Origin of the sequence: Streptomyces chlorus (assembly GCF_042655885.1) — a bacterium.
Classification (GTDB): domain Bacteria; phylum Actinomycetota; class Actinomycetes; order Streptomycetales; family Streptomycetaceae; genus Streptomyces; species Streptomyces chlorus.
Map to the genome: position 1 here is coordinate 1 of NZ_JBHSOA010000018.1, position 57671 is coordinate 57671.

Sequence of the window (57671 nt, forward strand, 5' to 3'; positions counted from 1 at the left end):
CCCGCAGCGGATACCGGGCCAGCACCGCGTCCACCTCCGGCGTCAACGCCCCCGCCAGCCGGGACGACGCCGGACGCCGTTCGTCGCGCAGCGCGTCCACGGCGGTGAGGAGAGCGGCCCGCCGGTCCGGTTCCGGGACGTGGGCCGCCGCCCGCTCGTGGAGCCGGGCGCCCTCCTCCAGGACCAGCTCCGTGTCCATGCCCGCCGGAATCTTGATCCGCGCGTGGCGCCGCCAGGTGGTGACCGGATCGCCCCACGCCTCCACGGTGTACGTCCAGTTCCCCGTCCCCCCTGCGGTGACGGTGGCCCCCCAGCGGTCGGTGCCGGGCGCCAGCTCCCGCATCGGCGTGAACGGCCCCCGCCGGCCCTTCGGATCGGTCAGGACGACATGGGCGGCCACCGCGTCATGCCCCTCACGGAACACGGTCGCCGTCACCTCGAACGTCTCCCCGACGACCGCCTTCGCCGGCCGGCGCCCCTCGCGGACCATCGGCCGGACGTCGAGGACGGGGATACGGCCCACGGAGGTGGCGGAGAGGGTGCTTACGGGGGCGGCGCTCACGGTGCTCGCTCCCGCAACGGGCGACGGCGCGGGTGACGACGGGGGTGACGGCGCGGGCGACGGATGTCCGCCCTTGCCGCCCGGCCGGACGGGAGGTGTTCCGGAACCGCGTTTCGCGGACGGGCGCGGGCCGGGCTTCGGGGGCGTCCCGGAACCGGCCCGCGCCGGTGTGGTGGAACCGGGCGCCGAGGGTGTCTCTGCGGTGTCGGGCTTCGGGGGAGATGACGAAGGGTGCTTGGCGGGCATGACCGCTCCTGTCCGCGTCAACGTAGGTGGGCGGATGACTGTGGGGAGGTGGGTCCTGCGGGGTCCTGCGTGGCTGCGTGACGCTCCGTCGTGTTCCGTGGTGCACGGCGGTGTTCCTGAGGGGTGTACCGAAGGAGCCTTCCCACCCTATTCGGGTGAGCAATCCGACACTTTGTTAACTACTCACGCGTATGTCGACACACAAGACCGGCCCCGCCCGGGCAAGGCGGAGCCGGTCCCCGATGGGCCCGCTCCCACGCCGCCGTCCGACAAACCCCCTAGGGCGCCGGCGTCCGCAACAGCCGGTTCGGCGAGCCGAGTCCACGGCCGCTCACCTTCCCGGTCGTCGCCTCCTTGACCAGGGCGCTCGCCACCTGCGCCGGGGTCGCCCGCCGGTGCCCGGCGAGATACAGCGCGGCCGCGCCCGCCACGTGCGGGGACGCCATCGACGTACCCGAGGCGGCGACCCGCCCGGTGTCGCTCGTGGCGGCCGCCGAGGTGATAGTGACCCCGGGGGCGAACAGGTCGACGGCCGAACCGTGGTTGGAAAAGGCCGGTTTCTTGTCCTGCCGGTCGGTCGCGCCCACCGTGATCGCCTGTGTGACCCCCGCGGGCGAGTACAGCGCGGCCGCCTTGCCCTCGTTGCCCGCGGCGACCGTGTAACTGACGCCGGACGCGATGGAGGCGCGGACGGCGGCGTTCAACTGCGCGTTGTGGAAGCCGCCGAGACTGAGGTTGGCGACCGCGGGCTTCCTCGCGTTCCGGGTCACCCAGTCGATGCCCGCGATCACCTGGGCGGTGGTGCCCGAACCCGCGTTGTCCAGCACGCGGACGGAGACGATCCGGGCCCGCTTCGCGACGCCGTACGTCTTCCCCGCGACGATGCCGGCCACATGGGTGCCGTGGCCGTTGCCGTCCTGGGCGGTCCGGTCGTTCTGGACGAAGTCCCAGCCGTGCCGGGCCCGGCCGCCGAAGTCCCGGTGCGAGATCCGTACACCGGTGTCGATGATGTAGACCGTCACCCCGGCACCCGCCGTGCCCGGCGAGGCGTACCGCTTGCTCAGCGGCAGGTTCCGCTGGTCGACCCGGTCCAGTCCCCAGGACGGCGGGTTCTTCTGCGTACCGACCCGGGTCACCAGGGTGTCCTGGGCGACCGAGGAGACCCGGGGGTCGGCCGCGAGCCGCGCCGCCTGTCTCGCGTCCGCCCGGATGGCGTAGCCGTTCAGTACCGTGCCGTAGGTATGGCTGATTCTCGCCCCGTAGCGTGCGGCGAGATCCCGGCCCGCCGCCGAGCGGGCCGTGGTCCCCTCCCTCAGTGTCACCAGGTAGCTGCCTGCCACGGAGCCGGGTGCTCCGGCGCCGGATATCCGCCCCATGGGCGCGGCGTGCGCGGGCAGGGTCGCGGCCGAAACCGTCGCGGCGCACAGGATCGCCGTCATGGTCGCCGTCATGCCCCCCGCCCGGCGCAGACACCGCGTTCGCGTCCGTGCCATGGTCCGAGTTCCCCTCCTCGACTAGGGCCTGGCGCTTGGATCATGCCGCAGACGCGGGGGCTGGCACGCCCTCCCCCAAGCTCTTCGAGCAGGGGGGACCCCCAGCCGCGTTGTCGTCACTCGCCGACTCCCCCACTCTCGGCTTCGCTCGAGCGGGGGGACCCCCATGAGCGGGGGGACCCCCATCGCGTCGACTCCCTCCTCCGTCTTGCAGCTGTACGCACCAGTCCCCGCTCACCAGCACTGCCAAGGCACCGTCACCTCCCTGCGGCATGATCCAAACGACAGGCCATGCGTACGGCGCCGCGGGCCGGGGTGCACCCGGCGCGGGCCGGCACGCCACCGTGGCAGCGTCTCGTGCGGAACGAAGCCCCACAAGGACGCCTACAGGTAGGGAATCGGCCATATCCGCCATGCGGTGAATCGTTTGGGCGGGGGCACGCCGGGACCGGGTTGTCCGACTTCCGCCGTGGATACCGTTTCCGCCGGTAGTGTCGTGCGGGACGACCGGACGCACACTGCCGTCCCTCCGCACCGCGACTCGCGCCGAGGTGGAATTTGAAGGCGATCCGTCGATTCACCGTCCGACCCGTTCTCCCCGACCCCCTCCGGCCCCTCAGCGACCTGGCCCGCAATCTGCGCTGGTCCTGGCACGCGCCGACCGGCGACCTCTTCCAGTCCGTCGACCCCGAATGCTGGGCCGCCTGCGGTCACGACCCCGTACGGCTGCTGGGCAGCGTGGGGCCCGAGCGGCTCACCGAGCTGGCCGGCGACCGCGCGTTCCTGGGCCGCCTCGACGCGGCCGCGGACGACCTGCACACGTACATGACCGGCGACCGCTGGTACCAGACCCAGTCCGGCACCCGGCCGCAGAGCGACCAACTGCCCGCCGCCATCGCCTACTTCTCCCCGGAGTTCGGCATCACGGCCGCCCTGCCGCAGTACTCCGGCGGGCTCGGCATCCTGGCCGGCGACCATCTCAAGGCCGCCAGCGACCTCGGCGTCCCGCTGATCGGCGTCGGCCTGCTCTACCGGCACGGTTACTTCCGTCAGACCCTGTCCCGGGACGGCTGGCAGCAGGAGCACTACCCCGTCCTCGACCCCAACGAGCTGCCCCTCGTCCAGCTCAAGGAGCCCGACTCCGCGCCCACCCTGGTGAGCCTCGCGCTGCCCGGCGGCCGGTCGCTGCGCGCCCGGATCTGGCTGGCCCAGGTGGGCAGGGTCCCCCTGCTCCTGCTGGACTCCGACGTCGAGGAGAACGACCTCCGCGAACGCGGCGTCACCGACCGGCTCTACGGCGGCGGCAGCGAGCACCGGCTGCTCCAGGAGATGCTGCTCGGCATAGGGGGTGTGCGGGCGGTGCGCGCGTACTGCCGGCTCACCGGGCACGCGGCACCCGAGGTGTTCCACACCAACGAGGGCCACGCCGGTTTCCTCGGTCTGGAGCGCATCGCCGAACTGGGCTCCGACGGACTGGAGTTCGCCGCCGCCCTGGAGGCCGTCCGGGCCGGGACCGTGTTCACCACGCATACCCCCGTACCGGCCGGCATCGACCGCTTCGACCGCGACCTGGTCGCCCGCCACTTCGGTCCCGACGCCGAACTGCCGGGCATCGACGTCGACCGTGTCATCGGGCTGGGCAGGGAGACGTACCCCGGCGGCGAGCCCGGCCTGTTCAACATGGCCGTGATGGGCCTGCGCCTCGCCCAGCGCGCCAACGGCGTGTCCCTGCTGCACGGCAGCGTCAGCCGCGAGATGTTCGCCGGACTCTGGCCCGGATTCGACCCCGAGGAGGTGCCCATCACCTCCGTGACCAACGGGGTGCACGCGCCCACCTGGGTCGCCCCCGAGGTGCTCCGGCTCGGCGCCCGGCAGATCGGTGCCGAGCGCGCCGAGGAGGCGCTGACCGTCGGTGGCTCGGACCGCTGGGACTCGGTCGCGGACATCCCGGACGAGGACATCTGGGAGCTGCGCCGGTCCCTGCGCACCCTGCTGGTGATGGAGGTGCGGGAGCGGCTGCGCGCCTCCTGGCGGCAGCGCGGTGCCGGGACGGCGGAGCTGGGCTGGATCGACCGGGTGCTCGACCCGGACGTGCTGACCATCGGGTTCGCCCGGCGGGTCCCCTCGTACAAGCGGCTGACGCTGATGCTGCAGGACCGGGACCGGCTGATGAACCTGCTGCTGCACCCCGAGCGGCCGGTGCAGATCGTGGTCGCGGGCAAGGCGCACCCGGCGGATGAGGGCGGCAAGCGGCTCATCCAGGAGCTGGTCCGGTTCGCCGACGACCCCCGGGTGCGGCACCGGATCGTGTTCCTGCCCGACTACGGCATGGCGATGGCGCAGAAGCTCTACCCCGGCTGCGACATCTGGCTGAACAATCCGCTGCGGCCGCTGGAGGCGTGCGGCACCAGCGGCATGAAGGCCGCCCTCAACGGCTGTCTCAACCTCTCGGTGCTGGACGGCTGGTGGGACGAGTGGTTCCAGCCCGACTTCGGCTGGGCCGTCCCCACCGCGGACGGGGCGGGTACCGACCCGGACCGGCGCGACGCCATAGAGGCCGCCGCGCTGTACGACCTGCTGGAGCAGCGGATCACCCCGCGCTTCTACGAGCGGGGCGAGAGCGGGCTGCCGGACCGGTGGCTGGAGATGGTCCGGCACACCCTGAGCCTGCTCGGTCCGAAGGTGCTGGCCGGCCGCATGGTCCGTGAGTACGTCGAGCGCCTGTACGCGCCCGCCGCCGGCGGCCACCGCGCGATGGACCCGGACGCCGCGAGGGACCTCGCCCGGTGGAAGACCCGGGTGCGCGCCGCCTGGCACGGCGTGACCGTCGACCATGTCGAGACGTCGGAGGCGATGGGCACGGCGGAACTCGGCACCACCCTCGGGCTACGGGTGCGCGTCGGCCTCGGCGACCTCGGCCCGGACGACGTCGAGGTCCAGGCGGTCTCCGGACGGGTGGACGAGGAGGACCGCATCGCCGACGCGGCCCCCGTGCCGCTGAAGCCGGTGGGCGCCGCCGACCTGGAGGGCCGCTGGGTGTACGAGGGCCCGCTCTCCCTGGACCGCACCGGGCCGTTCGGCTACACGGTCCGTATCCTGCCCAGCCACCGGCTGCTGGCGCAGGGCACGGAACTGGGCCTGGTCGCGGTCCCCTCGGAGGACGCCCTGGGGGCCGCCGGGTTACTGATGCGGTGAGGCGGCGGTAGCGGGCGGAGGAAGCAGGGCCTGTCCGGCGGATCAAGTCGGAGGATGCCGACGGCACCTTGTCAGCGCGGGTGAGCGGGGGCCGGTGCGTCCGGCGGCAAGGCGGAGGGGGGCGCCGACGCGATGGGGTCCCCCCTGCTCCGGGGCACCTCCCAGCGGTAGCCGGGGGAGGAGCCGGGAGCTCGGGGGAGTCGGCGACGACCGACGACAACGCCGCCGGGGGCCCCTGCTCGAAGAGCGTGGGGGGAGAGCCTGCCGGCCGCCCGCGTCCCCGGCATGATCCGCCGGACAGGCACCAAGGGCCTCAGAACTCCTTGAGGCCCTTCGTCGCGAGGCGGCGCAGGACCGTGCCGCAGCGGCGGGCGTAGGCCTGCTGCAGCCCGCGCGCGGCCGGGCCGGCCGCACGGGAGTACCACCTGGCCGGCCTGCTGAACGCCGAGACGGTCAGCCACACCGTCCCGTCACCGGTGCGGTGCACGACGAAGGACTCCTCGCCGCACTCCGGATGACCGGGCAGCGTGCCGTACGCCCAGCCGGCCTTGCGGTACTCCTCCACCGTCCAGACCACCCGGCAGGGCGCCCGGACCACTCCGGCGAGCGTGACGGTGACGTCGACGCCGGGCGCCGCACGGTCGGCGGAGGTGTCGAACCCGACCCCCAGGGCCCGGTGCAGCTCCCAGGTGAGGACCGCCTCCGAGCCCTGGCGGAAGACCGCCTCGCCCTCGCCGAGCCGGGTGCGGAAGTGCAGGGGATGGAATCCGGGAGGGCAGAAACCCGGCTCGCGGGTCGCGCCGACATGGTCGTAGGTGAAGTCCGCCGAAGACATGGGACCCAAGGGTAGGGCGGCCCGCGGAACCGGTGACACCGGGGCGCCCGCACCGGAGTCCTACCCTCCGGTGCGGGCGCCCCTTCACCGCGTACGGCGGGCCTGCGGCCTACGGGAGGGCGGGCTTTTGGCCGCTGAGGCGGCCGGTGTCCCGGGCCGCCCGACCGCCCGGTCCCGCGTCCTCAGCCACTGGAGCGGGCGCCGACGTTGACGCCGGCCCAGGCGTTCTGCACCGCCTTGTACTCGGCGCTGGCCGTGCCGTACAGCTCACCGGTGGCCGCGAGGGTGCCGGTGCGGGCGCCCGCGTAGTTGGTGGTCGAGGTGAACTTGGTGGTCAGTGCGCGGAACCAGATCTTCTCCGCCTTGGCGCGGCCGATGCCGGTGACCGGCAGGCCGTCCGAGGTGGGCGAGTTGTAGCTGACGCCGTTGACGGTCTTGGTGCCGCTGCCCTCGCTCAGCAGGTAGAAGAAGTGGTTGGCGGGGCCCGAGGAGTAGTGCACGTTGATCGAGCCGATCCCGGAGTACCAGGCGTCCTTGGACGCGCCGTCCTTGCTCGGCTTGTCCATGTAGCGCAACGGGGTGCCGTTGCCGTTGATGTTTATCTTCTCGCCGATGAGGTAGTCACCGACGTCGGAGGAGTTGTTCGCGTAGAACTCGACGGTCGAGCCGAAGATGTCGCTGGTCGCCTCGTTGAGGCCACCGGACTCTCCGCTGTAGACGAGGCCCGCGGTGTTCGAGGTGAGGCCGTGGGTCATCTCGTGCGCGGCGACGTCGATCGAGGTCAGCGGGTTGGCGTTGCCCGATCCGTCGCCGTAGGTCATGCAGAAGCAGCTGTCCGACCAGAAGGCGTTGACGTAGTTGTTGCCGTAGTGGACCCGGGAGTAGGCGCCCACGCCGTTGCCGCGGATGCCGCTGCGGCCGTGCACGTTCTTGTAGTAGTCCCAGGTCAGCGCGGCCCCGTAGTGGGCGTCGGCGGCGGCTGACTCCAGGTTGGACGAGGTGCCGTTGCCCCAGACGTCGTCGGAGCCGGAGAACAGGGTGCCGGTGCCGGAGGTGCCGCGGTTCAGGTTGTACGTCTTGTGCCCGCCGCGCGCGCCGTCGGTGAGGTTGTACGTCGACCCGGACTGGGTGGAGTTCAGGGTGACGGTGCCGCTGTAGACGGTGTGGCCGGTCGCGTTCTCGATGGCCTGCCACTCGTACAGCTTCTCGCCCGTGGTGGCGTCGGTGACGACGTGCAGCTCCTGCGGGGTGCCGTCGTGCTGGAGTCCGCCGACGACCGTCTCGTACGCTACCCTGGGGGTGCCGCTCGCGGCCCAGATCACCTTGCGCGGGGCGCCGTCCACGTCGGGGCTCTGGGCGTCCTCGGCCTTCGCGGCGGACAGGGCCTGCTGCTCCGCCTTGGCGGAGGACACCTTGGCGGTGGTCGTGGCGGGCTTCACCGCGACCCGGGTGGCCTTGACGACGGACTCGGCCTCGCCGGGGCTGTCGCCCTGCACGACCAGGTCGCCGCCGAGGACGGGCAGGCCGTCGTAGGTGCGCTCGTAGCGGACGTGGACGGTGCCGTCGCGGTCCTTGAGGACGTCACGGACGACGAGCTTCTCCTTCGCGCTCAGACCGAGGTCCTCGGCGGTGTCCGCCGTGGTGGCGTTCGCCTCGCGGATCAGCTCGGCGCGCTGGGCGGGGGTGAGCCGGACCGACTCCGCGGCGGGCTTCGCCTGTCCGGCGGCCGGCGCGGAGTCCGGGACAGCGGTGGCGCTGCCGGCCTGCACGGCCGTGGCGACCAGGGCGGCGACCCCGGCGAGGGCGACGGCCGCGGTGCGGCGGTGTGTGGCGAGGGGGGTGCGTCTGTGGGAGGACCTGCTTCTCAACACTGACTCCTTCTGCGCGGCCGCGGGTTGTGCGGCCAGGGGAGACCGGCCGACTGGTGAGCCGGCCGGGCAGAACAGGGCGGTACGCGGTACCACGTACTGCTGTGCTGGAGCGATGGCCGGGGCGCGACGGTTCGGTGGCGCTGTGGGGTTGCCGCGCGAGGGCCGTGGGAAGAGTGGCAGGTGATCGCGGTTTCTGTCAGGAGCGCGTCAGAAACTTGGCCGGAAACCGTTCGTTGTGCGGGAGTCCGGGTTCGGTATAAGAACGGGTTGGTGTGCGAGGACGTGGGGCGCGAGGGGTGGGCGGGGGCACGGCGCGGGAATCAGCCGCCGACGGGCATGAGGCGCGTGACATCGACGGCTCCCTCCCCGGCCCGCGGCTCGGGGACGAACGCCCCAAGGACCCCGGCCGTCCGCCGCCGGGTCATGGGCTACGGGCGGTCCGGCCGGCCCCCGTGCCACGAGTGCCAGAGCGCCGCGTACGCCCCGCCCGCCGCCACCAGGGTCTCGTGCGTGCCGAGTTCGGTCAGCCGGCCGTCCTCCATCACCGCCACGCGGTCCGCGTCGTGCGCGGTGTGCAGCCGGTGTGCGATCGCGATGACGGTGCGTCCCGCGAGGACGGCGGCCAGCGCGCGCTCGGTGTGGCGCGCGGTCGTCGGGTCGAGCAGGGCGGTCGCCTCGTCGAGGATCAGCGTGTGCGGATCCGCCAGCACCACCCGGGCCAGAGCCAGTTGCTGGGCCTGGGAGCCGTCCGGGGCGCAACCGCCGTGCCCCAGCCCGGTGTCCAGACCCTCCGGCAGCTCCCGCACCCACGTGTCGGCGCCCACCGCGGTCAGCGCGGCCCACAACGCGCCGTCCTCCGCGCCCGGTTCGGCGATGCGCAGATTGTCGCGCACCGAACCGAGGAACACGTGGTGCTCCTGAGTGACCAGCACGACCTGCCGGCGCAGCAGATCCGGGTCCAGCCGGGCCACGGGCGCTCCGCCCACCGTCACCGTCCCTGCGGTCGGCGCGTCCACGCCCGCGAGCAGCCGGCTCAGCGTGGTCTTGCCCGCGCCGGACGGCCCCACCACGGCCAACCGTTCACCCGGCCGCACCGTCAGATCGACCCCGCGCAGCACCTCGGCGCCCCCGTCGTAGGCGTAGCGCACACCGGTCACGTCGATGCGGTCACCGGCCGGATCCGGAACGCCGCCGTGCCCCGCCGCGCGCGGCACCCTCGCCAGCCCCTCCACCCGGGCGAACGAGGCACCGCTGCTCTGCAGTTGCTCGATCCGCATCAGCACCTCGTCCAGCGGCCCGCTCAACTGCAGCAGATACAGGGCGGCGCTCACCACCGCGCCCAGGCTCACCACGCCCCGTCCGTGCAGCACCCCGCCGATCAGGAGTACGCCGGCCACCGGGACGGCGTACGAGACCTCCACCACCGGGAAGAACACCGTCCGCAGGAACAGGGTGTGGAAACGGGCGCGCCGGGAGGTCTCCAGCGCCTCCCGGCTCGCCCGGACCCGCTGCTGCCGGAGCCCGAACGCCTCCACCGTGCGCGCCCCCGCCGCCGTCGCCGCGACGATCTCCGCCACATCCGAGACGGCCGCGCCCTCGGCGAGGTATCCGGCGCGGGCCCGGCGCAGATACCAGCGCAGCACGAACCCGATCGGGGCGAGCCCCAGCAGGCCGAGGGCGCCCAGCAAGGGATCCACCAGGAAGACCGCCGCCATGACGAACACCGCCTGCACCCCGTTGACCAGCAGCGCCGGCCCGGCGTCGCGCAGGGTGGTGCCGACGACGGTCACATCGGCCGTGCCCCGCGCCGTCAGATCCCCGGTGCCGGCCCGCTCCACCACCGACGAGGGCAGCGCCAGCGCCCGGTCCACGAAGCCCTCCCGGACCCGGGCCAGCGTCCGCTCCCCGAAGCGGTGCCCCACGTAACGGGCCCAGCGGGCCAGCAGCAACTGCCCGACCGCGCACAGCAGGATGACCGGCGCCAGCCGGTCCACCACGCTCACACCGTCCCCGTCGCGCACCCCGTCGATGATCCGCCCCAGCAGCCACGGCCCGGCCAGCCCCGCCAGAGCGGCCAGCGAGTTCAGGGCCAGCACCGCGGCGAAGGCCCGTCCGTCCGCCTTCACCAGCGCCACGGCCGCCCGGCGCACCTCGGTGGGCTCGGCGACCGGCAGTTCTCCTCGGCTCACCGCACGGCCCCCTCACCGGCTTCCTCGGCAGATCGCCCGGTTGATTCCCCGGCGGTGTCCCTGGCCACCAACGCCCGGTATCCGGGCTCACGATCGAGGAGTTCGCGGTGGCTGCCGGTGGCGGCCACCTTGCCGTCCACCAGGAAGTGCACCTGGTCGACGCGGTCCAGCATCAGCGGCGAAGTGGACGTCACCACCGTCGTACGGCCCCGGCGCACCGCGCGCAGCCCCTCGGCGACCGCGGCCTCGGTGTGCGCGTCGAGCGCCGAGGTGGGCTCGACGGCCAGCAGCACCTCGGGATCGGACAGCACCGCACGTGCCAGCCGCACGCGTTGCCGCTGTCCCCCGGAGAGACTGCGCCCCTGGGCGGACACCACCGAGCCCAGACCGTCGGGCAGGCCCCGCACGATGTCGTCGGCGGCGACCGCGCGCAAGGCGCGCAGGACGTCCGCGTCCTCGGCCGCACGGCGGCCGGCCACCACCTCACGCAGCGGACCGGCGAACAGATCGGCCTCGTGGTCGGCGACCAGAATCCGTTCCCGGACCTCGGCGAGCGCGATCGCGTCCAGCCGCCGCCCGCCCCAGGTGGCCGACGACGGCACATACCGGCCGAGCCGGTCCACCACGCCGGCCGCGTCGGCCGGGCGCGCCGCGGCGAGCGCGGTCAGCCGGCCCGGCAGCACCCGCGCCCCCGACCCGGGGTCGTACAGCACCGACGGTTCGGCGGGCGCGGCGGCCTCGCCGGTGCCGGCCGGCGGTTCCAGCCGGAGGAACGCCGCCACCCGCCGGGCGGCCACCACACCCCGGCTCAGCTGGTAGCCGCACTCGATCAGGAACATCACCGGCCACACCAGCACGGCCACATAGCCGTACACCGACACCAGCTCGCCCACGCTGATCTGCCCCTGGGCGGCCAGCCGGGCGGCGATCCAGGTCACCCCCGCCAGAAACAGCGTCGGCAGGCCGACGCCGAGTGCCTGCATCCAGCTGGTCACCGCACCGACCCGGTAACCCTGTTCGCGCAACCGCTGCGAGTCCCGCCGGAACGCCTCCGCCATCAGGCCCTTGCCGCCGAGACCGCTCAGCACCCGCAGACCGCCCGCCAGATCCCCGATCCGCGCGGTCAGCACGCCCTGCCGCTCCCGGTACTCCGTCTCCGTCCCCTGCAACCGCCCCGCCAACGGCCCCACCACGAGTGCGATCACCGGCACCCCGAGCAGCACGACCAGCGCCAGCAGCGGCGACACCGACAGCAGCAGTCCGGCCACCGCCCCATAGGCCACGACCGCGCCCACCCCGGGCCCGACGGCGGTGAGCGACTGGCTGATCATCTGCACGTCACCGACCCCGATGGTGACGACCTCTCCGGCCCCGGTGGCACGCGACAGCGAGGCACCGAGCCGCACCGTCTGCCCGACGACCACCTTCACCGTGCGGAAGTGGGCGTCCATCCGCACCCGGGTCATCGTGCGGTGCCGCATGATGCTGAGCCAGGAGTTGACCCCGTTCACCGCGAACAGGGCCCCCGTCCAGAGAACCAGGGCCCCCATGTCGCCCGGTTCGAGTCCCTCGTCCACCGCCCGGGACATCAGATACGGCGTCGCCGCCAGCAGCACCATCCACACGCTGCCGAACACCGCCCCCGCCGCACACCGGCCCGGCTGCCGCAGGACCAGCCACCACAGATAGCGGGTCCCGCCCCGGCCGTCGGGCGTGCCGGGGTCCCCGTACGCGTCGATCATCCACTTACCCCCTGCGCTGTCGCGCCTACGCCAGACTGTCCCGCCACGCCCGGTGCAGGTCCGCGAAGCGGCCTGTGCCCGCGACGAGTTCGGCCGGAGTGCCGTCCTCCACGATCCGGCCGTGTTCCATCACCAGGACGCGGTCCGCGATCTCCACGGTGGACAGGCGGTGGGCGATCACCACCGCCGTACGGCCCCGCAGCACCGTCGCCATCGCGCGCTGCACCGCCCGCTCACCGGGGATGTCCAGCGAACTGGTCGCCTCGTCCAGGATCAGCACGGCGGGATCGGCGAGCAACGCCCTCGCGAACGCCACGAGCTGGCGCTGGCCGGCCGAGATGCGGCCGCCCCGCTTGCGTACGTCGGTGTCGTAGCCGTCCGGGAGGGCGCTGATGAAGTCGTGCGCGCCGATCTCCTTCGCCGCCTGCTCGATCTCCGCGCGGCCGGCCTCCGGACGGCCGAGGGCGATGTTCTCGGCGACCGTGCCGGAGAACAGGAACGCCTCCTGCGTCACCATGACCACCCCGCGCCGCAGTTCGGGCCCCGGCAGGTCACGCAGGTCGACGCGGTCGAGCAGGACCCGGCCGTCGGTGGGGTCGTAGAAGCGGGCGAGCAGCTTCGCCAGCGTCGACTTGCCCGCCCCGGTCGAGCCGACCACCGCGACGGTCTGCCCGGCGGGGAGCGTCAGGTCGAAACGGGGCAGCACCTCCCCACCGGTGCGGTACGCGAAGCGGACCCCGTCGAAGACGACCTCGCGCCCCGGATGCTCCGAGAGCCGCTCGGGCAGCTCACCGGGGGACACCGGCTCCGGCACGGACGGGACCTGCGCCAGCAGACCGGCGATCTTCTCCAGCGAGGCCGCCGCCGACTGGTACGCGTTGAGGAACATGCCCAGCCGGTCGATCGGGTCGTACAGGCGCCGCAGATACAGCACCGCCGCCGCCAGCACACCGAGCGCGAGCGTTCCGTCCGCCACCCGGTAGGCGCCCCACAGGACGGCCAGCGCGACCGTCGTGTTGGCGGTCACCCGCGAGCCGACGACATAGCGGGCCATCTCGAGCAGCGCGTCGCCGTTGGTCCGCTCGTGCCGCCGGTTCAGCTCCCGGAACGCGGCGTCGTTGGCGGACTCGCGGCGGAAGGCACGCACCGGGCGGATGCCGTTCATCGTTTCGACGAACTTCACGATCACCGCGGCGATCGCCGTCGACCGCAGCCGGTACACCTCGGAGGCCCGCCGCCGGTACGACCGTACGAGTGCGTACAGCGGGACGAAGGAGGCCACCGCCACCGCGCCGAGCCCGAGGTCCAGCCAGAGCAGCAGCACCGAGATGTAGACACAGGACACGATGACCGTCACCAGCTCCTGCAGGCCCTCCTCCAGCAGCTCCCGCAGCGACTCGACGTCCGTGGTGGAGCGGGAGATGAGCCGGCCCGAGGTGTAGCGCTCGTGGAAGTCGACGCTGAGCGCCTGCGCGTGCCGGAAGATCCGGCCGCGCAGATCCAGCAGCACATCCTGGCTGACCCGGGCGGCGGTGGCGATGAACGCGTACTGCAGCACGCCGCCCGACGCCGCGCACAGCAGATAGCCCACCGCCACCGCGATCAGCGGCCCGTGGTCGGCGGACCGGAACGCGGGTACGCCCCGGTCGATCGCGTACGCCACAAGGAGCGGGCCCGCCTGCACCGCCGCCTGCTGGAGCAGCAGCAGAAGCGCCGTCAGGGCGACCCGGCCGGGCATCGGCGCCAGCAGGGAGCGCAGCAGGACGCCGCTCGCATCCGGGGGAGTGGGCAGGACGTCCCGGTCGAAGGGGTCGCCGGCCTCCCGGATCCGCGGCTCGTCGTCCTCGCCGTCCTCGTCGCGGGCGGGTGCGGTGGGAACCGCCGTCATCGCTGTTCCTCCTGTTCCCGCGCCGGGTCGCCGGCCATGAGGTGGGCGTACTCGGCGTGGGTGCGCAGCAGTTCGTGGTGGGTGCCGACCGCCGTGATCCGGCCGCCGGAGAGCAGGGCGACGCGGTCGGCCAGCAGGACCGTGGACGGGCGGTGCGCCACGATCAGGGCCGTGGTGTCGGCGAGCACCCGGCGCAGGGCGGCCTCGACCGCGGCCTCCGTGTGCACGTCGAGCGCGGACAGCGGATCGTCCAGCACCAGGAAGTCGGGCCGGCCGACCACCGCGCGGGCCAGCGCGAGGCGCTGCCGCTGCCCGCCGGAGAGGCTGAGTCCCTGCTCGCCGACCTGGGTGTCGGTGCCCTGCGGCAGCGCGTTCACGAAGTCGGCCTGCGCCACGCCCAGCGCCCGCTCCAACTCGGCCCTCCCGGCCCCGGCCCCCGCGCCCATCAGCACGTTCTCCCCGACCGCGGCCGAGAACAGGGTGGGTTCCTCGAAGGCGACGGAGACCCTGCGCCGCAGCTCCTCGCGGGAGAGCGCGGTGATGTCCGTGCCGTCCAGGGTGATCCGCCCCGAGGTCGCCTCGTGCAGCCGGGGGACCAGGGCGGTGAGCGTGGTCTTGCCGCTGCCGGTCGCGCCGACCAGGGCCATCGACTCGCCGGGACGGATGTGCAGGTCGACGCGGTCCAGGACGGGCAGGGTCCCGGAAGGGGCGTCGGGATAGCGGAAGGTGACGTCGTGGAAGCGCAGTCCGTCGTCGGCCCCGGGGGCGGCCGGTGTCCGTGGGCCGTCGGGGCCCGGCCGCTCCTCCTCGGCGTCCATCACCTCGAAGTACCGCTCGGTCGCGGTTGCCGCCTCCTGGCTCATCGCCAGCAGGAAGCCGATCGAGTCCACGGGCCAGCGCAGCGCCAGGGCCGTCGACAGGAACGCCACCAGGGTGCCCGCGGACAGGTCCCCGTCGGCCACCCGCACGGTCCCCAGCACCAGTGTCGTGCCGATGGCCAGCTCCGGGAGCGTCACGATGACGCTCATGATGGCGCCCAGCAGCCGGGCCTTGCGCAGCTCCGTCCCGCGCAGATCCTCGGACAGCCTCCGGAACGCCCGCGCCTGGCTGCGGTGCCGTCCGAACCCCTTGATGACGCGGATGCCGAGCACGCTCTCCTCGACGACCGTCGTCAGATCGCCGACCTGGTCCTGTCCGAGCCGCGCCGCCCTGGAGTAGCGCTTCTCGAAGATCAGGCAGGTGGCCATCACCGGCACGGCGGGAATCAGGACCACCAGTCCCAGAACCCAGTCCTGGACCAGCATGATGATCACACCGACAAGGATGGTTACCCCGTTGACCAGCAGAAACGTGAGCGGGAAGGCCAGGAACATACGGACCAGCATCAGATCCGCGGTCCCCCGGGACAGCAACTGTCCCGACGGCCACCGGTCGTGGAACGCCACCGGCAGCCGCTGCAGATGCCGGTACAGGTCCGCCCGCATCCCCGCCTCGATACCCGCCAGCGGACGCGCCACCAGCCACCGCCGGAGCCCGAACAGCAGTGCCTCCGCGAGCCCGAGCAGCAGCAGGTACAGCGCGCCCAGCCACACACCCGCCGGGTCCCGGCCGGCGATCGGGCCGTCCACCATCCACTTCAGGACCAGCGGGATGACCAGGCCGATGCACGAGGCGAGGATCGCGATGACGGCGGCGGTCAGCAGCCGCGCCCGCACGGGCCGCACGTACGGCCACAGACGCAGCAACGCGCGGACGGTGGTGCGGCGTTCGGCGGGCGGGCCGGGCTCGGAGAGCGAACCGGGCTCGGGGGCTGAAAGGGGTTCGGGGGGTGGGGGTGTCGTGGCCATCAGCAGCGAGCCTACGGTCCGTCACCGGCGCTGCCCACCGAGTTTTGGCCGGACCCCGCTGGTCCGCAGGACCTACGCCCGACGCCCGACCCCGTCCACGCGCCCGCACATGACCTGCGCCGTACCCCCTCTCCCCCGAAGCCGTACCACTCCATCGGCCGATCGGTTGATGCGGTGTCGAGCGCGTCGGCCGATGTGCGGGGAGCCCGCGCACGGCGACGCTGATGCCATGCCTGTCATCGAAGTCACCGACCTGCGCAAGTCCTACGGGGGCCGGCCCGTCGTGGACGGTGTCTCCTTCGCCGTGGAGGAGGGCGAGATCTTCGGCGTCCTCGGCCCCAACGGCGCCGGCAAGACGACCACCGTCGAATGCGTCGAGGGCCTGCGCGTCCCCGACTCCGGCCGGGTCCGCGTCACCGGCCTCGACCCCGTCACCGAGCACGACGCGGTCGCCGGCGTGCTCGGCGCCCAGCTCCAGCGCAGCGAACTCCAGGCCAAGCTCACCGTCCGTGAGGCCCTCGAGCTGTACGCCGCGTTCTACCCGCGCCCCGCCGACTGGCGGCCCCTGGCCGAACGCCTCGGGCTCACCCCGCACCTGAACAGCCGCTTCGGCAAACTCTCCGGCGGACAGAAACAGCGCCTGTCGATCGCGCTCGCCCTCATCGGCGACCCCCGGATCGTCGTCCTCGACGAACTCACCACCGGCCTGGACCCGCGCGCCCGCCGCGACACCTGGGAACTCATCGAGGACATCCGCGCGAACGGCGTCACCGTCCTGCTCGTCACCCACTTCATGGAGGAGGCCCAGCGGCTCTGCGACCGGATCGCGGTGATCGACAAGGGCCGGGTGGCCGCCCTGGACACCCCGGCCGGGCTGATCCGCCGCTCGGCGGGAGCCACCGTCATCAGCTTCACGCCCTCCGCGCCCCTGGACGACCGCGACCTGAACGGCCTGCCCGCCCTCGTCTCGATCGAGCACCGGGACGGCCGCGTCACCCTGTCCGGCACGGACGAGACCGTCAACGCCGTCATCACCCTCCTCGCCCGCACCCGCGTCACCGCCCACCAGCTCCGGGTCACCGACGCCACCCTGGACGACGCGTTCCTGGACCTGACGGGGGAGAAGGACCCGACGAAGACCCGGCGGGCGGACGCCACCGCCACCGACCGCCCCGACACCACCGAGGAGGTACCGGCGTGACCAGCCCCGCCCCCCGCGCCGCCGTCCTGAACGCCGCCGTCCTGCACACCGAGATCCGCCTCTTCCGCCGTGAACCCGGCGGAATCTTCTGGATCCTGCTGTTCCCCACCCTCCTGCTGGCGATCCTCGGCTCCATCCCCTCCTTCCGCGAAGCCGACCCGTCCTTCGGCGGACTGCGCCCGGTGGACGCGTACGTCCCGGTCGCCGTACTGCTCGGCCTGATCGTCGGCGGGGTACAGGGCATGCCGCAGACCCTCACCGCCTACCGCGAGCACGGCATCCTGCGCCGGATGGCCACCACCCCCGTACGGGCCACCGCGCTGCTCGGCGCGCAGATGCTGGTGTACGGCGGGGCCGCTCTGCTCTCGGCGCTGCTCTCGCTCGCCGTCGGCCGGATCGCCTTCGGCGTACCGCTGCCGCGTCAGCCCTTCGGCTACCTTCTCGCCCTGCTCCTGGCCGTGGCCGCCGCCCTCGCCCTGGGCGCCGTGCTCTCCGCGCTGTCCCGCACGGCGAAGATCGCGGGAGCGGTGGGCTCCGCCGCGCTGTTCCCGGCGATGTTCTGCGCGGGGGTGTGGCTGCCGGTGCAGGCCATGCCGGACCTGCTCGCCGACATCGTCGGCTGGACCCCGTTCGGCGCCGCCGCCGAAGCCCTGAACCAGGCCGCCGCCGGCGACTGGCCCGGCTGGATCCACCTGGCCGTCCTGGCGGCCTGGACGGTGCTGCTGACGGCCGCCGCGGCACGCTGGTTCCGCTGGGAATGAGGGTGGGAGTGAGTGGGTGAGTGCGGACGTGAGTGTGTGGGCGAGCGCGCAGGCCGTCGCCGGGACGGGTATGGAGACCGACGTCGGGACAAGCGTCGGGGCGGACGCGGATGAGAAGGGCGGCATGACGGTGGGCGGGGTGATCACGGACGACACGACGACCGACGGCATGACGGCGAGCCGCATGACGACCGACGGCGTGGTCGACCGGCGGTGGGCGATGTTCCACCGCTGGGGACCGTACCTCCTGCTCGCCGCCAGTACCGTCCTCTCGCTGTCGGCCGCCGACGCGATCGGCATGACGGACGGCGAGCGCCGGCTGAGCGGCGTGCTGGCCGTCGTGGCCGTCGTCCTCCAACTGGCCTGGGGCAGGGCGGAACACCGACGCCCCGGACCGACCACCGAGAGCGCCTGCTACTACACCGCCCGCTGGGCCGTCGGGTTCGCGCTCACCTGGATGAACCCCCTGTTCGCCTTCTACGCGGTCATCGGCTACTTCGGCGTCGGGCGCCAGCTCCCCAGGCGCCTGGTCAAGCCCGGCCTGATCGCCACCGCGGTGACACTGGCGGGCTCCCAGTCGGGCGGGCTGCCGCCGAGCGGCGGCCTGGGCTGGGCGCTCTTCGGCGCGATCCTCCTGGTCAACGCCCTGCTGGTGGCCCTCTTCGCCCACTTCGGGGAGCTGGAGGAGGAGCGCGCCCGGACGCAGGACGAGACCATCGCCGAACTGGAGCGCACCAACACCGCGTTGCAGCAGGCCCTCGACGAGAACGCCGCCCTGCACACCCAACTCCTCGTCCAGGCACGGGAGGCGGGCGTCGCCGACGAACGCCGGCGACTGGCCGCCGAGATCCACGACACCCTCGCCCAGGGCCTCACCGGCATCATCGCCCAGCTCCAGGTGGTGGCGGGCACGACGGACCCCGACCTGGTCCGCGTCCACGCGGGCCGGGCCACCGACCTGGCCCGCGAGAGCCTCGGCGAGGCCCGCCGCTCCGTGCACAACCTCGCCCCGGTCGCCCTCGACGGGGACGGGCTGCCGCAGGCCCTGGAGAAGACGGTCGCCGAATGGGGCGAACGCACCGGTGCCCGCGCGGACTTCACGGTGACCGGCACCGCCGAACCCCTGCACGAGGAGGTCGCGGCCACGCTGCTGCGGATCGCCCAGGAGGCCCTGTCCAACGCCTCCCGGCATGCCGCGGCCACCCGGGTCGGCGTCACGCTCTCCTACATCGGCGACGAGGTCACCCTCGACATCCGCGACGACGGCCGCGGCTTCGACCCGCGCGTGCGCCCCGCCCGCACCGGCAGCGGCGGCTTCGGCCTCGACGGCATGCGCGCCCGCGCCGAACGCATCGCGGGCTCCCTCACCGTGGAGTCCGAACCCGGACACGGGACGGCCGTGTCGGCTCGCGTACCGTTGGTGCGCCATGACTGACGCAGACACCCCGACCGTCTCGGTCCTGATCGTCGACGACCATCCCGTCGTACGGGACGGCCTGCGCGGCATGTTCGAGTCCACGCCCGGCTTCCGCGTCCTCGGCGAGGCGGCGGACGGCGTCGGGGCGCTGGAGCGGGCCGCCGCCCTGGACCCGGACGTCGTCCTCATGGACCTGCGCATGCCGGGCGGTTCGGGCGTGGACGCCATCCGGGAGCTGACCCGCCGGGGCGCGCGGGCCAAGGTGCTCGTCCTCACCACCTACGACACCGACTCCGACACCCTGCCCGCGATCGAGGCGGGCGCGACCGGTTATCTGCTGAAGGACGCGCCGCGCGAGGAGCTGTTCACGGCCGTACGGGCGGCCGCCGAGGGCCGTACGGTCCTCTCCCCGGCGGTGGCCTCCCGCCTGGTCTCCGCGGTCCGCGCCCCCGCCGAACCGCTGTCCGCACCCCTGTCCGCGCGGGAGCGCGAGGTCCTCGCCCTGGTCGCCCGGGGCACCTCCAACCGCGAGATCGCCCGCGAACTCTTCATCAGCGAGGCGACCGTGAAGACCCACCTCACCCACCTGTACGCCAAACTCGGCGTCAAGGACCGGGCCGCGGCCGTGGCGGTCGCCTACGAACGCGGCATCCTCGGCCGGCCGGGCGCGGGCTGAGCGACGGGCCGGTGCCCGGCCGGTTCCGCGTCAGCCGACAGCCCGCAGCAGCAGCACCGTTCGTCCCAGAACCGTGATCGTCGTGTCCGCCGGGTGGGTCGTGGCCGGCGGACCCGCCTGGTCCTCCCGGCCGGTGTCGACGACCACCTCGTAGCGCCGGGCCCAGGGCAGGCCCGGAAGGAGGACGTCCGCCGGTTCGTCACCGGCGTGGAGGATCGCGAGGAAGCTGTCGTCGAGGACACGTTCCCCGCGCTCGTCCCGGTCAGGGATGTCCCGGCCGGAGAGGTACATGCCGAGGGTGGCGGTGGGCGCGTACCAGTCCTCCTCGGTCATCTCGGTGCCCCGCGCGGTGAACCAGGCCAGGTCGCGCAGCCCGTCGCCGCCGTGGGCGCGCCCGGAGTAGAAGGTCCGGCGGCGCAGCACCGGATGGCGGCGGCGCAGGGCGATCAGCCGGGACGTGAGGTCGAACAGGGCCTGCCAGCCCGGTTCCGCGAGCAGCTCCCAGTCCACCCAGCCGGTCTCGTTGTCCTGGCAGTAGGCGTTGTTGTTGCCGCGCTGGGTGCGCCCCATCTCGTCACCGGCGACCAGCATCGGCACGCCCGTGGACAGCAACAGCGTGGCCAGCAGGTTGCGCAGCTGCCGCCGCCGCAGGGCCAGGACGTCCGCGTCGTCGCTCTCCCCCTCGGCGCCGCAGTTCCAGGAGCGGTTGTCGTCCGTGCCGTCCCGGTTGCCCTCGCCGTTGGCCTCGTTGTGCTTGCGCTCGTACGACACGAGGTCGCGCAGGGTGAACCCGTCGTGCGCGGTGACGAAGTTGACCGAGGCGTACGGGCGCCGTCCGCCCCAGTCGTAGAGGTCGCTCGAACCGGAGAGCCGGTAGCCGATCTCCCGCAGGTCCGCCGCTCCGGGCCGCCAGAAGTCCCGTACGGCGTCGCGGTAGCGGTCGTTCCACTCCGACCACAGCGGCGGGAACGCCCCCGCCCGGTAGCCGCCGGGGCCCACGTCCCACGGCTCGGCGATCAGTTTCACCCCGCGCAGCACCGGGTCCTGGGCGATCACCGAGAGAAACGGGGCGCGCATGTCGACGTCGTCCCCGTCCGCGGTACGGGCCAGCGCCGCTGCCAGGTCGAAGCGGAAGCCGTCGACGCCCATCTCGGTCACCCAGTAGCGCAGCGAGTCCGTGATCAGGCGCAGCGTCTGCGGCTGGACGACGTCCAGGGTGTTGCCGCAGCCGGTGTGGTCGGCGTACCGGCGGGCGTCGGCCCGGAGCCGGTAGTGGCCGCGGTTGTCGATGCCCTTCAGGGACAGGGTGGGGCCCAGTTCGTTCGCCTCGGCGGTGTGGTTGTACACCACGTCGAGGACGACCTCGATGCCCGCCGCGTGCAGCGCGCGCACCATCCGCTTGAACTCGCCGACCTGCTGCCCGCCCGTCCCCAAGGCCGCGTAGCCCGCGTGCGGGGCGAACCAGCCGACGGAGTTGTAGCCCCAGTGGTTGCGCAGTCCCCGCCGCAGCAGATGGTCCTCGTGCGCGAACTGGTGCACCGGCAGCAGTTCCACGGCCGTCACCCCGAGCCGCACCAGATGCTCGATCGCGGCAGGATGAGCCAGCCCCGCGTACGTGCCGCGCAGTTCCCCGGGGATGCCGGGGTGCCGCTGCGTGAAGCCCTTGACGTGCAGTTCGTACAGGACCGTGTCCGCCCATGGCGTCCCGGGCCGGCGGTCGTCGGCCCGGTCGTCGTCATCGTGGACGACGACGCCTTTCGGTACGTACGGGGCGGAGTCCCGGTCGTCGCGCACGGTGTCCGCGACATGCTGCTCCGGCCAGTCCCGGACATGCCCGTACACCTGGGGCGGCAGGCCGGACGTGCCGTAGTCGCCGTCCACCGCGCGGGCGTACGGGTCGAGCAGCAGCTTCGCCGGGTTCCAGCGGGCGCCGGTCCACGGATCCCAGCGGCCGTGCACCCGGTAGCCGTAGCGCGTGCCGGGCAGGACGCCCGGTACGAAGCCGTGCCAGACCCCGTCCGTCAGCTCGGTGAGCCGGGCGCGGCTCTCCCCGCCGCGCTCGTCGAACAGGCACAGTTCGACGCCCTCGGCGCCCCCCGCCCACAGGGCGAAGCCGGTCCCCGCCGCCCCGTCCGGGCCGGTGCGGACGTGGGCTCCCAGTGGGGCCGGCGGGCCGGGCCGCACCGGCACCGTCGGCTGCAAGGGCGTAGCCGCCCGCACGCCGTTCACGGCGACGGCCGGGCGCCCGTCGCCGGCGACCCGGTCCCCGGCCACCGACTCCCGCCCGGCCACCGCCTCCTGCTCGGCTGCGCTGGACACCTGTCAGCCTCCCGCGGCTCATCATGGGACGACGGCGGGCAGGGGAGTGCGGCCGCCCGGTTCCCCGGGCGTTGCTCGGCTCCGGCCGCGGCTCCCCGGCGCGTCGTCCTCCCCACAGTTCTGCCCAAAGCATGCCGCGCACTCACGTTTCCCCGGGTGCACCCTGGCGTTCCCCGGGGGCGCACCCTCGCGTTGCCCCCGGGCGGGGGCGCACACGCGTGTCCCTCCGGGGGCACATACGCGTATCCCTCCGGGGCGCACACGCGTGTCCCTCCGGGGCGCAGGGGACATGGCCGGGCGGAGATGACTTGTTCCCCGAGGGGACGCATGGTCGTTTCCCCACGGCGCGCACCGTCGTTGGGCAGCGCGTGAGCCACGTACAAGGGCGCGCACGGCGCGCGAGGGCCGCACTGGCCGCCGTAATGACATGGGCAGGATTGCTGACCGGGGCCGTCGGCTGTACCTCGGACGGCCCCGTCGCAGGAGCGTTCGGCCCCCCGGGGCCCGAGGAGGTGATCCGGGTCGTGCCCGCCGACGCCAGCAAGGAGGTGCGCCCCGACCGGGTGCTGCGGGTGCGGACGTCCGAGGGCCGGCTGGAGTCGGTGAAGGTCGTCCGGTCCCAGGACGCGCGGGAGACCCCGGTCCCCGGCCGGATCTCCGCCGACGGGCAGACCTGGAAGCCCGACGACGAACGGCTCGCGCTGGCCGCGAAGTACACGGTCGACGCCGTCGCCCTGGACGACGACGGGCGCCGCTCGGCCCGCCGCACCACCTTCACGACATACGTCCCCGAGCAGCGCTTCATCGGCTACGTCGCCCCGGAGGACCGTTCCGTCGTCGGCACAGGGATGATCGTCTCCCTGGCGTTCAACCGCGAGATCGTCCACCGCGCGGCGGTCGAACGCGCCGTCCGCGTCACCTCCCGCCCGGCCGTCGACATCCGCCCGCACTGGTTCGGCAAGGAACGCCTCGACTTCCGGCCCGAGGAGTACTGGAAGCCCGGCACCGAGGTCACCGTCGAACTGAACCTGCGGGACGTCGAGGGCGCGCCCGGCGTCTACGGACTCCAGCACCGCACGTTCTCCTTCACCGTCGGCCGCGGCCAGGTCTCGGTGGTCGACGCGTCCCGGCACACCATGGAGGTACGACGGGACGGTGAGGTGCTCGCCACGGTGCCGGTCACGGCCGGGGCGCCGAAGACCCCCACGTACAACGGGAAGATGGTGATCACCGAGATGCTCGAGGTCACCCGGATGGACGGCGCGACCGTCGGCTTCACCGACGACGACGGCAAGGGCGAGTACGACATCCCCGACGTCCCGCACGCCATCCGCCTGACCGACTCCGGCACCTTCCTGCACGGCAACTACTGGGCCGAGGAGGAGGTCTTCGGCGACACCAACGTCAGCCACGGGTGCGTGGGCCTGCGCGACGTGAAGGGCGGTGGCGCGGACACCCCGGCGGGCTGGTTCTTCGACCGCAGTCTCGTCGGCGACGTCGTCGAGGTGGTCAACAGCAAGGACCGGACGGTCTCCCCGGACAACGGCCTAGGCGGCTGGAACATGTCCTGGGAGAAGTGGACGAAGGGCGGCGCCGTGAAGTGAACCCGGACGCCCCGGAGCGCCCTCACGCGCGGATGGCCGAAAGGGCGTCCTGGTTGTGCCCCGTGGGCCGTTGGAGTTTGGAACGGAACGGTGACACACCGGCCGCGTCCAACCCTCCTGGCCTGTGACTACTATGCGCCGAGGCGCGCGAGGGGCGTGCGGGGCGCGGGCCGGGCCAGGCCCGCCGAGGGGAGAAAACAAGTGAACGTGGGGCCGATATCGGGGGCGTCGGTTGACGCGCGCAGGCGCGGCGGCAGGAAGCTCGCCGCGCTGGCACTCGGGGTGATGCTGGCGGTCACGGCGTGCGGCGGCGGGGGGACCGGCTCGGGCTCCGGCTCGGGCGACGGCAAGGCCAAGGACTCCACCGCGGCACAGAGCAAGCAGTCCGAGGCGGTCATCGGCATAGCGCCCAAGGACGGTGCCGAGTCCGTGAAGACCAGCGGCACGCTCAAGGTCGACGCGGCCAAGGGCAAGCTGACCGAGGTCCTCGTCAAGGACCCGGACGGCGAGAGGATCGACGGGGAGATATCCGGCGACGGCGCCCACTGGACGCCGTCGACCCACCTGGCCGCCTCCACCAAGTACACCGTGCACGCGGTCGCCAAGGACTCCGCCGGCCGCACCGCCGCCGAGGACTCCAGCTTCACCACGCTGACCCCGAAGAACACCTTCGTCGGCACCTTCACCCCGGAGGACGGCTCCAAGGTCGGCGTCGGAATGCCGTTCTCGCTCCACTTCACCCGGGGCATCACCCACCCCGAGGACGTCGAGAAGGCCATCCGCATCACGACCGAGCCGGCCGTCGAGGTCGAGGGGCACTGGTTCGGCAACGACCGCCTCGACTTCCGCCCCGAGAAGTACTGGAAGGCCGGCACCAAGGTCACCGTCGACCTCAACCTCGACGGCGTCGAGGGCCGTCCCGGCGTCTACGGCGAGCAGGCCAAGACCGTCTCCTTCACCGTCGGCCGCAGCCAGGTCTCCGTCGTCGACGCCAAGAAGCACACCATGAAGGTCGAGCGGGACGGCAAGGTCATCAAGACGATCCCGATCACCGCCGGCGCCCCCGGCACCGAGACGTGGAACGGCCGGATGGTCATCAGCGAGCGGCTCGCGGTCACCCGGATGAACGGCGAGACGGTCGGGTTCGGCGGCGAGTACGACATCAAGGACGTCCCGCACGCCATGCGCCTGAGCACGTCGGGCACCTTCATCCACGGCAACTACTGGGGCGGCGGCGCCTTCGGCAACTACAACGCCAGCCACGGCTGCATCGGCCTGCGCGACACCCGCGGCGGCTGGGACAAGAAGGCGCCGGGCGCCTGGTTCTTCGAGAACTCCATGATCGGCGACGTGGTCGTCGTGAAGAACTCCAACGACGCCACCATCGCCCCGGACAACGGCCTCAACGGCTGGAACATGTCCTGGGAGAAGTGGAAGGCGTAACCACACGACCCGCGGGGGACGTTCCCTCCGTGCGACGTGCGACGTGCGACGTGCGACGTGCGGCGTGCGACGGCCCCGGTGTGAGGTACGGCACCGGGGCCGTCGGCGTTGGCCACCGTGCTGTGTCTGTCCGGGGGCGACCCCCGGGTCCCCGGCCGGGTGTGATGGACCGCACCGGCCCGCTTGCCGTTAGTCACCGTTAACCTGCTGCCATGACCGTACATCTCGAAGTCGCCGAGGGCGTCGGCACGCTGCGCCTGGACCGCCCGCCCATGAACGCGCTGGACGTCGCCACGCAGGACCGGCTGAAGGAACTCGCCGAGGAGATCACGCGCCGCGAGGACGTGCGCGCCGTGGTGATCTTCGGCGGTGAGAAGGTGTTCGCGGCGGGCGCGGACATCAAGGAGATGCAGGCCATGGACCACACCGCGATGGTCCTGCGCGCCCGCGCCCTGCAGGACTCCTTCACGGCGGTGGCCCGCATCCCCAAACCGGTGGTGGCGGCGGTGACCGGTTACGCGCTCGGCGGCGGCTGCGAGCTCGCGCTCTGCGCGGACTTCCGCATCGCCGGGGAGAACGCCAAGCTGGGCCAGCCCGAGATCCTGCTCGGCCTCATCCCGGGGGCCGGCGGCACCCAGCGCCTGGCCCGTCTCATCGGCCCGTCCAGGGCGAAGGACCTCATCTTCACGGGCCGTCAGGTGAAGGCCGACGAGGCGCTGGCGCTGGGTCTGGTGGACCGTGTGGTACCCGCCGCCGAGGTCTACGAGCAGGCGCACGCGTGGGCCGCGAAGCTCGCCAAGGGGCCCGCGATCGCTCTGCGCGCGGCCAAGGAGGCGGTCGACACCGGTCTGGAGACCGACATCGACACCGGCCTCGCCGTCGAGCGCAACTGGTTCGCGGGCCTGTTCGCCACCGAGGACCGCGAGCGGGGGATGCGCAGCTTCGTGGAGGAAGGCCCCGGCAAGGCGAGATTCCTGTGAACCTTCCTGCGGGGGGTTGCAATTGACACGGTGTCTGATTCGGGTCCCTCGATGGGGCGGTTTATGGGAGCCTTGAAGCACCCTTAAGCCTGCCTGTCGAGGGAGCCTGTCGATTGCCGCACAGTGAACCGTTCTCGCAGGTCGCATGGGTCACCGGCACCCCCGAAGCGTCAGGGGCATATGCCAGTGGACTGCCTTGTGGCGAGGGCGTACGGGGGGCGCGTTCCGACGGAACGGCCCCGGACGTCCCGCCGGACGTCCATGATGGGGGCATGGCGGGGCTGGAGGGCAGGGAACAGCCGCGGGGAGACGGACGTGCGACCGCGTCGCGCTGGTCGCCGACGGTCGAGGACGAACACGCGCAGAAGGCGCTGGAGTTGTTCGGCGATCCGTCACAGGCCGAGGTCCCGCTGCCGTCCCGTCCGGAGTCCGCGGCCACCGCCCGCCGGCTCACTCAGGTCGTGATCCTGCGCCACTGGGGCCTCGGGGCGGCGATCACCGAGGACGCCGTCCTCCTCGTTTCCGAGCTCGTCGGCAACGCGGTGCGCCACACCGGGGCCCGCGTCTTCGGCCTCCGGCTGCGTCGCCGCCCCCGCTGGATCCGCGTAGAGGTCCGCGACCCGTCCCGCAGCCTGCCCTGCCTCATGCCGGTCCAGGAACTGGACATCAGCGGCCGTGGCCTCTTCCTCGTCGACACCCTCGCCGACCGCTGGGGCGTCGACCTCCTGCCCCGGGGCAAGACGACCTGGTTCGACATGCGCGTCACCGACCGCTGAGCCGGGGCACGGGCCGGCCGGCGGGCCCTCTCGAGCAGTGCAACGCCCTGGCCGCCGAGTACGAAGGCGCCGGGCCGACGGGCGCCGGGCACGGCATCCGCGATGTCCAGCGCCACCGCCTGGAGGCGTACGCCGCCCGAGAGGCGGGCCCGGCACGGCCCGGCGGGACGACGTCACCGGCCCGGCCGCACCGGGGCCCGGATCACCGTGTCGGGATCACCGTGTCGGGATCACCGTGCCCGGATCACCCGTCGCACCAGCCGTGGGTCTTGCTGAACTGCAACAGCCCGCGGCGCGCCTGGAGGATCTGTTCGCCGGTGAGTGTAGGCGCGGCGGACAGCAGGACCTCCGTGACCTCCTGGAGGTACTCCTCGGCGGTGAGCACGTCGCACAGCGAGTCGTCGCCGTCCGGATGCCTGCCCGCCCCGGCGGAGGACACCGGGCCGGCCCCCTGGGCCAGCCGCACGCCCGAGGCCTTGAGCCCCCGGTCGCCCTCTTCGATCTCGAACTCCACGGTGACCCCGGGACGCAGCTGATGCTCCGGAATCCGCACGTCGTTGACGTGGAGGAAGACGTCCTCCCCGCCGTGCTCCGGAGCGATGAACCCGTAACCCCGTACGGCGTCGAACCGCACCACACGACCAGCAACCATGGTTTCCAACCCCCAACAGAACACCGGACCCCGGGCCCGGACCCCATGTCCGGAACGGAACCCGACCAGCCAGGCCAACATACGCCGTCCGTCGTGCCCCGTCGCCTCGGCACTCGATCCCTCAGCACTCGATGATGTTCACCGCCAGTCCGCCCCGCGCGGTCTCCTTGTACTTGACGGACATGTCGGCGCCGGTCTCCTTCATGGTCTTGATGACCTTGTCCAGGGACACCTTGTGCGAGCCGTCGCCGCGCATCGCCATCCGCGCGGCGGTGACCGCCTTCACCGCGGCCATGCCGTTGCGCTCGATGCACGGGATCTGGACCAGGCCGCCGACCGGATCGCAGGTCAGGCCGAGGTTGTGCTCCATGCCGATCTCGGCGGCGTTCTCGACCTGTTCCGGTGAGCCGCCCATCACCTCGGCGAGGGCACCCGCCGCCATCGAGCAGGCGGAGCCGACCTCGCCCTGGCAGCCGACCTCGGCGCCGGAGATGGAGGCGTTCTCCTTGAACAGCATGCCGATCGCACCGGCCGCCAGCAGGAAACGGACCACACCGTCCTCGTCGGCACCGGGGACGAAGTTCATGTAGTAGTGCAGGACGGCGGGGATGATGCCGGCCGCGCCGTTGGTCGGGGCGGTGACGACCCGGCCGCCCCCGGCGTTCTCCTCGTTCACGGCCATCGCGTAGAGCGTGATCCACTCCATGGAGAGGGCCTTCGCATCGCCCTCCGCGCGCAGCTTGCGTGCCGTGTTCGCGGAACGCCGGCGCACCTTCAGGCCGCCCGGCAGGATGCCCTCGCGGGACATGCCGCGCGCCACGCACGCCTGCATCACCCGCCAGATCTCCAGCAGGCCCTCGCGGATCTCCTCCTCGGTCCGCCAGGCGCGCTCGTTCTCCAGCATCAGCGCGGAGATGGACAGGCCCGTCTCCCGGGTCAGGCGCAGCAGTTCGTCGCCCGTGCGGAACGGATACTTCAGGACCGTGTCGTTGAGCTTGATGCGGTCCGCGCCCACCGCCTCCTCGTCGACGACGAAGCCGCCGCCCACCGAGTAGTACGTCTTCGTCAGCACCTCGGCGCCGGACGCGTCGTACGCCCACAGGGTCATGCCGTTCGCGTGGTACGCAAGCGCCTTGCGGCGGTGCAGCACCAGGTCGTCGTCGAAGGAGAACGCGATCTCGTGCGTGTCGAGCAGCCTCAGCCGGCCCGAGTCCTTGATCTTCTCCACCCGTTCGTCGGCCGTCTCCACGTCCACCGTGCGGGGCGAGGTGCCCTCCAGGCCGAGCAGTACCGCCTTGGGCGTGCCGTGCCCGTGGCCGGTGGCGCCGAGCGACCCGTACAGCTCCGCGCGGACCGAGGCGACCGAGTCCAGCAGCTCCTCGGTGCGCAGCCGCCGGGCGAACATGCGGGCGGCCCGCATCGGGCCGACCGTGTGCGAGCTGGACGGCCCGATGCCGATCGAGAACAGGTCGAAGACCGAGAGGGCCACGGGAGGACTCCTAGGGGTTCGGCGGACGCCGCTGTCCGCCGGGGGGTGGTTCGCGGTGATACGGATGCGGGGAACGGAAGGGTGTTCACAGGGGAGTGCACGACGCGGGGCATCGCGCTCACTGACCCAGTGTGCGCGATGCCCCGGACGGCCGTACGAATCAAAGCGTACGGAATTACTTCAGACCGGGGTACAGCGGATGCTTCTCCGCGAGGGCCGTCACCCGTGCCCGGAGCGCCTCGGCGTCGGCGGCCCCGAAGGGGGAGGGCGCCTTCAGCGCCTCGGCGATCACGTCCGCCACCTCGGCGAAGTCCTCGGTGTCGAAGCCGCGGGTGGCCAGGGCGGGCGTGCCGATCCGCAGACCCGAGGTGACCATCGGGGGCCGTGGGTCGTTCGGGACCGCGTTGCGGTTGACGGTGATGCCGACCTCGTGGAGCCGGTCCTCGGCCTGCTGCCCGTCCAGCTCGGACGCGCGCAGGTCGACCAGGACCAGGTGTACGTCCGTGCCGCCGGAGAGCACGTCCACGCCCACTGTCGTGACGTCGTCCTCCATCAGGCGCTCGGCCAGGATGCGGGCGCCCTCCAGGGTGCGGCGCTGGCGGTCCTTGAACTCCTCGGACGCGGCGACCTTGAAGGCGACCGCCTTGGCCGCGACCACATGCTCCAGCGGGCCGCCCTGCTGGCCGGGGAAGACCGCGGAGTTGATCTTCTTGGCCAGCTCGGTCGTGGAGAGGATCACGCCACCGCGCGGGCCGCCGAGGGTCTTGTGCGTGGTCGTGGTGACGACGTGGGCGTGCGGAACCGGGTTCGGGTGCAGGCCCGCCGCGACCAGACCGGCGAAGTGCGCCATGTCGACCATCAGGTACGCGCCGACCTCGTCCGCGATCCGGCGGAACTCGGCGAAGTCCAGCTGCCGCGGGTACGCCGACCAGCCGGCGACGATCAGCTTCGGCCTGCTCTCCTTGGCCAGCCGCTCGACCTCGGCCATGTCGACCCGGCCGTCGTCGCCGACGTGGTAGGCGACGACGTCGTAGAGCTTGCCCGAGAAGTTGATCTTCATGCCGTGGGTCAGGTGCCCGCCGTGCGCGAGGTTCAGGCCCATGATCGTGTCACCGGGCTTGAGCAGCGCGAACATCGCGGCGGCGTTGGCCTGCGCGCCCGAGTGCGGCTGCACATTGGCGTGCTCGGCGCCGAACAGCTCCTTGACCCGGTCGATGGCGATCTGCTCGATCACGTCGACGTGCTCGCAGCCGCCGTAGTAGCGGCGGCCGGGGTAGCCCTCGGCGTATTTGTTGGTAAGGACCGTGCCCTGGGCCTCCATGACCGCGACCGGGGCGAAGTTCTCCGAGGCGATCATCTCGAGGGTGGACTGCTGGCGGTGGAGTTCGGCGTCGATCGCCGCGGCGACGTCCGGGTCGAGCTCGTGCAGCGGGGTGTTCAGATGCGACATGGGACTACGGCCTCCTCAGCCCTGGATGAAGGCGTCGTACTCGGCGGCGGAGAGCAGGTCGGCCGGCTCCTCGCCGACCCGTACCTTGAACAGCCAGCCGCCCTCGAAGGGGGCCGAGTTCACCAGCGAGGGGTCGTTCACCACGTCCTCGTTGATCTCGGTGACCTCGCCGGTGACCGGGCAGTACAGGTCGCTGACCGACTTGGTCGACTCCAGTTCGCCGCAGGTCTCGCCCGCGGTCACGGTGTCACCGACCTCGGGGAGCTGGACGAACACGACATCGCCGAGTGCGTTGGCCGCGTGCTCGGTGATGCCGATGGTCGACACACCGTCCTCGGCGGCCGACAGCCACTCGTGCTCCTTGCTGTAACGCAGCTGCTGGGGGTTGCTCATGACCTGGATTCTCCTGTACACGGTGGACTTGCTGATGACTCGGAAACTACGGGAAGTACGGGACGTACGCGTGAGCGGGCACGACCTGCCCGGCTCACCCGTGCGAGGACCTGCGGGGATCTGCGAGCCCCTACGGCGACGTACGAGGACCTACGCGCCGACCTACGACGACCTACGACGACGTGGGAGGGCCCGGAAGGCCGTGATGCTGTTGGTCGATTCGGCCCGGCGTTCCGGGCCTCGCGAGCCCGTACCGACGGCACTGGTACTCCGGCTGCGAACCGTGACACATTCCCGGAAAGTGTCACGGTCGGCGGGCTCATGCCCCGGGCCCGCCGGATGCGCCCACAGCATCAGCCGTCCCGGGGCCCTCTGCGACGGTTACTTCTGCCGCTTGTAGAACGGCAGCGCCACGACCTCGTACGGCTCGTGGCTGCCGCGGATGTCCACGCCCACGCCCGCCGTGCCCGGCACCGCGTACGCCCCGTCGACGTACGCCATCGCGATCGGCCGGCCCAGCGTCGGGGAGGGCGCACCGGAGGTGACCTCGCCGATCACCTCGCCCCCGGCGACCACCGCGTACCCGGCGCGCGGGACCCGGCGGCCCTCGGCGACCAGGCCGACCAGGGCGCGGGGCGGGGTCCGCTCGGCGCGGGCGGCGGCCTCGGCCAGGGCGGCGCGGCCCACGAAGTCGCCCTCCTTCTCGAACTTCACCACCCGGCCGAACCCGGCGTCGAACGGCGTCATGGAGGTGCTCAGTTCATTGCCGTACAGCGGCATGCCGGCCTCCAGACGCAGCGTGTCCCGGCAGGACAGCCCGCACGGGACCAACCCGACGCCCTCGCCCGCCTTGGTCAGCGCCTGCCACAGCTCCACCGCGTGCTCCGGCTTCACGAACAGCTCGAAGCCGTCCTCGCCGGTGTAGCCGGTACGGGCGATGAGGGCGGGGAGGCCCGCGACCGTGCCGGGCTGCCCGGTGTAGTACTTCATGCCCTCGACGTCGGTGTCGGCGTCGGTCAGGGACTGCAGGATGCCGGCGGACTCGGGGCCCTGCACCGCGAGCAGCGCGTACGCGTCGCGGTCGTCACGGACCTCGGCGTCGAAACCGGCCGACCGCTCCACGAGCGCGTCCAGCACCACCTGGGCGTTGGAGGCGTTCGCGACGACCAGGTAGCGAGGGGACCCGGCCTCGGTGTCGTCGAGCCGGTAGACGATCAGGTCGTCCAGGATGCCGCCGTCCTCGCGGCAGATCATGGTGTAGCGGGCACGGCCGGGCTTGACGGTCCCGATGGTGCCGACCAGCGCGTGATCGAGGAACCGGGACGCCTGCGGGCCGGTGACGGTGATCTCGCCCATGTGGGAGAGATCGAAGAGACCGGCCCTCGTCCGCACGGCGTTGTGCTCGTCGCGTTCGGAGCCGTAGCGCAGGGGCATGTCCCAGCCGGCGAAATCGGTCATCGTGGCACCGAGTGAACGATGCAGGGCGTCGAGCGCGGTCCGGCGGAGTTCGGTACTGCTCATCGGTCGGTCTCCCAGGGCAGGACAGGCGAGGTCTTTCCTCCCCATCTGTCATCGGAACCTGAGAGGTTCGCCATGACCGCCCGCGCAGGGGACGACCACGGCTTGCACCTTGGGTGGAGCCACCGGCGACTCGCGCGGGGCCCGCTTTTCAGATGTGCCTCGCCCACGCGGTAACGGTGCCTGAGAGATTCAAGGGAGGGACTTGCTCCTTCGGCGCCCCGACGGCAACGGTGCCGGGGACTCTCCCGCGCGGATTCAAACGGCCGGTATGCAGTTGGCGCGCTCATCATTGCACGCATCGCGGGGCCGCGGCAGGGGGACCCTTCCGGGAGAAGCACAGGGTATTCGGGTGTTCACGGACGGCTGTGACAGGCCTGTATCGGGAAAGGGACGGAAACCAGAGACACCCGGCGTTACCGTCTCTTTACACTCGGCGGGGAGGTGTTCGGTGCCTGGGCACAGGGCCGGACAGCCCCCAGGGGAGGACTCACGGTGAACAAGGCCAGGGCGTACGCCACCACCACGGGCGTCACGCTGTCCGAGCAGCAGGCCCCCTCGGCCCGGGAGGCATGCGGCACCCTGCCCGCGCCTGTCGTCCGCGACCTGCGCGAGCGCGCCGGCCGCAGCCCGCACGCCCTGATCTTCGGCCCCCGCGACCTCGTCGTGGTCACCGGACTGCCCGGCAGCGGCAAGTCCACCCTCATGCGGCGCGCGGCGCGCGGCACCCTGATCGACTCGCAGGACACCCGCGACCGGTGGGACCGCGGCATGCCGCGCCTCCTGCCGTACGCGGTGTACCGGCCCCTGGTCCGCCTCGCCCACTACGCCGGACTGCGGCGCGCCCTGCGCACCGGCGAGGGAGTCGTCGTCCACGACTGCGGCACGCAGGCCTGGGTGCGCCGCTGGCTGGCCCGCGAGGCCCGCCGCCGGGGCGCGGACCTGCATCTGCTGCTGCTCGACGTCCCTCCGGAGCAGGCCCTGGACGGCCAGCGTGAGCGCGGCCGCGGGGTCTCCCGGTACGCCTTCCGGCGCCACCGCACCGCCATCGACCGGCTGCTGACGTCCGTGACGCGCGGTGACCTGCCCGCGGGCTGCGGCTCGGCCGTCCTGGCCGACCGCGACGCGGCGAACGCACTGCACCGCATCGACTTCACGGACTGACGGCCGCACAGGCGGCCGGCCGGTGTGCGGACAGGCGGCCGTAAGGGCCGACCGCCGGGCGCGGCAGCGGTTAGCCTTTCAGCCACAGCAGTGGTTCCAGGCAGGCGGTAGGCAGATGGACTTCCCGGCGGGCTTCTCCGCGGACTTCCCGGCACAGACTCACCCCCATCCGCACGGCGGATGGCCCGGCAACGAGCTGGAGGAGGTGCTCTCCGCCTCCCTCGGCGTCCCCTCGGCCGACGGCCGGATCATCGAGGTACTGGGCCGGAGTTATGTGTGGATACCGCTGCCGGGCGGCGGCGGACCGGACAGCGGCCCGCTGGACCTGCCCACGATGGAGATCGAAGGCCAGGCGTACGTCCCGGTCTTCAGTTCCGAGGAACAGTTCCGCCAGGTCGTCGGCTCCCACATGTCGTTCACCGTCGCGCCCGCGGTGGAGTTCGCACGCGGTCTGCCACCGCAGGCCGGGATCGCCGTGAACCCCGGGGGAGTGGTCGGCATCCCGCTGCCGCCGCCCGCCGTCGCCGCCCTGTGCCGCGCCGGACGCGGACCGCTGGACGGCCCCGCGAGCGGCGGCCGGGTCAAGCTGTTCGAACCCGACTGGCAGGACGACCCGGTGGACTTCCTCGCCGCCGCCTCCACGGAGTTCGAGGCCCTCGGTCTCGTCTCCACCGCCCGCCGCTGCCTCGCCGAGATCGAGACGGCCGGACCGGTGCTGTTCGTCGGCGTCGAACTGTCCCCCGCCGAACTGACCCGTGCGGAGGGCGATCTGCGGGCCGCGCCGATGGACGCGCTGGGCCGCGCGCTGGGCCGCGAGCCGGTGAAGTGGCCCGTCAACCTGGTCCTCCTGGACGTGACCCAGGACCCGGTCGGCCAGTGGATGCGCGATCGTGTCCGCCCCTTCTACCAGTGGGAGCGGTGAGGAGTCCGCAGCGCAGCCGGAGGCCGGCCGCGGACCGGCGGAGCTCCCCGGGACCGAGAGGCGCTTAAGCTAGGTTCATTGGCTTGGGTGAGGGTGTTGTACGGAGGGGCGATACAAAGTGAGCGCAGGCACCGCGGCGGCCGGACAGGTCGAGCACATGCTGCGCCAGGTGACACCGGGGCGTTACGACGCCTACGAGGCGTTGCTGCGCGCGCTCGCGACCCCCTCCTCCGGTCACGTCTGGATGCTGCTGTGGCAGGGCCAGTCGGGCTCCCCGGACGCCCAGTACGGGAACATGGAGGTCGACGGCTTCGGCTACGCGCCCTGCGTGACCTCCGCCCAGGAGCTGTCCGCCAGTGGCTGGAACCGGTCCTACGAGGTCGTCGACGGCCTCGAGGCCGCCCGCGCCCTCTACCCCGACCGCTACGGACTCTGGCTCAATCCGCACGCCCCCGGCGGTGGCCTCGGCATCCCCTGGCTCGATCTGCGCAGGCTCGCCACCGGCCTCGACCGCCAGCCCGCCGGGCCCCTGCGGCTGTCCGAACCCGCCATCGAGATCCCGCAGTTCTACGCCCTGCTCGCGCAGAACGCGCACCGCACCCCCGCCGTCCGCTCGCTGCGTCGTGCCTGGGTACAGCCGTCGCTGGGCGCCCCGTATCTCGCCATCGGCCTGGACGTGTACGACACGTCGCCGCCGGCCGTGGACGCGGTGCGCGCGATGATGCGGCAGTCCCTCGGCGCGGTTCCGGACGGGCTTCCGGTGTCGACCGTCGCGATGTCCGACGAGCACGACCCGGTCGCGATGTGGCTGCGGGCCAACGCCCGCCCGTTCTACGACCGCGAGGCCCATGGCGTCGCCGCGCCCCCCGCCGCGGGCTCCGGCTATCCGCCCGCGCACCAGCGCTGACCGGGCCGTATGCGGGAGAGGCGGGTGCGGCCGGTGCCCGGCCGCACCCGCCTGCGCTGACTCAGCGTGACGGTGCCCACGGAGTGGACATGAGCGTCGGCGCGGGCCGCCCGTTCCGCCGCCGGGCACTGATTTCACGTCAGGTTTTCGACCATGTGCGCTCAGCTATGGCCGGTCGACCGCCTGTCACCTGCGGTTTCACCCGTTCTTCACGCCGCTCGGCGCTTCCCGCGCGGCCGTTGAGGGGGCGCCGAATGTATCGGGATGGTTAATTCCTGACGGCGGGACGCCTGATGCGTCCCTTATGTCAACTGTTCAGATCTCAGGTGGGTATCACCGCTATCCGGACTGTTCTCGACTCGCTGTGAACATCTGTAGTGTTCGGCCGGTCAAGATGCATCCACATAGCGGACCCGGAGTGGCCCCAATATGCGCATATCCAAGTCCCGAGCCGCTCGGGCGATCACGGCCGCGGTGGCGGTCGCTCTGATCGCCACGGGCTGCTCCAGCGACCGGGACAGTGACAACAAGAGCGACGGCAAGAAGGACACCTTCGTCTTCGCCGGCGCCGGTGACCCTGGCTCCCTGGACCCTGCCCTCGCGAGCGACGGTGAAACCTTCCGCGTGACGCGACAGGCGTTCGAGGCCCTTCTCGAGCACGAGTCGGGTGGCAGCGAGCTCGTCGGCGGCCTCGCCGAGAAGTGGTCGAGCAACGACGAGGGCACCGTCTGGACCTTCAACCTCCGCAAGGGTGTGGAGTTCCACGACGGCGAGGCGCTCAACGCCGCGGCCGTCTGCGCCAACTACGACCACTGGTTCAACTGGACGGGCACCTACCAGTCCAGCGCGGTCTCCTACTACTGGCAGACCATCATGGGCGGCTTCGCGAAGAACGAGGACAAGGAAACGGCCGAGGCGAACTACAAGTCCTGCACCGCGAAGGACGACAACACCGCCGTCATCGAGGTCAAGGAGCCCTCCGCCAACCTCCCCGGCGGCTTCTCCCTGAACGCCCTGGCGATCCACTCGCCGAAGGCGATCGAGGAGTACAAGAAGCAGGACGCCTCCGCCAAGGGCGACGCCATCACGTACCCCAAGTACAGCCAGGAGGCCGGCACGGTCGCCGGTACCGGCCCGTACAAGATCACGAAGTGGAACAAGGGCAACAAGGAAGTCTCCCTTGAGCGCTTCGACGGCTACTGGGGCGACAAGGCGAAGATCAAGAACCTGGTCTTCCGCACCATCGACACCGAAGAGGGCCGCCGCCAGGCGCTCCAGGCCGGTGACATCGACGGCTACGACCTCGTCGCGCCGGCCGACGTCAAGACCCTCGAGGACCAGGGTTACGGCGTCCCGACGCGTGGCGTCTTCAACCTCTTCTACGTGGGCATGAGCCAGGAGGCCAACCCCGCGCTCAAGAAGAAGGAAGTCCGCCAGGCCATCGCGCACTCGATCGACCGCGAGAACCTGGTCAAGACCCAGCTGCCCGAGGGCGGCAAGGTCGCCGACCAGTTCATGCCCGACACGATCGAGGGCTACTCCAAGGACGTCAAGCAGTACGCGTACGACACGGGCGAGGCCAAGAAGCTCCTCAAGAAGGCCGGCCAGGAGAAGCTGAAGGTCGACTTCTGCTACCCGACCGAGGTCACCCGCCCGTACATGCCTGCCCCGCAGGACCTGTTCGAGCTGATGAAGGACGACCTGGAGAAGTCCGGCATCACGGTCACGCCGAAGGCGATGAAGTGGGCCCCGGACTACCTGGACGCCACCGAGTCGGGCTCCTGCGACCTGCACATGCTCGGCTGGACCGGTGACTTCAACGACGGCTTCAACTTCATCGGCACCTGGTTCGCCGGGTACGACAAGCAGTGGGGCTTCAAGGACAAGAAGGTCTTCGACGCCGTGAACGCCGGCTCCAAGCTCGGCAAGCACGACGAGCGCATCGCCGCGTACAAGAAGGCCAACGAGGTCGTCATGGAGTACCTGCCGGGTGTCCCGGTCTCGTCCTCCCCGCCGGCCATCGCCTTCGGCAAGAACGTGAACCCGCCGAACGTCTCCCCGCTGACGCAGGAAGTCTTCTCCGAGGCCTCGTTCAAGTAAGCGAGCAGTAGTCACCCAAGCACATTGGGTCCGCCCGGCCGTCGCAACTCGTCGGCCGGGCGGGTCCATTCATGGAACACATCACGCAAGAAAGGGGCATGCGGGGTGCTGCGTCTCGTCGTACGAAGACTGCTCCAGCTCATACCCACGCTGCTCGGCCTGTCGGTACTGCTCTTTCTGTGGCTCGACCGGCTGCCCGGCGGACCCGCCTCAGCGATCCTGGGGGAAAAGGCCACCGAGGCCGAAGTAATCCGCATCAACCGGGCGCTCGGGCTGGACCAGCCCGTCTACGTCCAGTACTGGCGCTTCCTCAAGCGCATCGCCGAGCTCGACCTGGGCACCTCCACCCAGACGGGACAGCCGGTGTGGGACGAGTTCGTCCTGCGCTTCCCCGCCACGGTGGAGCTGGCCCTCCTCGCGATCCTCATCGCCGTGGCCGTCGGTATCCCGCTCGGCTACCTCGCCGCCCGCCACCGCGGCGGCTGGCTCGACGTCACCGCGGTCTCCGGATCGCTCATCGGCATCTGCATCCCGGTCTTCTTCCTGGCCCTGATCCTCAAGCAGATCTTCGCCGTCCAGCTCGGGATCTTCCCCAGTTACGGACGCCAGGAGACCGGCCTCGACGCCACGAGCGTGACCGGATTCGCCGTCCTGGACGGCGTCCTCACCGGGGAACTCGACGCCGCCTGGGACGCGATCATGCATCTGGTCCTGCCCTCCGTCGCCCTGGCCTCCATCCCGCTCGCCGTCATCGTGCGCATGACCCGCGCCAGCGTCCTCGAGGTGCAGGACGAGGACTACGTCCGCACCGCCGAGGCCAAGGGCCTCAAGCGGAGCGTCGTCCGCGGCCGGCACGTGCTGCGCAACGCGATGCTCCCCGTGGTGACCACGGTCGGCCTGCTCACGGGCTCCCTGCTGTCCGGCGCCGTCCTCACCGAGTCCGTGTTCTCCTTCGGCGGTATCGGTTCCTTCATCCGGACCGCGATCGACGGCCGCGACTACCCGGTGCTCGTCGGGTTCATCATGTTCATCGCGCTGGTGTATGTCCTGATCAACCTGCTGGTGGACGTGGCGTACAGCCTCATCGACCCGAGAGTGCGGGTGTACTGACGTGAGTGTCGCCACCAAGACCGAGAAGATCCAGCGGCTCGCGGAACTGACCGCGACCAAGGAGACCGGCACCGGCGCCAGCCTGTGGCGTGAGGCGTTCCGCCGTCTCAAGCGCAGCAAGATGGCGATCATCGGCGCGGTCGTCATCTTCCTGTTCGTCCTCCTCGCGATCGTCGGGCCCTACCTCGCGCCGCACGCCGCGACCGCCCAGACCTGGCGGGGTGAGGTCTTCCAAAACCGGGGCGAGTTCGTCGGCCCGCGCGGCGAGAACTGGTTCGGACTCGACCACCTCGGCCGGGACATGTTCTCCCGCATGCTGATCGGCGCCCGCCAGACGCTGCTCGTCGGCGTCGTCGCCACGCTCATCGGCCTGGTCATCGGCTTCCTGATCGGCGGCCTCTCCGGAGCCGCCGCCACCCTCGGCGGCGACACCGGAAAGCGCATCGACTCCGTCATCATGCGCTTCATCGACATGCTGCTGGCGATGCCCTCGCTGCTGCTGGCCGTGTCCATCGCCGCCGTCATGGGGCAGTCACTGACCACCGTGATGATCGCCGTGGGTGTCGTCCAGATTCCGGTGTTCGCCCGGCTGCTGCGCGGCTCCATGCTGGCGCAGGGCGGCACGGACTACGTGCTCGCGGCCAAGTCCCTGGGCGTGCGCAAGCGGCGCATCGTGGTCTCGCAGATCATCCCCAACTCGCTCAGCCCGGTGATCGTGCAGGCCACGCTCTCCCTGGCCACCGCGATCATCGAAGCGGCCGCCCTGTCCTACCTGGGCCTGGGCAACCCCGACCCGGCCACCCCCGAGTGGGGTGTCATGCTCACCCAGGCGCAGCGCTTCTTCGACAACGCGCCGTTGATGGCGGTCTACCCCGCCGTCGGCATCATCATCACCGCCCTCGGCTTCACCCTCCTCGGCGAGGCCATGCGGGAAGCCCTCGACCCGAAGCTGAGGGGCTGAACCACCATGTCTCTGCTCACTGTCGACGAACTGACCGTCACCTTCGGCGGCCGCGGCCGCAAGGAGTCCCGGGCGGTCGACGGCGTCTCCTTCGAGGTCGACCAGGGCCAGGTCGTGGGCCTGGTCGGCGAGTCCGGCTGCGGAAAGTCCGTCACCTCCCTGGCCCTGATGGGCCTGCTGCCCGACAAGGGCGTCACGGTCGGCGGCCGTGCCGAATTCGACGGCACCGACCTGTTCACCATGAACCCGTCCGCCCGCCGCGACCTGCGCGGCAGCAGGATGGCGATGATCTTCCAGGACCCGCTGTCCTCGCTCAACCCGGTCGTGCCGATCGGCGTGCAGGTCACCGAGATCCTGGAGCGCCACCGCGGGATGAAGGGGGCGGCCGCCCGCAAGGAGGCCGCCCACCTGCTGGACCGGGTCGGCATCCCCGACCCGACCCGGCGGCTCAAGGAGTACCCGCACCAGCTCTCCGGCGGTATGCGCCAGCGCGCGCTGATCGCCATGGCGGTGGCCTGCGCCCCGAGCCTGCTCATCGCCGACGAGCCCACCACGGCCCTCGACGTGACCATCCAGGCCCAGATCCTGGAACTGCTCAAGGAACTCGTGGACCAGGAGGGCACCGCCCTGCTGATGATCACCCACGACCTCGGTGTGGTCGCCGGCCTCTGCGACCAGGTCAACGTGCTCTACGCGGGCAAGGCCGTGGAGTCCGCCGGCCGCCGTGAGCTGTTCGCCCACCCCACCCACCCCTACACGCACGGACTGCTGGGCTCCATCCCGCGCCTGGACGCCCCCCGGGGCGAGTCCCTCAAGCCCATCCGCGGCTCCATCAACGACCGCGTCGCCTGGGCCGACGGCTGTGCCTTCGCGCCGCGCTGCGACCGGTACGAGATGGGCTGCCTGACCGGCACCCCGCAGCTCGCCGAGCCGCGTGCCGCCGGTCACCAGGTGCGGTGCGTCAACCCCGTACTCGACGACGCGAAGGCCGAGGAGGTCCCCGCATGAGCCTGCTCGAACTGGACGGCGTCAAGGTCCACTTCCCCATCAAGAAGGGCGTGCTGTTCGACCGTACGGTCGGCCACGTCTACGCCGTGGACGGGGTGTCCCTGAAGGTCGAGGCCGGCGAGACCTACGGTCTGGTCGGCGAGTCCGGCTGCGGCAAGACCACCCTCGGGCGGTCGGTGCTGCGCCTCGTGGACATCACCGAGGGGTCGGTCGTCCTCGACGGCACCGACCTGGCGAAGCTGCCGAGCGAGGAGATGCGCCGCTTCCGGCGCCGGCTCCAGATGGTCTTCCAGGACCCGCTGGGCTCGCTCAACCCCCGGCAGAACATCGAGTCGATCCTGTCCGAGGGCATGGTCGCCCACGGCATCGGCAAGAACCAGGAGGAGCGCCGCGAGAAGATCAAGGCGATCCTGGAGCGGGTCGGCCTGCCCTCCAACGCCCTCGCCCGCTACCCGCACGAGTTCTCCGGCGGCCAGCGCCAGCGCATCGGCATCGCCCGCGCGCTGGTCCTCGAACCGGACGTGATCATCTGCGACGAGCCGGTCTCCGCGCTCGACGTGTCGATCCAGGCCCAGGTCGTCAACCTGCTGGAGGAACTCCAGGAGGAACTCGGCCTGACCTACCTGGTCATCGCCCACGACCTCGCGGTCGTCCGGCACATCTCCGACGTGATCGGCGTGATGTACCTGGGCTCGCTGGTCGAGGAGGCGCCGAGCGACACGCTGTACGCCGAGCCCAAGCACCCGTACACCAAGGCCCTGATGTCGGCGGTGCCGGTGCCGGACCCGGAGGTGGAGGACAAGCGCGAGCGCATCCTGCTCACCGGCGACCTGCCCTCCCCGGCGAACCCGCCCAGCGGCTGCCGCTTCCACACCCGCTGCCCGTGGGCGCAGGCCGAGAAGTGCGCGACCGAGCGGCCGGAACTGCGGGACGTCGGCGGCGGCCACCGGGTGGCCTGCCACTACACCGCCGAGATCGCGGCCGGGACTCTGAAGCGGACCCACGGAGAGGTGGTGTCGGCGACCCGCGAAGGCGTCGAGGACGCCCCGGCGTCCGTGGGATCCAGTGACGTGACGGTGCCGGAGCAGTCCGGGGCACCGGTGGAGGAGACCCCGGCGGAGAAGTCCGGGGCCGCGGTGGAGAAGGCGGAGCCGGAGGCCGCGGAGGAGAAGGCTGAAGCGGAGACCGGGCCGGAGAAGCCGGAGACCGTGACGGAGCCGGAGGCCGCGGACGACACGGCTCAGCCGGAGACCAGGACCGAGGCGGAGCCGGAAGCCGAGGCCGAGAAGAAGGCCGCGGCGAAGAAGGCCCTCTAACCGTTCCGGCGAGCGTCCGTCGACGCTCTGGGCGGCCTGGGACAGTACCTAGGCCGGTTGGTCCCCGGACAGCAAGTTCACACCACCCCTCGCCTTGTTTTGTAAGGCGAGGGGTTCTTGCTGAGTAAGAATATGCGGGTGCTCCAGCAACTCTTCAGCCCGTCCCTCCTGCACGCGCTCGACCTGGTCGGCATCTTCGTCTTCGCGATCTCGGGTGCCCTGCTGGCCGTCCGCAAGAACCTCGATGTCTTCGGCATCGCCGTCCTCGCGGAGGCGACGGCCCTCGGTGGCGGGCTCTTCCGCGACGTGGTCATCGGCGCGGTGCCGCCCGCCGCCTTCACGGACCTGGGGTACTTCGTCACCCCGTTGCTCGCCGTGGCGCTGGTCTTCTTCCTCCACCCGCACGTGGAGCGCATCCAGAACGCCGTCAACTTCTTCGACGCCGCCGGGCTCGGCCTGTTCTGCGTCGTCGGTACCACCAAGGCGTACGACTACGGGCTCGGCCTGACGGCCTCAGCCTGCCTCGGCCTCGTCACCGCGGTGGGCGGCGGCGTGCTGCGGGACGTGCTCGCCAACGAGGTGCCCTCGCTGCTGCGCTGGGACCGCGATCTCTACGCGGTACCGGCGATGGTCGGCGCCACCATGGTCGCCCTGTGCCTCCGCTTCGACGTGCTGAACGCGCTCACCAGCGCCCTCGCCGTGGTCACGGCGTTCGTGCTGCGGCTGCTGGCGCTGCGGTACCACTGGCGGGCGCCCCGTGCGTGGCAGCGGCGCTCGACGGCCCGCGAGGAGGATTAGCGGAGGAGCGGAGGAGCGGAGGAGCGGAGGAGCGGAGGAGGCGGTTCGGAGTCCGACCGCCACCCCAAAGCTACCGCTTAGTAGGTGACTCTTGTACTGTTCATGCATGCCAGAAGCAGCCTCCGCCCCGGCCATCCGGGCCACCATCGGCGACAGTGAGTTCGACCGCGACACCGCGGTCACGCCCCGCGAACCGGGCGTCTACGACACCGATCTCTCCGCCGGCTGGACGATCATCAGCGCCGTCAACGGCGGCTATCTGCTGGCCGTCCTGGGCCGCGCCCTCGCCGACGCCCTGCCGCACGCGGACCCGTTCACCCTCTCCGCGCACTATCTGACCGCTTCCCAGCCGGGCCCGGCGGTCGTCCGTACCCAGATCGTGCGTACCGGACGCACCCTCTCGACCGGGCAGGCGTCCCTCTTCCAGACCGATGACCAGGGCCGTGAGGTCGAGCGCATCCGCCTCCTGGCCTCCTACGGCGACCTGGACGCCCTCCCCGACGACGTCCGTACGTCGGCCGAGCCGCCCGCGATACCGCCCATGGACCAGTGCTTCGGCCCCGAGGACGGGCCGGCCCCCGTCGACGGCAGCTCCGCCATCATGGACCGGCTGATGCTCAAGCTCGACCCGTCGACCCTCGGCTGGGCCCTCGGGAAGCCCTCCGGCAAGGGAGAGATGCGCGCCTGGTTCGGGCTCGCCGACGGCCGGGACCACGACCCGCTCTCCCTGCTCCTCGCGGTGGACGCGCTGCCGCCCACCGCCTTCGAACTCGGACTCAAGGGCTGGGTCCCCACGGTCGAGCTGACGGTGCACGTCCGCTCCCGTCCGGCGCCCGGCCCGCTGCGGGTGTCGATCACCACCCGCAACCTCGCCGGCGGCTTCCTGGAGGAGGACGCCGAGGTCTGGGACAGCGCGGACCGACTGGTCGCCCAGTCCCGTCAGCTCGCCCGGGTACGCCTGGGCTGAGCGGTCCTCCGCGGTGCGGTCGGCGGGGCATCCCGGCCGACCGCGCCCCGGGGTCACCGGACGCGGCCCGTAGAATCGTCCTCACCATGGCTTACCTCGACCACGCCGCGACCACCCCGATGCTTCCCGAGGCGGTCGAGGCACTCACCGCGCACCTCGGCGTCACCGGCAACGCCTCCTCCCTGCACGCCGCCGGCCGACGTGCCCGCCGGAGTGTCGAGGAGGCCCGCGAAGCCCTCGCCGAAGCCCTCGGCGCCCGTCCCAGCGAGGTGGTCTTCACCTCCGGCGGGACCGAGGCCGACAACCTCGCCGTGAAGGGCCTGTACTGGGCCCGGCGCGACGCCGAGCCGGCCCGCACCCGGGTCCTCGCCAGCCCTGTCGAACACCATGCCGTCCTGGACGCCGTCCACTGGCTCGGCGAGCACGAGGGCGCCCTCGTCGAGTACCTGCCGGTCGACTCCTACGGCCGGGTCCACCCGGATGCTCTGCGCGAGGCGATCTCACGCAACCCCGACGACGTCGCCCTCGCCACCGTGATGTGGGCCAACAACGAGATCGGGACGATTCTCCCGGTCCGTGAACTCGCCGAGGTCGCCGCCGAGTTCGGCGTCCCGCTGCACTCCGACGCCGTCCAGGCCTTCGGCCAGGTGCCCGTGGACTTCGCCTCGTCCGGGCTCGCCGCGATGACCGTCTCGGGCCACAAGATCGGCGGCCCGTACGGTATCGGGGCGCTGGTCCTGGGCCGCGAGTACACCCCCGTACCCGTGCTGCACGGGGGCGGTCAGGAGCGGCACGTGCGCTCCGGCACGCTCGACGTGCCCGCGGTCGTCTCCTTCGCGATTGCCGGCCGGCTCGCCGCCCAGCAGCGGGAGTGGTTCGCCCGCGAGATCGGCGCGCTCCGCGACGACCTGGTCGCGGCGGTCCGCGAGGCCGTTCCGGACGCCGTCCTCGGCGGCGATCCCGCGCCCGGGGGACGGCTTCCGGCCAACGCCCACTTCGCGTTCCCCGGCTGCGAGGGCGACTCCCTGCTGCTTCTGCTCGACGCCCAGGGCATCGAGTGCTCCACCGGCTCCGCCTGCACCGCGGGTGTCGCCCAGCCCAGCCACGTCCTCCTGGCCACCGGAACCGACCCCGACCTGGCCCGCGGCACCCTCCGCTTCTCCCTCGGCCACACCTCCACCAGGGCCGACGTCCAAGCCGTGGCCAAGGCCATCGGGCCGGCGGTGGAACGTGCGCGGGCGGCGGGGCTGACCTAGGCGGTTTCGTTCAAGAGCACCGGATCGTCGGTTCGGGTGGGCCGTTGACCGACGCCCGGCGGCCGCAGACGGACCCGTCCGCACCAACCGGACCGTTTCGATGCCGATACAGACAGATCTGCACCGGGTCTTGAACCCTTCATGCCCACACTGCTGGGCGTGAGTCAGCCTCGTCTTGTCCACGGGGCTCTCAGGCCCGGGCATACTCAAAGGCTCGGCACGCGCCCCGATGGTCAGCTCCCACCTCCCCTTGGCGTACTCCTCCCGCGCGATCCGCGACCACCTGCGAAAACGCGACATCCGTGCGGTGATCCCCGTCCCCGCGAACCGGCGAGGCCCCAGGCCGCGTCGCGGCGGCCGGGGCGGCAGACCGCCGGCCTTCGACCGTGAGACACACCAGCAGCGCAACACCGTCGAGCGGTGAGTCAACCGGCTCGGGCGAGGGCGCGGTATCGCGGCCCGTTACGGGAAGACGGCCATGACGTGCCCTGCCGGACTCCACATCGCGGGCATCCCCCTCCGGTCCACCCGGCAACCCGGGCGAAACCGCCTACCGTGCACGAGCTCGTCGGTGCGGCCGACGGCCTGTGCGTGCTTCAGCGGCCGATGCCGTTCAGTTCGGCCACGTCCTCGTCGGAGAGGGAGAGCCCGGCGCCTGCGATGTTCTCGCGCAGATGGGCGGTGGACGAGGTGCCGGGGATGAGCAGGATGTTCGGCGAGCGTCGCATCAGCCAGGCCAGCGCGACCGACATCGGTGTCGCCTCCAGCCGGCTCGCGACCTGCGAGAGGGCCTCGGACTGGAGTGGCGTGAAGCCGCCCAGGGGGAAGAACGGCACGTAGGCGATGCGGTCGACGGCGAGGTGGTCGACGAGGTCGTCGTCGTGGCGGTGGGCGAGGTTGTACATGTTCTGCACGCACATGATGGGGGTGATGCCGCGCGCCTCGGCGACCTGCTCCGCGGTGACGTTGCTGACGCCGAGGTGGCGGATCAGACCGTCTCGCTGGAGGGCGGCGAGTGTTTCGAGCGCTTCGGCGATCGAGCCGGGCCGGGGGCCCTGGGCGTCGCCCATGCGCATGTTGACCAGGTCGAGGGTCTCGACACCGAGGGAGTCGAGGTTCTCGTGGACCTGCTTGCGCAGGTCTTCGGGGCGTCGGGCGGTGGGCCAGCCGCCCTGCGCGTCGCGGGTCGCGCCCACCTTGGTGGCGATGAACAGCGACTCCGGGTAGGGGTGCAGCGCTTCGCGGATCAGCTCGTTCGTGATGCGCGGGCCGTAGGCGTCGCTGGTGTCGATGTGGGTGATCCCGAGGCCGACCGCCTCGCGCAGGACGGCCAGGGCGCCGTCGTGGTCGGCGGGCGGCCCCATGACCCACGGGCCGGCGAGCTGCATCGCGCCGTAGCCGAACCGGGTGACGGTCGAGTCGCCCAGCGTCCAGGTTCCGCCGGGAAGAGGAGGTGTGAAGGCGGTCTCCATCGCAGTGCCTTTCGCTTCTTGTCAGGGGTGGTGTCTCCGTCCCCCTTGCACCAGCATGGGAGAGCTGCTTCCCTTCGGGAAGTAGGCACTCTGAAGTGCGTAACTTCCCCAGAAGCGGACGGTGAGATCGGTGACGACGACGAAGGCCGAGAAAAGGGCGCAGGGCAAGGCGGAGTACAACGCGTTCCTGGCGGTGTGCCCCAGCCGTCAGCTCCTCGACCGGATCTCGGACAAGTGGGTCGTCCTGATCCTGTGTGCGCTGGGTGGTGACGCGTCCGAAGAGCACCCCGGCGCATCGCGCGCCCCGAAAGCGATGCGCTACTCCGAACTCGCCCGGCTGCTGGTCGGTGTCAGCCAGAAGATGCTGACCCAGACCCTGCGAGCCCTCGAACGCGACGGCTTGCTCACCCGCACCGTGACGCCCACGGTTCCCGTTACCGTCACCTACGAGCTGACTGACCTCGGGCTCTCGCTCCACCACCTGACACGCGGGCTCAGGCAGTGGGCGCAGACCCACATGGACCAGGTCCTCACCAGCCGCGAGAAGTACGACGCGGGAGCTTCCCGGTGAGGACGGAGCTCTCCGTCCCGGCCGAGGGCTGGGACGTGCCCGACCGTGAGGGACGCGCGGGGGACGGATCGAGCCGCTGCTTCCGGACCGGACGCGCGACCGGGCCCGCGCCCGCAGCCGGAACGACGAACGGCCGATCCGAACGAGACCGCCCGGCCCTCCGGGCGCGCCAACGACCTACGAGACGGGTTCCCTTCGCCGGTATGACCCGGATCAGGTGACTAGGGGTCGCCTTCCGGTCCTGTCCTGCGACCTTCCGGCCTCTCAGCCCGACCGTCGACGTCGGCACCAGCGGAAGTCGAAACTTCGCGCTGAAGTCGGCTACTCCGGTCGAACTCCCTCACTCATCCCGTAGGCCTGTTCTTATGATAGAACGCCCATTTCTGGATGGAAGGGGGTGGGTTGAGATTTTTTGTCCAGTTTTCGGGTGGCGGGGTCAGGTCGTCGCCGTGAGCGCCTGACGCACGAGCTTCATGTAGCGGTCCCAGTCCCAGTGCGGCCCCGGGTCGGTGTGATCCGTCCCCGGTACCTCGATGTGGCCGATGATGTGCTTCCGGTCGACGGGTATGTCGTAGCGCGCGCATATCCGGGCCGTGAGCCGGGCCGAGGCCTCGTACATCTCGTCCGTCAGGTCCTGCGGCCGGTCCACGAAGCCCTCGTGCTCGATGCCGATACTGCGCTCGTTGTAGTCGCGGTTGCCCGCCTGGTAGGCCACGTCCAGCTCGCGGATCATCTGCGTGATGCGCCCGTCCTGCCCGACGATGTAGTGCGTGGACGCCTGGTGCCCCGGGTCCTGGAAGGCCCGTACCGCGCTGTCGAAACTGCCCTGCGTGACATGGACGATCACCATGTCGATATCGAAGTCGTCGGGTCGGTCCGCGCGCCGCCAGTTGGCGTCCGAGGCCGCCACCCAGCGGGCGCCCGCGAAGTCGACCACGCCCTGCTTGCGCGGCTTCTCGACCCCGGGAATCCGCCACCACAGGCGGCCCAGCTCGTCCCGCGCCAGCACGGCCGTACCCGCGGCGGCGGCCGCACCGCCGAAGAGCAGGGCCCGTCGGCCGATGCGACGGTCCCCGTCCTTGCCGGCCCGGTCCGTGGAAGCTCTTCTTTCCCCCATGCGAGCAACAACGGATATCCGGTGGCTCCGGTTCCCGTGCCCCGTACCCTGGAGGGGTTATGACTGAGATTCCGCAGCCCTCCCGCCCCCTTCGCGTTCTGGCCGCCATGTCCGGCGGCGTCGACTCCGCCGTGGCCGCGGCCCGCGCCGCCGAGGCGGGCCACGACGTGACCGGTGTCCACCTCGCGCTCTCCGCGAACCCCCAATCCTTCCGCACGGGCGCGCGGGGCTGCTGCACCATCGAGGACTCGCGCGACGCCCGCCGCGCCGCGGACGTCATCGGCATCCCGTTCTACGTGTGGGACCTCGCCGACCGCTTCCGCGAGGACGTCGTGGAGAACTTCGTCGCCGAGTACGAGGCCGGCCGCACCCCCAACCCGTGCCTGCGCTGCAACGAGAAGATCAAGTTCGCCGCGCTGCTGGACAAGGCTCTGGCCCTCGGCTTCGACGCCGTGGCCACCGGCCACTACGCGCGCGTGGTCACCCTGGCCGACGGCACGCGCGAACTGCACCGCGCCTCCGACATGGCCAAGGACCAGTCGTACGTCCTCGGCGTGCTGGACGACCGGCAGCTCGCCCACGCGATGTTCCCGCTCGGCGACACGGTCACCACCAAGGACGAGATCCGCGCGGAGGCCGAGCGCAGGGGACTGGCGGTGGCCAAGAAGCCCGACTCGCACGACATCTGCTTCATCGCCGACGGCGACACCCAGGGCTTCCTCGCGAACCGGCTGGGCCGGGCCGAGGGCGACATCGTCGACGAGTCCGGCGCCAAGGTCGGCACGCACGAGGGCGCCCACGGCTTCACCATCGGCCAGCGCAAGGGCCTGCGGATCGGCACCCCCGCCCCCGACGGCAAGCCCCGCTACGTCCTCGACATCTCCCCGGTGACCAACACGGTCACCGTCGGCCCCGCGGACGCCCTCGACGTCGGCGCGCTCACCGCGATCGAACCCCGCTGGTGCGGCACCGCCCCGACCGGCCCCGGCACCTACACCGCCCAACTCCGCGCCCACGGCGACGAGACCGAGGTCACCGCCGAGCTCATCGACGGCACCCTGGAGGTCTCCTTCAAGGAACCGGTCCGCGGCGTGGCCCCCGGCCAGGCCGTCGTCCTCTACGCCGGCACCCGCGTGGTCGGCTCCGCCACCATCGCCACGACGTCCCGCACGACGAAGAAATTCACGGCGGTCTGACACCGGGGCGTCCGACGGGGTCGGCACGGTGAGCTGGTCGAAAACCGTGAGCAGTTGGCGGGCGACTGTCACTTTGACGCTCGAATGAGCGCCAAAGTGACAGTGGGGCCCGGAGTGCTCACGCTTTTCGGAAGGGGAGTGTCCCCGTCTGGACGAGGGCGATCGTCACGGTCACCGGAAACGGCGGGCGGGTGCCGATGCCTGCACAGCCGTCACGGCTTCCTCGCCCGGTCAATGGTCCTGCGGCTGTGCGGGGAACTCGTGGACGAGTTGGATCTCACCGACGATGTGGGCGTTGAACTCGTCGAGTTCCCCGGCCGGAACCCACAGCTCGAGGATGGTCCGCCCGCCCGCCTGCTGCACGGGATACCGGGCGAGGAACTCCGACTCGACCTCGAAGCGGGTGACGAACCCGGCACCGTCGTGCTTCACGTTCCAGTCCCGGGCGATCCTGATCGCGTAGTCCTCGTCGAGGACCGGATAGAAGACCGGCTGCTCGGGCAACCGGGGCGGCCAGACCCGCCACCCCGACTCTCGGACCAGCTCCAGCTCCTTGGGCCCGGTCGGACGCCACAGCGTCGTCGTCGCCTGTCGGACGGTCATCGATACTGCTCCCCGTACGTCGAGAACCGCGGAAACGGCTGATCGGAAGACCGGACGATACCGACACACCAAGTCTTGCGACCACACGGTTTTCCACCCGTGCACGTCCCGCCCGCTATGCGGCCACCAGCGCCTGTGCCTTTGAGTGAATGCCTGTGGTGCGTGGTCGTTAGAGATCTACGTGGCTTACGGCCCCGGCTCGGGCGGCATTGACGAACAACGAGAACGCCGTCCGGTCGATGGCGAAGGCCAGGGCGGGGCGGACGCTGTCCCGGATCGCCATCCGTTCGCTGTCGTGGACCGCAACCTCTATGCAGGCGTTGCCGGAAGCCTCGGAGAACGAGGACTTGAACCATTTCAAATCGGACAAGACTGGTACCTCTTACAGGTCTCCGATGATGTCGAGGATGAAGTCCCTCGATGCCCTCGGATTCAACGCCACCCGTTCGACCAAGTCCAGCCGCGCGCGGAAGTTGGCCAGATGGGTGGGGGAGTCGAAGAAGACGGCGCCTGTGGGGGAGTCCACCTGCACGGTGTCCAGGTGAGGGTTGGGCGCTGATGCGTACATCACTGTGTCCCCTGCCATGGGGAAGCCCTCTGCGGTGAAGGGGATCACGAGGAGCTGAACGTTGTCGCGTTCGCTTTCTTCGAGGAGGCGGCACAGTTGGGCTTTGGCGATCTGTCGTCCTCCGATCAGCATGCGCAGGGCCGCCTCATGGACGTAACCCGCGTATGGCACGCCTGGGTTGTCCGCTACTGCTCGATGGCGGCCGAGTCGCTGGGCCACTCGCAATTCGACTTCCAAGCGGGGCAGCGCTGGAACGAACAGGTCGAAGAGAGATCGAGCATGATCTTCTGTCTGGAAGATCCCCGGGATGTGCGCGGTCTGAAGGGTTCTGAGGGCGGTGGCGTGGTGCTCCAGCTCCGCCACGTCGAGGAAGTCCGGTGGGATCTTCCCTCGGTACTCGTCCCACCAGCCTTTCGGCCGCCCGCCGGTCATTGAGGCCAACGCATCAATCAAATCAGGGTCGTTGCACTCGTAGATACTCGCAAGGCGCCGTAGTCGCTCATCGCTGATGCCGAACCGCCCTGACTCGATGTTCGAGATCATGGTGCGATCCACTCCGAGCCGCGTCGCGGCTGCAGGTGCGGTCATGCCGGCGGCTTCGCGTAGTCGCCGTAGTTCGGCCCCGAACCGGCGTTGCCGGATGCTCGGGTGGTGCCGTGGTGCCATGAACAACTCCTCGCTCGCGCGCACAGTTTGCCGAGAGTGACGTGCAGTGTCCATCGAAACCTAGTACTAAAACCCGTTTTGGCAAACTTGGTAGCACGCGTTTTATTTTTCCCGCTAGCGTATGACCCACGCCACCCTTCCCGGTCCCTCCTCGGAGGAAGCGCACCCCCGCCTCAACTCCTGTCCGGGCCCGACGGGGCGAGGAGCGGGCGGCAGGCCACCGCCGCGAACCCGTGAGGGCGCGGCGTGGGCGGCACACGGCATCACCGCTCCAACCACTTCAACGAACAGAACCGTGACTCGTCGCATCGCACACGCACAAGGAGGTGCCGCGTGAAGAATGCGGAACCGGAACACGAGCAGACGCCCGAACCGGCGGGCCGGCCGGACTCCATGATCCCCGGCCCGCCTCTCATCCCGTTCGCCGAACCCTGGGAGTACGAGCTGCACTTCCCCTGCGACGTACGCGGACCGGCCGTTGCCCGTACGGCGCTCAAGGCGGTGCTCGGTGCCCACGGGCTGGGCGAGTTCACCGACCGGGCGGAACTGCTCACCTCGGAGCTGGCCACCAACGCCGTGCGCTACTCCCTCGGTCCCGCCACAGTGCGGCTGCGCTGGGCCAACCCCGTGCTACGAGTCAGTGTCACGGACACCTGCCCCGAGTTCCCCGTGTCGTTGGTGCCGGGCGGGCCGGACGAGGAGCGGGGCCGGGGACTGCTGATCCTCGACCTGCTGGCCGACGACTGGGGCGGATGCGGTCTCGGGGAGGCGGTGTTCGGGGTGGGCGGCAAGAGCGTCTGGTTCGAGCTGGTGCATGGCGGGGGCGATCCACCGCCAGGAGGCTGTGCGGCAGACGGTGCCGGGCCCCGGCCCCCTGGTCTGCCCGTGCTCGCCGCCTGAGGGGAGGGGGACCGTCCGTCCCGGTTCTCCGTCACATGGAGGACGCTGTTGGTCAACTCGGCCTGGCGTGCCGGGTCCCGTGAGCCCGCACCCGGTGGCACTGGGTACCCCGCCCGCAACCGTGACATATCTCCTGAAAGTGTCACGGTCGGCGGACTCACGCCCGAGGTCCGCCGGTTTCGCCGACAGCGTCCATGCAGTGGCGGAGGACCGGGGGCGAGCGGCCCGCCCCGTCAGGCCCCTCACCGGCTGAAGAACTCCGCCAACACCGGTGCCAGCACGTCCGGTTCGACCATGTGGGTCTGGCCCGCCAGAGTGCGGCAGGTGCCCTGGGGGACGGCGTCCGCGATCGCTCGGGCGGCCTTGCGCATCCAGGCCGGGCTCGCGTCGCCCGCGATGGACAGCACCGGTACGGGGACCGACGCCAGCAGCTTCACCGGGACGCCGCCGTCGCCCATGACCGCGTCGTCGTAGGCGAGACTCGGCGCGATCGACTCCATGCCGGCCCACAGGGGGGACTGGCGGGCGCCCTCGATCACGGCCTCGCTCAGCCCGGTGAGGCGCAGAAAGAGCTCCACCGCGTCCCCGCGACGCCCCTCGCGCAGGGCCTCGGCCAGCCGCTCGGTGTACCGCGCGCGTTCTCTCAGATCCTCCTCGGACGTGGCGTACGGCGTCTCGTACACGGCGACATGGCGCACCGGCAGACCGCTCGCCGCCGCGCGCAGCGCCAGCGCGCCGCCCGAGGAGACGCCGTACAGCGACGCCTGTCCGCCCACCGCCTCGATCAGCGCCGCCAGGTCCTCGACCTCGCGTTCCACCGCGTACGGCAACCGGTCCCCGCTCGCACCGCGGCCCCGGCGGTCGTACACGACGACCCGGAACCGCTCCGAGAGCGGGGCGGCCAGCGGTGCCACCGTGGCGCCCGTCGACATCGCGCCGCTGACGAGGACGACCACGGAACCCCGTCCGGCGCTCTCGTGGGCGATGGGGGTGCCGTCGCGCGAGAGGATGTTCTTGTCCATGGTCGTCGAGACTGCCGCACCGCGGCGCGATCGTCGGTGAGGCGGGCCGCGCGTCCGACGATCGCAACCCTTCTATCCGATCATCGGACTTCCACGTCGTAGAAGCACAGGTGGTCCTCGATACCGGCGACGTCCGGCTTCGGGTCCGGGTACGCCCATACGAGATCGGCCGCGTCCGGCCGCGACCAGTAGGACGCGGTGCCCTTGAAGGGGCAGTGGGTGCGGGTGTCGGACGGGGTCAGCAGGTCGAGCCGTACGTCCTCCGGCGGGATGTAGTACCGCGCGGGCAAGCCCGTCTCGCGCAGCACCAGCGCCCGGTCGCTCTCGGCCAGGACCTCCCCGCCGTGCACCACGCGCACGTGCCGCTCGCTCCGTTCGACGGTGATGCGGTGTCCTACGGTCATGGTCCACGCTCCTCGGTCAGCCGGGTCATGGGGTCAGCAGGGTCATGGAGTCGGCAAGGTCGGAGGGGCCGAACGCCGGCCGGCCCGACCACTGAACGGTGCAGCGTCCGCCGAAGCCGAATTCTTCCCCTCACGCCGGACCGGGCCCGTACCCTGAGGCGGTGAACATCTGTGTCTTCCTCTCCGCCGCCGATCTGGACGAGCGGTACACGCGCCCCGCGCGGGAGTTCGCCGAGCTGCTCGGCAAGGGCGGCCACACCCTGGTGTGGGGCGGCTCCGACGTGGGCCTGATGAAAGTCGTCGCCGACGGGGTGCAGGAGGCGGGCGGGCGGCTCCTCGGTGTCTCCGTGGAGTTCCTGGCGGCGAAGGCGCGCGTGGGCGCCGACGAGATGATCGTCGCCCGGGACCTGGCGGAACGCAAGCGCCTGCTCCTCGAGAAGGCCGACGCGGTGGTCGTCATGGTGGGCGGTACCGGCACGCTCGACGAGGCCACCGAGATCCTGGAGCTGAAGAAGCACGGGCACACGGACAAGCCGGTGGTCCTGCTGAACAGCGCGGGTTTCTACGATGGCCTCAAGACGCAGTTCCGGCGGATGGAGGACGAGGGCTTCCTGCCCCGCGCCCTCACCGACCTGGTGTTCTTCGCCGAGGAGCCCGTCGGGGCACTGGCGTACCTGGAGGAGAGCCAGGGCATCTAGGGCTTGGCCCGGGTCTCCCGTGGCGTCGCGACGCCCGGCACGCTCCCCCAAGCTCTTCGAGCAGGGGGGGACCCCACTCGCCGCACCGGCCGGCCTCCGACGTGACTCCGCCACGACGAAGGCCGTCCGGCACACCGAGAGCACGCACCGAACGCCGCTCCTTCCTCCACGGGAAACCCGGGCCAAGCCCTGACCACGTGGTGATGCGAGCATGGCGGGCATGCCTACACATGTGATCACCGGAGCAGGCTCCGGCATCGGCGCGGCCGTCGCCCGTCGGCTGCACGCGCGCGGGGACGAACTCGTCCTGCACGCACGCTCGGCGGGGCGCGCGAAGGAACTGGCGGACGAGTTCCCCGGCGCGCGGACCCTCGTCGGCGACCTTGCCGATCCCGACCGGCTCAGCTGGGCCTTCTCCCACCAGTCCCTCCCGGACCGGGTGGACTCCCTGCTGCACATCGCCGGCGTCGTCGACCTCGGCGAGGTCGGCGAGCTGACCCCCAAGGCCTGGCGGCACCAGCTCGACGTCAACCTCGTCGCCCCCGCCGAACTCACCCGGCACTTCCTGCCCCAGCTGCGCGCGAGCCGCGGACACGTGGTCTTCGTCAACTCCGGCGCCGGCCTGAGCGCCCACGCCCAGTGGGGCGCCTACGCGGCCTCCAAGCACGGTCTGAAGGCCCTCGCCGACGCGCTGCGCGAGGAGGAGCACGCGGGCGGTGTCCGCGTCACCTCGGTCTACCCCGGCCGCACCGCCAGTCCCATGCAGGCCAAGGTGCACCAGCAGGAGGGCAAGGACTACGACCCCGGCCGGTGGATCGACCCCGAGTCGGTCGCCACCACCATCCTCATGGCCCTCGACCTGCCCCGGGACGCGGAGGTCAACGACCTGACCGTGCGCCCGGGACGCTGACCCCGCGGACGTACGGCCTGACCGTGCGGGCGGGACGCCGAACCCGCAGGGGTGCGGCCTGGCGATTCGGGTGAGGCGTCAGGCCGCCGCGACGCCGGGTCTCCGGGTCGCCGGAACGCCGACCTGCCAGGTGTACGGGTTGACCGTGCGGGTGAGGTGCAGGGTCGCCGCGGCGCCGACCTGCCGGGCGTGGGACCGACTGTGCTGCTGGGCACACGCCCCGCCGGTACGGCCGGGACACCGGCCTCCCCGCCCGTTCCGTACGCTTCTGAGGTGAGCGAAAACAGCCAGTTCAGGTTCGGGGCCGCGACCGGGGTCGGGTCGATGCCCGGCGGGGACGCCCGCGAGGCCGTCAAGACCGTCACCGGAAGCTTCGAGGACTTTCCCTTCCTGCCCGAACTGCCCGCCCGGGGACCCGGCGCGGACATGATCGGTCGGACCGCCGGGATGCTCGTCGAGCTGTACGCGCGGGTGGAGCCCAGCGGCTGGCGGATCGGGGACCGGCCCGGACGCGACACCAAGCGGGCCCGCTCCTGGCTCGGCGAGGACCTCGACGCGCTGGAGGAGTACACCCAGGGGTACGAGGGCCCGCTGAAGGTGCAGGCCGTCGGCCCCTGGACGCTCGCCGCCCAGCTGGAGCTGCGCAACGGCGAGGTGGCCCTCTCCGATCCCGGCGCCTGCCGGGACCTCGCCGCCTCGCTCGCCGAGGGGCTGCGCCTGCACCTCGCCGAGGTGAGCCGGCGCGTGCCCGGCGCGCGGCTCGTCCTCCAGCTCGACGAGCCCTCCCTCACCGACGTCCTGCGCGGCCGGGTGCGCAGCGCCAGCGGCTACCGCACCCACCGCGCGGTGGACCGGCAGCTCGTCGAGTCCGGACTGAGGGACGTGTTCGAGGTGCACGACGGTGGCCAGGTCGTGGTTCACTCGTGCGCGCCGGACGTCCCGTTCGCCCTGCTGCGGCGGGCGGGAGCGCAGGCGATCTCCTTCGACTTCTCGCTCCTCACCGAACGTGACGACGAGACGATCGGGGAGGCGGTCGAGAGCGGCACCCGGCTGTTCACCGGTGTCGTGCCGGGGACGGACGGCCCGTTGTCGGACCCTGCCGGTAGCGTCATGGGTGTCAGAACGCTGTGGCGCAGGCTGGGGCTGCGGCCGGGCCTTCTCGCGGAGGCGGTTACGGTCACCCCGGCGTGCGGACTCGCGGGGGCCTCCCCTCAGTACGCGCGCACCGCCTACGCGCACTGCGTTCGGGCGGCGAAATCCCTCGCGGACAACCCAGAGTGACGGGAGAAGACACGGTGGCGGGTGACCAGCAGGCGGAGACGACGAGCGTGCCGGCGAAGGCGCGGGAGCAGCACGCCCGGCTCGCCGAGCAGATCGAGGAGCACCGCTTCCGGTACTACGTGAACGACGCGCCCGTCGTCAGCGACGCCGAGTTCGACCGGCTGTTGCGCGCACTGGAGAGGTTGGAGGAGCAGTACCCCGAACTGCGCACCCCCGACTCCCCGACCCAGAAGGTCGCCGGGGCGTACGCGACGGAGTTCACCGCCGTCCAGCACCGCTCCCGCATGCTCTCCCTCGACAACACCTTCAACGACGACGACCTCGCCGCCTGGGTCGAGCGCATCCACCGGGAGCTGGGCGCACAGGAGTTCCACTTCCTGTGCGAGCTCAAGGTCGACGGCCTCGCCGTCAACCTCACCTACGAGCACGGGCGCCTGGTCCGCGCGGCGACCCGCGGCGACGGCCGCACCGGCGAGGACATCACGCCCAACGTGCGGACCATCGCCGAGATCCCGGACCGTCTGAAGGGCGACGGGGTGCCCGCCCTCGTGGAGATCCGCGGCGAGGTCTTCTTCCCGATGAAGGAGTTCCTGGGCCTCAACGCCCGCCTGGTGGAGGCCGGTGACAAGCCCTTCGCCAACCCGCGCAACGCGGCGGCCGGTTCGCTGCGCCAGAAGGACCCGCGTGTCACCGCCACCCGCCCGCTGCACATGGTCGTCCACGGCATCGGCGCCCTGGAGGGCTTCGAGGGCTCCGCCCGTCTCTCCGAGGCGTACGACCTGCTGAAGAAGTGGGGCCTGCCCACCTCCGAGCACAACCGTGTGGTCGACGGCCTCGCCGGCGTACGGGAGTTCATCGCGTACTACGGCGAGAACCGGCACTCCGTGGCGCACGAGATCGACGGCGCGGTGGTCAAGCTCGACGAGATCCCGCTCCAGGGCCGCCTCGGCTCCACCTCGCGCGCACCGCGCTGGGCCATCGCGTACAAGTACGCGCCCGAGGAGGTCAACACCAAGCTCGTCAACATCCGCGTGGGCGTGGGCCGTACGGGCAGGGTCACGCCGTACGCGCAGGTCGAGCCGGTCACCGTGGCCGGTTCCGAGGTGGAGTTCGCCACGCTGCACAACCAGGACGTGGTCAAGGCCAAGGGCGTCCTCATCGGCGACACGGTGGTGCTGCGCAAGGCCGGTGACGTCATCCCGGAGAT

Annotated in this window: 48 protein-coding genes and 2 riboswitches (1 of these 50 running past the window's edge); of the genes, 27 read left to right on the plus strand and 21 right to left on the minus strand. The window is 71.5% G+C overall.

Annotated features, from left to right (window positions below):
• Together ACFPZI_RS09850 and ACFPZI_RS09855 are read right to left on the minus strand one after the other, a co-directional pair.
• The coding region (locus tag ACFPZI_RS09850) for a maltotransferase domain-containing protein (protein WP_381360992.1) at window positions 1-808 on the minus strand (808 nt) is incomplete at its 3' end.
• A 278-nt stretch (window positions 809-1086) separates the two neighbouring features.
• Window positions 1087-2301 carry a S8 family peptidase gene (locus ACFPZI_RS09855; protein WP_381360995.1) on the minus strand — a complete coding sequence of 405 codons (1215 nt, stop codon included), beginning with the start codon at window positions 2299-2301 and terminating at the stop codon, window positions 1087-1089.
• Window positions 2302-2859: 558 nt separating this feature from the next.
• On the opposite strand from ACFPZI_RS09855, the gene ACFPZI_RS09860 reads away from it, so the two are divergent.
• Complete coding sequence (locus tag ACFPZI_RS09860; protein ID WP_381360998.1) at window positions 2860-5496, plus strand: glycosyltransferase family 1 protein; 2637 nt, start codon at window positions 2860-2862, stop codon at window positions 5494-5496.
• A 313-nt stretch (window positions 5497-5809) separates the two neighbouring features.
• On the opposite strand, the gene ACFPZI_RS09865 is transcribed toward ACFPZI_RS09860, so the two are convergent.
• The 6 genes from ACFPZI_RS09865 to ACFPZI_RS09890 all read right to left on the minus strand — a co-directional run bounded on the left by ACFPZI_RS09865 (window position 5810) and on the right by ACFPZI_RS09890 (window position 15868).
• The gene (locus tag ACFPZI_RS09865; RefSeq protein ID WP_381361001.1) at window positions 5810-6331 is read right to left on the minus strand and encodes a DUF1990 domain-containing protein; all 522 of its coding nucleotides are present in this window, start codon (window positions 6329-6331) and stop codon (window positions 5810-5812) included.
• 182 nt (window positions 6332-6513) lie between these two features.
• A complete protein-coding gene (locus ACFPZI_RS09870) occupies window positions 6514-8199 on the minus strand; it encodes a M4 family metallopeptidase (RefSeq protein WP_381361004.1) in 1686 nt (561 codons plus the stop codon).
• A gap of 431 nt (window positions 8200-8630) precedes the next feature.
• Complete coding sequence (locus ACFPZI_RS09875) at window positions 8631-10391, minus strand: ABC transporter ATP-binding protein (RefSeq protein ID WP_381361006.1); 1761 nt, start codon at window positions 10389-10391, stop codon at window positions 8631-8633.
• On the minus strand, window positions 10388-12133 hold the full coding sequence (locus ACFPZI_RS09880; RefSeq protein WP_381361008.1) for an ABC transporter ATP-binding protein: 1746 nt from the start codon (window positions 12131-12133) through the stop codon (window positions 10388-10390). Before ACFPZI_RS09880 ends, ACFPZI_RS09875 begins: the two co-directional genes overlap by 4 nt.
• Before the next feature lie 25 nt (window positions 12134-12158).
• Window positions 12159-14021 carry an ABC transporter ATP-binding protein gene (locus ACFPZI_RS09885; RefSeq protein ID WP_381361011.1) on the minus strand — a complete coding sequence of 621 codons (1863 nt, stop codon included), beginning with the start codon at window positions 14019-14021 and terminating at the stop codon, window positions 12159-12161.
• The gene (locus ACFPZI_RS09890) at window positions 14018-15868 is read right to left on the minus strand and encodes an ABC transporter ATP-binding protein (protein WP_381361014.1); all 1851 of its coding nucleotides are present in this window, start codon (window positions 15866-15868) and stop codon (window positions 14018-14020) included. Before ACFPZI_RS09890 ends, ACFPZI_RS09885 begins: the two co-directional genes overlap by 4 nt.
• Window positions 15869-16097: 229 nt before the next feature.
• Here ACFPZI_RS09890 and ACFPZI_RS09895 point away from each other — a divergent pair, with 229 nt between their 5' ends.
• From ACFPZI_RS09895 to ACFPZI_RS09910, 4 genes are all read left to right on the plus strand, one after another.
• Window positions 16098-17069, plus strand: coding sequence for an ABC transporter ATP-binding protein (locus ACFPZI_RS09895; RefSeq protein WP_381361016.1), 972 nt, complete (start codon window positions 16098-16100; stop codon window positions 17067-17069).
• Window positions 17070-17095: 26 nt separating this feature from the next.
• Window positions 17096-17830 (plus strand): ABC transporter permease, encoded by a 735-nt coding sequence (locus ACFPZI_RS09900; RefSeq protein WP_381361456.1) that lies wholly within the window; start codon window positions 17096-17098, stop codon window positions 17828-17830.
• Between the two features lie 184 nt (window positions 17831-18014).
• A complete protein-coding gene (locus ACFPZI_RS09905; protein ID WP_381361459.1) occupies window positions 18015-19265 on the plus strand; it encodes a sensor histidine kinase in 1251 nt (416 codons plus the stop codon).
• A complete protein-coding gene (locus tag ACFPZI_RS09910) occupies window positions 19258-19923 on the plus strand; it encodes a response regulator (RefSeq protein WP_381361019.1) in 666 nt (221 codons plus the stop codon). Before ACFPZI_RS09905 ends, ACFPZI_RS09910 begins: the two co-directional genes overlap by 8 nt.
• A gap of 30 nt (window positions 19924-19953) precedes the next feature.
• Here the strand turns inward: ACFPZI_RS09910 and glgX are convergent, their stop codons facing one another.
• Complete coding sequence (gene glgX / locus ACFPZI_RS09915) at window positions 19954-22242, minus strand: glycogen debranching protein GlgX (RefSeq protein ID WP_381361022.1); 2289 nt, start codon at window positions 22240-22242, stop codon at window positions 19954-19956.
• 368 nt (window positions 22243-22610) lie between these two features.
• Between glgX and ACFPZI_RS09920 the strand changes: the two genes are divergently transcribed.
• The 4 genes from ACFPZI_RS09920 to ACFPZI_RS09935 all read left to right on the plus strand — a co-directional run bounded on the left by ACFPZI_RS09920 (window position 22611) and on the right by ACFPZI_RS09935 (window position 27045).
• Window positions 22611-23846 (plus strand): L,D-transpeptidase, encoded by a 1236-nt coding sequence (locus ACFPZI_RS09920; protein WP_381361025.1) that lies wholly within the window; start codon window positions 22611-22613, stop codon window positions 23844-23846.
• Window positions 23847-24047: 201 nt separating this feature from the next.
• The gene (locus ACFPZI_RS09925) at window positions 24048-25289 is read left to right on the plus strand and encodes a L,D-transpeptidase (RefSeq protein ID WP_381361028.1); all 1242 of its coding nucleotides are present in this window, start codon (window positions 24048-24050) and stop codon (window positions 25287-25289) included.
• 212 nt (window positions 25290-25501) lie between these two features.
• Complete coding sequence (locus ACFPZI_RS09930) at window positions 25502-26269, plus strand: enoyl-CoA hydratase/isomerase family protein (RefSeq protein ID WP_381361031.1); 768 nt, start codon at window positions 25502-25504, stop codon at window positions 26267-26269.
• A 272-nt stretch (window positions 26270-26541) separates the two neighbouring features.
• Window positions 26542-27045 (plus strand): ATP-binding protein, encoded by a 504-nt coding sequence (locus ACFPZI_RS09935; RefSeq protein ID WP_381361034.1) that lies wholly within the window; start codon window positions 26542-26544, stop codon window positions 27043-27045.
• Window positions 27046-27289: 244 nt separating this feature from the next.
• On the opposite strand, the gene ACFPZI_RS09940 is transcribed toward ACFPZI_RS09935, so the two are convergent.
• The 5 genes from ACFPZI_RS09940 to gcvT form a co-directional block, all read right to left on the minus strand.
• A complete protein-coding gene (locus ACFPZI_RS09940) occupies window positions 27290-27697 on the minus strand; it encodes a cold-shock protein (RefSeq protein WP_381361037.1) in 408 nt (135 codons plus the stop codon).
• Window positions 27698-27818: 121 nt separating this feature from the next.
• Complete coding sequence (locus ACFPZI_RS09945) at window positions 27819-29186, minus strand: L-serine ammonia-lyase (protein ID WP_381361039.1); 1368 nt, start codon at window positions 29184-29186, stop codon at window positions 27819-27821.
• Window positions 29187-29361: 175 nt separating this feature from the next.
• A complete protein-coding gene (gene glyA, locus ACFPZI_RS09950) occupies window positions 29362-30636 on the minus strand; it encodes a serine hydroxymethyltransferase (protein WP_381361042.1) in 1275 nt (424 codons plus the stop codon).
• A 15-nt stretch (window positions 30637-30651) separates the two neighbouring features.
• Window positions 30652-31029, minus strand: coding sequence for a glycine cleavage system protein GcvH (gene gcvH / locus ACFPZI_RS09955; RefSeq protein ID WP_381361045.1), 378 nt, complete (start codon window positions 31027-31029; stop codon window positions 30652-30654).
• A 381-nt stretch (window positions 31030-31410) separates the two neighbouring features.
• Entirely contained in the window at window positions 31411-32550 is a 1140-nt protein-coding gene (gene gcvT, locus ACFPZI_RS09960) for a glycine cleavage system aminomethyltransferase GcvT (protein ID WP_381361047.1), read from the minus strand.
• A 35-nt stretch (window positions 32551-32585) separates the two neighbouring features.
• Window positions 32586-32708: riboswitch (glycine riboswitch) on the minus strand.
• A riboswitch (glycine riboswitch) is annotated at window positions 32709-32808 on the minus strand. It lies immediately after the preceding riboswitch.
• Between the two features lie 234 nt (window positions 32809-33042).
• On the opposite strand from gcvT, the gene ACFPZI_RS09965 reads away from it, so the two are divergent.
• From ACFPZI_RS09965 to ACFPZI_RS10015, 11 genes are all read left to right on the plus strand, one after another.
• Window positions 33043-33711 carry an AAA family ATPase gene (locus tag ACFPZI_RS09965; RefSeq protein WP_381361049.1) on the plus strand — a complete coding sequence of 223 codons (669 nt, stop codon included), beginning with the start codon at window positions 33043-33045 and terminating at the stop codon, window positions 33709-33711.
• A 115-nt stretch (window positions 33712-33826) separates the two neighbouring features.
• Window positions 33827-34633: an enhanced serine sensitivity protein SseB gene (locus ACFPZI_RS09970; RefSeq protein ID WP_381361052.1), complete on the plus strand. Its 807-nt coding sequence runs from the start codon at window positions 33827-33829 to the stop codon at window positions 34631-34633.
• 118 nt (window positions 34634-34751) lie between these two features.
• Window positions 34752-35540, plus strand: coding sequence for an enhanced serine sensitivity protein SseB C-terminal domain-containing protein (locus ACFPZI_RS09975; RefSeq protein ID WP_381361055.1), 789 nt, complete (start codon window positions 34752-34754; stop codon window positions 35538-35540).
• A 429-nt stretch (window positions 35541-35969) separates the two neighbouring features.
• Window positions 35970-37640: an ABC transporter substrate-binding protein gene (locus ACFPZI_RS09980; RefSeq protein WP_381361058.1), complete on the plus strand. Its 1671-nt coding sequence runs from the start codon at window positions 35970-35972 to the stop codon at window positions 37638-37640.
• Window positions 37641-37745: 105 nt separating this feature from the next.
• Complete coding sequence (locus ACFPZI_RS09985; RefSeq protein WP_381361059.1) at window positions 37746-38750, plus strand: ABC transporter permease; 1005 nt, start codon at window positions 37746-37748, stop codon at window positions 38748-38750.
• Between the two features lies 1 nt (window position 38751).
• Window positions 38752-39711, plus strand: a complete 960-nt coding sequence (locus ACFPZI_RS09990; protein ID WP_381361061.1) for an ABC transporter permease — start codon at window positions 38752-38754, stop codon at window positions 39709-39711.
• 6 nt (window positions 39712-39717) lie between these two features.
• Window positions 39718-40719, plus strand: a complete 1002-nt coding sequence (locus ACFPZI_RS09995) for an ABC transporter ATP-binding protein (RefSeq protein WP_381361064.1) — start codon at window positions 39718-39720, stop codon at window positions 40717-40719.
• A complete protein-coding gene (locus tag ACFPZI_RS10000; protein ID WP_381361067.1) occupies window positions 40716-42035 on the plus strand; it encodes an ABC transporter ATP-binding protein in 1320 nt (439 codons plus the stop codon). Before ACFPZI_RS09995 ends, ACFPZI_RS10000 begins: the two co-directional genes overlap by 4 nt.
• 138 nt (window positions 42036-42173) lie before the next feature.
• Window positions 42174-42833: a trimeric intracellular cation channel family protein gene (locus tag ACFPZI_RS10005; RefSeq protein WP_381361462.1), complete on the plus strand. Its 660-nt coding sequence runs from the start codon at window positions 42174-42176 to the stop codon at window positions 42831-42833.
• A 106-nt stretch (window positions 42834-42939) separates the two neighbouring features.
• Window positions 42940-43800: a thioesterase family protein gene (locus ACFPZI_RS10010; RefSeq protein WP_381361069.1), complete on the plus strand. Its 861-nt coding sequence runs from the start codon at window positions 42940-42942 to the stop codon at window positions 43798-43800.
• An 86-nt stretch (window positions 43801-43886) separates the two neighbouring features.
• On the plus strand, window positions 43887-45056 hold the full coding sequence (locus tag ACFPZI_RS10015; RefSeq protein ID WP_381361072.1) for a cysteine desulfurase family protein: 1170 nt from the start codon (window positions 43887-43889) through the stop codon (window positions 45054-45056).
• 596 nt (window positions 45057-45652) lie between these two features.
• Here the strand turns inward: ACFPZI_RS10015 and ACFPZI_RS10020 are convergent.
• Window positions 45653-46528, minus strand: coding sequence for an aldo/keto reductase family oxidoreductase (locus ACFPZI_RS10020; protein WP_381361075.1), 876 nt, complete (start codon window positions 46526-46528; stop codon window positions 45653-45655).
• 130 nt (window positions 46529-46658) lie between these two features.
• Here ACFPZI_RS10020 and ACFPZI_RS10025 point away from each other — a divergent pair, with 130 nt between their 5' ends.
• Window positions 46659-47099 carry a winged helix-turn-helix transcriptional regulator gene (locus tag ACFPZI_RS10025; protein ID WP_381361078.1) on the plus strand — a complete coding sequence of 147 codons (441 nt, stop codon included), beginning with the start codon at window positions 46659-46661 and terminating at the stop codon, window positions 47097-47099.
• Window positions 47100-47535: 436 nt separating this feature from the next.
• Here the strand turns inward: ACFPZI_RS10025 and ACFPZI_RS10030 are convergent, their stop codons facing one another.
• Entirely contained in the window at window positions 47536-48216 is a 681-nt protein-coding gene (locus tag ACFPZI_RS10030) for an N-acetylmuramoyl-L-alanine amidase (RefSeq protein WP_381361081.1), read from the minus strand.
• A 59-nt stretch (window positions 48217-48275) separates the two neighbouring features.
• On the opposite strand from ACFPZI_RS10030, the gene mnmA reads away from it, so the two are divergent.
• Window positions 48276-49412 (plus strand): tRNA 2-thiouridine(34) synthase MnmA, encoded by a 1137-nt coding sequence (gene mnmA, locus ACFPZI_RS10035; RefSeq protein ID WP_381361083.1) that lies wholly within the window; start codon window positions 48276-48278, stop codon window positions 49410-49412.
• Window positions 49413-49643: 231 nt separating this feature from the next.
• On the opposite strand, the gene ACFPZI_RS10040 is transcribed toward mnmA, so the two are convergent.
• The 3 genes from ACFPZI_RS10040 to ACFPZI_RS10050 all read right to left on the minus strand — a co-directional run bounded on the left by ACFPZI_RS10040 (window position 49644) and on the right by ACFPZI_RS10050 (window position 51249).
• Entirely contained in the window at window positions 49644-50015 is a 372-nt protein-coding gene (locus ACFPZI_RS10040) for a hypothetical protein (RefSeq protein ID WP_381361086.1), read from the minus strand.
• Between the two features lie 169 nt (window positions 50016-50184).
• The gene (locus ACFPZI_RS10045; protein WP_381361088.1) at window positions 50185-50385 is read right to left on the minus strand and encodes a DUF397 domain-containing protein; all 201 of its coding nucleotides are present in this window, start codon (window positions 50383-50385) and stop codon (window positions 50185-50187) included.
• 12 nt (window positions 50386-50397) lie between these two features.
• Window positions 50398-51249: a helix-turn-helix domain-containing protein gene (locus ACFPZI_RS10050; RefSeq protein WP_381361090.1), complete on the minus strand. Its 852-nt coding sequence runs from the start codon at window positions 51247-51249 to the stop codon at window positions 50398-50400.
• 333 nt (window positions 51250-51582) lie between these two features.
• On the opposite strand from ACFPZI_RS10050, the gene ACFPZI_RS10055 reads away from it, so the two are divergent.
• Window positions 51583-52149: an ATP-binding protein gene (locus ACFPZI_RS10055; protein WP_381361093.1), complete on the plus strand. Its 567-nt coding sequence runs from the start codon at window positions 51583-51585 to the stop codon at window positions 52147-52149.
• 242 nt (window positions 52150-52391) lie between these two features.
• Here the strand turns inward: ACFPZI_RS10055 and ACFPZI_RS10060 are convergent, their stop codons facing one another.
• Window positions 52392-53171: an alpha/beta fold hydrolase gene (locus ACFPZI_RS10060; RefSeq protein ID WP_381361096.1), complete on the minus strand. Its 780-nt coding sequence runs from the start codon at window positions 53169-53171 to the stop codon at window positions 52392-52394.
• A gap of 80 nt (window positions 53172-53251) precedes the next feature.
• Window positions 53252-53575: a DUF427 domain-containing protein gene (locus ACFPZI_RS10065; RefSeq protein WP_381361098.1), complete on the minus strand. Its 324-nt coding sequence runs from the start codon at window positions 53573-53575 to the stop codon at window positions 53252-53254.
• Window positions 53576-53736: 161 nt separating this feature from the next.
• Here ACFPZI_RS10065 and ACFPZI_RS10070 point away from each other — a divergent pair, with 161 nt between their 5' ends.
• From ACFPZI_RS10070 to ligA, 4 genes are all read left to right on the plus strand, one after another.
• Complete coding sequence (locus tag ACFPZI_RS10070) at window positions 53737-54273, plus strand: LOG family protein (protein ID WP_381361101.1); 537 nt, start codon at window positions 53737-53739, stop codon at window positions 54271-54273.
• Window positions 54274-54484: 211 nt separating this feature from the next.
• The gene (locus ACFPZI_RS10075; RefSeq protein ID WP_381361104.1) at window positions 54485-55183 is read left to right on the plus strand and encodes an SDR family oxidoreductase; all 699 of its coding nucleotides are present in this window, start codon (window positions 54485-54487) and stop codon (window positions 55181-55183) included.
• 273 nt (window positions 55184-55456) lie between these two features.
• Complete coding sequence (locus tag ACFPZI_RS10080; RefSeq protein ID WP_381361106.1) at window positions 55457-56464, plus strand: methionine synthase; 1008 nt, start codon at window positions 55457-55459, stop codon at window positions 56462-56464.
• A gap of 14 nt (window positions 56465-56478) precedes the next feature.
• Window positions 56479-57671, plus strand: the 5' portion of a protein-coding gene (gene ligA / locus ACFPZI_RS10085; protein WP_381361464.1) for an NAD-dependent DNA ligase LigA. Its footprint extends 1009 nt past the window's final position; 1193 of the gene's 2202 nt are visible here — the first part of the coding sequence; the start codon lies at window positions 56479-56481; the stop codon falls past the right edge of the window.

Excerpts from the sequence above, each read along its gene's own strand:
- ACFPZI_RS09855 (WP_381360995.1), bottom strand. The coding sequence starts at position 2,301 with ATGGCACGGACGCGAACGCGGTGTCTGCGCCGGGCGGGGGGCATGACG.
- ACFPZI_RS09865 (WP_381361001.1), bottom strand. The coding sequence starts at position 6,331 with ATGTCTTCGGCGGACTTCACCTACGACCATGTCGGCGCGACCCGCGAG.
- ACFPZI_RS09880 (WP_381361008.1), bottom strand. The coding sequence starts at position 12,133 with ATGATCGACGCGTACGGGGACCCCGGCACGCCCGACGGCCGGGGCGGG.
- ACFPZI_RS09885 (WP_381361011.1), bottom strand. The coding sequence starts at position 14,021 with ATGACGGCGGTTCCCACCGCACCCGCCCGCGACGAGGACGGCGAGGAC.
- ACFPZI_RS09890 (WP_381361014.1), bottom strand. The coding sequence starts at position 15,868 with ATGGCCACGACACCCCCACCCCCCGAACCCCTTTCAGCCCCCGAGCCC.
- ACFPZI_RS09895 (WP_381361016.1), top strand. The coding sequence starts at position 16,098 with ATGCCTGTCATCGAAGTCACCGACCTGCGCAAGTCCTACGGGGGCCGG.
- ACFPZI_RS09905 (WP_381361459.1), top strand. The coding sequence starts at position 18,015 with ATGACGACCGACGGCGTGGTCGACCGGCGGTGGGCGATGTTCCACCGC.
- ACFPZI_RS09910 (WP_381361019.1), top strand. The coding sequence starts at position 19,258 with ATGACTGACGCAGACACCCCGACCGTCTCGGTCCTGATCGTCGACGAC.
- ACFPZI_RS09930 (WP_381361031.1), top strand. The coding sequence starts at position 25,502 with ATGACCGTACATCTCGAAGTCGCCGAGGGCGTCGGCACGCTGCGCCTG.
- ACFPZI_RS09935 (WP_381361034.1), top strand. The coding sequence starts at position 26,542 with ATGGCGGGGCTGGAGGGCAGGGAACAGCCGCGGGGAGACGGACGTGCG.
- ACFPZI_RS09940 (WP_381361037.1), bottom strand. The coding sequence starts at position 27,697 with ATGGTTGCTGGTCGTGTGGTGCGGTTCGACGCCGTACGGGGTTACGGG.
- glyA (WP_381361042.1), bottom strand. The coding sequence starts at position 30,636 with ATGTCGCATCTGAACACCCCGCTGCACGAGCTCGACCCGGACGTCGCC.
- gcvH (WP_381361045.1), bottom strand. The coding sequence starts at position 31,029 with ATGAGCAACCCCCAGCAGCTGCGTTACAGCAAGGAGCACGAGTGGCTG.
- gcvT (WP_381361047.1), bottom strand. The coding sequence starts at position 32,550 with ATGAGCAGTACCGAACTCCGCCGGACCGCGCTCGACGCCCTGCATCGT.
- ACFPZI_RS09970 (WP_381361052.1), top strand. The coding sequence starts at position 33,827 with ATGGACTTCCCGGCGGGCTTCTCCGCGGACTTCCCGGCACAGACTCAC.
- ACFPZI_RS09980 (WP_381361058.1), top strand. The coding sequence starts at position 35,970 with ATGCGCATATCCAAGTCCCGAGCCGCTCGGGCGATCACGGCCGCGGTG.
- ACFPZI_RS09995 (WP_381361064.1), top strand. The coding sequence starts at position 39,718 with ATGTCTCTGCTCACTGTCGACGAACTGACCGTCACCTTCGGCGGCCGC.
- ACFPZI_RS10000 (WP_381361067.1), top strand. The coding sequence starts at position 40,716 with ATGAGCCTGCTCGAACTGGACGGCGTCAAGGTCCACTTCCCCATCAAG.
- ACFPZI_RS10010 (WP_381361069.1), top strand. The coding sequence starts at position 42,940 with ATGCCAGAAGCAGCCTCCGCCCCGGCCATCCGGGCCACCATCGGCGAC.
- ACFPZI_RS10015 (WP_381361072.1), top strand. The coding sequence starts at position 43,887 with ATGGCTTACCTCGACCACGCCGCGACCACCCCGATGCTTCCCGAGGCG.
- ACFPZI_RS10020 (WP_381361075.1), bottom strand. The coding sequence starts at position 46,528 with ATGGAGACCGCCTTCACACCTCCTCTTCCCGGCGGAACCTGGACGCTG.
- ACFPZI_RS10030 (WP_381361081.1), bottom strand. The coding sequence starts at position 48,216 with ATGGGGGAAAGAAGAGCTTCCACGGACCGGGCCGGCAAGGACGGGGAC.
- mnmA (WP_381361083.1), top strand. The coding sequence starts at position 48,276 with ATGACTGAGATTCCGCAGCCCTCCCGCCCCCTTCGCGTTCTGGCCGCC.
- ACFPZI_RS10040 (WP_381361086.1), bottom strand. The coding sequence starts at position 50,015 with ATGACCGTCCGACAGGCGACGACGACGCTGTGGCGTCCGACCGGGCCC.
- ACFPZI_RS10050 (WP_381361090.1), bottom strand. The coding sequence starts at position 51,249 with ATGGCACCACGGCACCACCCGAGCATCCGGCAACGCCGGTTCGGGGCC.
- ACFPZI_RS10060 (WP_381361096.1), bottom strand. The coding sequence starts at position 53,171 with ATGGACAAGAACATCCTCTCGCGCGACGGCACCCCCATCGCCCACGAG.
- ACFPZI_RS10065 (WP_381361098.1), bottom strand. The coding sequence starts at position 53,575 with ATGACCGTAGGACACCGCATCACCGTCGAACGGAGCGAGCGGCACGTG.
- ACFPZI_RS10075 (WP_381361104.1), top strand. The coding sequence starts at position 54,485 with ATGGCGGGCATGCCTACACATGTGATCACCGGAGCAGGCTCCGGCATC.